Source organism: Pseudomonas sp. UW4 (genome assembly GCF_000316175.1).
In the GTDB taxonomy this organism is placed as follows: Bacteria; Pseudomonadota; Gammaproteobacteria; order Pseudomonadales; family Pseudomonadaceae; genus Aquipseudomonas; species Aquipseudomonas laurylsulfatiphila.
This window is the reverse complement of record NC_019670.1, coordinates 3,486,073-3,541,818: the sequence shown is the minus strand read 5'-3', so window position 1 is coordinate 3,541,818 and position 55,746 is coordinate 3,486,073. Positions and strand designations below refer to the sequence as shown.

The window sequence follows — 55,746 nt, the reverse complement described above, 5'->3', positions numbered from 1 at the left end:
TGGCGCTTGATGGACGATGGAGCAATCTTTATCTGTATGGATGTACAGCCTGGTGTGTCGCTCCCGTTCGGCTGTGAAGCCGCCGGGAGGGGGAAACTTGGGTTATACCTGATAAATCGTGGTTTCAGGTTTGGGGCTGCTGCGCAGCCCATCGCGGGCAAGCCACGCTCCCACATCATCGATTTGCAGGTCCATCACCGTCATGAGGAACGTATTCCATGAAAAGCTCCGGTCCTAGTCCTGTCATCACCATCGCCGAGCAGCCTGGCTGTCTGCTGGTGAGGTTTCACGGTATTCAAGTAGCCGCCTCGGCGCGGGCCCTGGTGTTGCTGGAGGCCAACTACCCACCGGTGTACTACGTGCCGCGGGAGGATATCGACGAGAAATATTTTGCCCGCACCGACCACACCAGCTATTGCCCGTACAAGGGCGATGCGAGTTATTTCAGTTTGCAGGTGCCGGGGCATGAGAGTGCCAATGCGGTGTGGAGTTATGAGAACCCCAAGATATCGGTGCAGCAGATACGCGAATACGTGGCGTTCTACCCGGATCAGGTGAAGTTCGAGTTGTTGGATGTGGAGGTTTGATGGGCGCCGTCAGCCAGCCGGGCGGATCAGTTTTTGTCGAGACCTACGTTACGCGTCTCTACGATCCAGGCAATGCGCTCTGGCTATACGGTTACAGCACTGCGTTGTGTTGCAAGCCGATGACCGTTGGCTTGTAAGGTCCATGGTCGTTACAAACCTTCCGATAGAATCCGATCCACGCTGTCAGCGAAGTAGTCCACGCTTGCCCGTGTTGTGCACATCGCAGGCTTGATCTTCAGAATGTTCAGGTAGTCGCCGGTGGGCTGCATGAAGATTCCCCTCGGCCAGCGAGTGAAACGAGGGGAGGCGAACGTTGCTGGTGCGTGGCATTACCGATGTCCCAGCCATGTTCGATGCGGGCTTCCAGTCTCAGTTGACAACGGTTATCGCGCCAATCGCGATGGCGGCCAACAGCATCACCAGAACTGTGCCGAGTGTCCATTTCAGGGAGACTCGCTGGTTATCGCCGTAATCGATATCAAGCAGGCCACACAACAAATAGGTCGATGCAACCAGGGGGCTGAGGAGGTGAATGGGTTGGCCGATGAGCGAAGCAATCGCCATTTCGTTCGGGCTGATTCCATAGTGAGCCGCCGTTTCGGCGAGAATGGGTAGCACTCCAAAGTAAAATGCATCGTTTGTCAGTACATAAGTGAACGGCATGCTCAGCAGGGCGGTGACCAACGACATGTAATGGCCAGCCTGTTCCGGCAGGATCGTGATGATGTTATCCGAGATCGCCTTGATCATCCCGGTGCCAGTCATGATGCCGACGAATATGCCTGCGGCGAAGATCAGCAGGGTGACCGCCATGACGTTGTCAGCATGACGAGCGATGACCTCTTTCTGCTGTTTCAGGCTTGGGTAATTGACCAGGCAAGCCAGGCCAAAAGCAAGCATGAACAGGATCGGCAGGGGCATCAGGCTGAGCATCATGCCGGTGATCAGCGTTAGCGTCAGCACGACGTTAAACAGGAACTTTGGGTCCTTGAGGCGAATATGTGCGTACCCCTCAAGCACGTCGTCTTCACTGACTGTTACCACACCCAGTCGGCGATATTCCATGCGCCCCAGCCACCAGGCGGCGAGGACAACCCAGGCCGCGCCGGCGATCATGATCGGTACCATCTCCAGAAACAGCTCAGTGATATCGACATGCATGGCGCTGGCTGCGCGAGAAAACGGTCCGGCCCATGGCAGGATGTTCATCACACCAATGGACATCAGTAAAACGGTTGCCATCACCTGTAAGCGGATGCCGGTCAGTCGGTACAGCGGCAAGAAGGCAGCGGTGGCAATAATGTAAGTGGTCGCGCCGTCGCCATCGAGGCCGACACACAACCCCAAAACTGCAGTGCCCACGACGATCTTGCGAGGGTCGCCTTTTACCAGGCGCAACAGTACTTTGATCAGCGGGTTGAACAGTCCAGCGTCAGTCATCAGGCAGAAATACAGAATCGCGAAGGTCAGCATGATGCCGGTGGGCGCCAGCATTTTCACGCCGTCGTACATCATGGCGCCGAGCTGAGTCGTAAAGCCGCCCAGGCATCCGAATACAACAGGGACGAGCAGTAGCGCGACCAGCGGTGACAGGCGCTTGCTCATGATCAAATACATGAAACAAGCGATCATGGCGTAGCTCAAGAAGATCAACATGGGTATCCCTTTTATTGGTGTTGTAGGGTACGGGCAGTGAGGGCGCGCTTTTTTCAGGCCGAACGAACCCCGTGCGCGATGCACACAGGCTTCAGCGCTTCATCGAATTAGGTGTGGGAAAACATCGGCAGACCGGCGTGTTCGAGATCGGCAACCAATACGGTGCTGGTGGACGAGTCAGTGATGAACAATTGCTTGTTGCCCTCGCCACCAAACGCCAGGTTGGTCAGGGTGCGTCCATCGGTACAGGAACGTATGCGATACAGCGGCACGGCGTGGGGATCGAATACCCAGACACAGGCGTTCCCGGCATCGCACACGTAAAGATTGCCGGCGCAGTCCAATGCCATGCCATCGGCACCACTGACACCCCCGGCCATTGCGGTGAAGATCCCCACTTTGCTGGTGCCTCCATCCTTCTGAATCGGCAGGCGCCAGATGGCATTTGCGCGCGTCATCGCGACGAACAGAGCACTCTGCTGGAGATCCATGACCAGTCCGTTCGGACTTGGGCCGTTGTCGATCAGTCGAGTCAGAATTTCCTTATCCATGTCGTAGGCGTACACCCTGCCAGTGGGATCCTGCTGGCCGGTCTGACCTTGATCGGTGAAGTAGAGCTTGCCGTTTCTATCAAAGAACAAGTCGTTTACACCCTTGAATCCTTCGCTACGGCTGTGGGTAAGAAACGGCGCGATCGAGCCGGTTTCAGGGTCGAGAACCAGTATTCCCTGCTTGTAGTCGGCGATGAAAATCCGGCCATCGCGGTGGATCTTGAGTCCGTTGGGCCAGCCGTCATATTCAGTGACAAGGGTCCATTTGCCCTGTGGGTCTATTCGAAAAATACGCCCGTAGGGGATGTCCGTTACGTAGAGATTTCCCTGTACGTCGAAGGATGGCCCTTCCAGAAAGCTTTTGACCTTCTGCCCGGGTTTGTTGGCGCGCACCCAATCCGAGTCACCGTCCTTCCAAAAGGTTTCCGGCAACGTCGTAAACACTCGGGTCGATAAATCGCGCGGCGGGGCATACAGGCTCACAGGAGCAACTCCTACATAAGGCGGCGGAGAGAGCAGTCACCCGGTTGAAGGTGATTCGGCCTTTTCGCTGCATTGTTATTGTTCTGCCAGAAAGAACGTTGTTGTTTCTAGTAGAATAAATTTCGATGTAATTTTCATTCCTGTCAACCGCTTTTTCGCCGGAAGGCGCTATCAGCACTGCGCTTGAACTGGATGCTTTAAGGAAGACAGGCCGTTTTTTCTGATTCGGAAGGAGGGATGTTGACACGTGAAATTGATGCGCTCATTATTTAAATCAGAACATCGTTCTGCACGGCAGAATATGCACAAATCAATACGCAGAGTACCGGCGATGAGTGACAAGAAGAACGTAGACATCCTGATCAGCGAGGTAGGCCCGCGTGATGGCCTGCAAAGTGTCAACGCGACGATGCCGACCGAGTTGAAGCTCAAGTGGCTGACAGCATTGGCGGATTCCGGACTCGGAGAAATCGAGGTGGGCTCATTTGTTTCGCCCAGGCTGTTACCGCAAATGGCGGACGCAGCCGAGTTGGTGGGTCACCTGCGTAAAAGACCTGATGTGTTCGTCACCGCCCTGGTGCCCAACCTCAAGGGGGCAGAGGCCGCCTTCAATTCCGGCGTGCAAAAAATCACGCTGCCCATTTCCGTCAGCGAGCCTCACTCACTGGCCAACATTCGAAAGACGCATGAGCAGGTTTACGAAGAGGTGCGCTCCATTGTCAGTCTTCGAAACGAGCGCTTTCCTCATGTAGAAATCGAGTCCGGTTTGTCGACGGTATTTGGTTGCACGATCCAGGGCGAAGTCCGCGAGCAGGACGTGATTGGCATGGCCTTGCGCATGGTCGAATTGGGCGTTGATGAGGTCGGGCTGGCCGATACCGTCGGCTACGCGAACCCCGCTCAAGTTCGCCGTCTGTTCAACCGGCTACGCGGTGAGATAGGTGCAAAAGCGGGTAGCGCACATTTTCACAACACTCGTGGCCAAGGGTTGGCCAACGTGGTGGCCGCGCTGGAAGCAGGTGTCACCACCATTGATGCTTCGCAAGGCGGCCTCGGTGGCTGTCCCTACGCACCAGGTGCTTCGGGCAACATCGTGACTGAAGATCTGGTCTATTTGCTCGAATCCATGGGGCTGCGCACCGGTGTCGATATCGACAAACTCGTCGCCGCTCGTGAGTGGCTAAAACAGGGCCTGCCAGGAGAGCCGCTCTACGGCTTCATTCCCGACGCGGGTGTCGGTAAAAACTTTCACTATGCCGGGGGCGCGCGATGAGCAGGCAAAATCAGAACATCCAGACCTTGCCGTTGGCGGGTATCCGGGTTGTCGAGTTTGTGCACATGGTGATGGGCCCCGCCTGCGGTTTGGTTCTTGCCGATCTCGGCGCCGAGGTCATCAAGGTCGAGCCCACCCCTGAGGGCGATAACACCCGGCGCTTGACGGGTTCTGGTGCGGGTTACTGGATGACCTACAACCGGAACAAGAAGAGTTTTGCAGTCGATATCAAAACAAAGGAAGGCATGGCCGCGGTCCGCAAGCTGATTGAAAGCGCGGACGTAGTCACAGAAAACTTTCGCCCAGGAGCGATGGAAAAACTCGGGCTGGGTTATGACGACGTAAAGGCTATCAAACCCGACATTATCTACAGCTCAATGAAAGGCTTTTTGCCTGGTCCATACGAACACCGCACGGCACTGGATGAAGTCGTGCAGATGATGACGGGGCTCGCTTACATGACCGGCCCTGAAGGTCGTCCGCTACGCGCCGGCGCTTCGGTCAACGATGTGATGGGCGGCATGTTCAGCGCCATCTCGATCCTTGCAGCACTTTGGCAGCGCAAGGCGACCGGTGAGGGGCAGTTTGTTCAGACCGGACTTTTTGAAAACTCGGCATTTCTGGTCGGTCAGCACATGATGCAAATGGCGACCACCGGTAAGCCGGCAGCCCCGATGCCCAGCCGCCTTTCAGCGTGGGCTATCTATGACGTTTTCAGCACCCTTGATGATGATCAGGTCTTCATGGGCGTGGTGAGCGACAGTCAATGGGCCAGTTTCTGTCAGGCTTTTGGCTTTGAACAGTTGGGTCGTGACCCTGATCTCGCCAGGAACACACAGCGCGTTCAGGCTCGCTCGAAGATATTGCCTTTGGTCAAGGAGCGGCTCGCAACCCTTGGCAAGCAAGAGGTCATGGCGCTGTGCGAGCAGGCAGGCTTGCCGTTTTCGCCTATCCAGCGCCCGCAGGATCTATTCGAGGATCCGCACCTGAACGTGTCTGGAGGCCTGGCACATCTCGCCCTGGAAAACGGTGACGAAGTAAAGGTGCCCATGTTGCCGTTCGAGATGAATGGTCAGCGCCTGGATGCTCGCCTGAATGTGCCTCGGTTAGGCAGCCATTCCGAGGCGCTACTCCAAGAGATGGGTTATGCGGCAGGGGACATTGAAGCCCTGCGCGGATGCGGCATCGTCCGCTGATTCTCCTGATCGACTGTGTAGCAAATTCGCTGATGGTTTTCTCGCCGTCCGCCATATAAAAATAAAGTTGAGGAACCCCGTCATGGCTATTGTCACGACATCTACCCAGCGGCCTAACGGCTTAACGGCGCAGCCGCTTGATGCGGAACAAACCCGCGTCCTTCACAAGGCCGCCTGGCGTCTGATTCCGTTACTTGCACTCGCCTACTTTTTCAATTATCTGGATCGCACCAGCGTCGGTTATGCGGCGTTGCAGATGACCGAAGAGTTGGGGCTGACGGCCACTCAATTCGGCCTTGGTGCAGGGATCATGTTTTTTGGCTACTGCTTGTGCGAGGTGCCCAGCAACCTGGCGATGTATCGATTTGGCGCCAGGCTGTGGATGGCCCGGATCATGATCACATGGGGCTTGGCCGCTGCCGCAACTGCATTGGTCGTCGGGCCTTACAGTTTCTATGTGGTGAGGCTGATCCTGGGTATCGCCGAGGCGGGTTTCTTTCCTGGCGTTATCTTCTTTCTGACGCTGTGGTTTCCGGCGCAGTACCGCACCAGGGTGCTTGCGTGGTTCACGGTGGCCACACCGATTTCATTCCTGGTAGGCGGGCCACTGTCCATTTGGCTCTTGCAAATGCATGGCTTCCTTGGCCTCGCAGGTTGGCAATGGATGTTCATCATCGAAGGGATGCCGGCCTGTATTCTGGGGCTGATCACGCTGAAGGTGCTGACCAACCACCCGGCAGAAGCCAAATGGCTGACACCCGGCGAGCGTGAGCTGATCGCGGGCATGCTGGCTGAAGAACAGAGCAAGGGCCATCACAGCCACGGTTTCAAGGCAGCGCTGAAGGATCCTCGCGTCTGGATTCTCAGCTCTATCACGTTCAGCTTCACGTTGGGTTCCTACGGGATCGGCATCTGGCTGCCGCAGATGCTCAAGGCGCATGGCGTCGAAGTCAGCATGATTGGTTGGGTAGCAGCGATTCCCTACTTTTTCGCAACCATTGGCCTTTTGATCTGGGCAAAACATGTCGATCGCACCGGTAAGGGCATTTTCAACCTCACGCTTGCGATGCTCCTTGCAGGCCTGGCGCTACTATTTGCGCTGCAGATGAATGCACTGGTTCCAGCACTGGCCGGTATCTCTCTGGCGTTGGTCGGTACGATCGCCGGCAAGACCATCTTTTACACGTTGCCAGGCAAGTTCCTTCGCGGCCAGGCAGCGGCGGGTGGTATCGCGTTGATCAACTCGATTGGTGCATTCGGTGGTTTCGTGGGGCCCTATCTGATGGGGTTTCTCAAGGATTACACCGGTTCATTCACCGCGGGGCTAATGGTGATGGGATGCATCATGTTTTTGGCCGCCGCGATGGTTGTGTCGTTACGCCTGTTCCTGCGAGAGGAGTGACACGCTGGCTCCATGGCTGTTCAGAAGGTATCTTAGGCCCACTAAAATTTTCTTGTGGGTGATCCAGCGGCTCCAGTGCTGCTGGATCGCCTGCGAGCTCAGACCTCACGTTGAGTGGCTATGAACACCGAATCCGACACAAGCCTTTCTAATCAGTCCAACAGTGCGGAAGGAGGCGGCGTCGCGGCTGTCGATCGCGCTTTTTCGATTCTCTCGGCCTTTCAAGCCGAGCAAGAAAGCCTGACGTTGGCCGAGCTCGCGAGGCGTACCGGGCTATATAAAAGTACGATCCTGCGATTGATTACTTCGTTGGAGAAGGCCGGATTTGTACGGCGCTTGAGCGATGGCAGTTACTCCGTCGGACCCGAGCCTCTTCGTCTGTCACAGCTGTACCAGGCATCCTTCCGTCTGCGCGATGTCATTTATCCATTACTGGAGTCCATTACCGAGGAGAGCGGTGAAACGTCCTCTTTCTATGTGCTCGAAAACGGTAGCAGAGTCGTGTTGTTTCGGGTTGAGCCTAAGCGAGCGGTGCGTGTTTCCGTACTCGAAGGCGCGCGCTTTCCATTGCAAGCAGGTGCATCAGGGAAGATTCTTCGTGCTTTTTCTCGACAGTCAGATCCCCTTTTGGCGGAGGTGCGTGAGCGCTTTTGGGCCTGTTCTTTTGGTGAAAGGGATCCGGAAACGACCGCTGTATCAGTACCGGTATTCTCCATGGGCTATGAGCTCAAGGGGGCGCTGACGCTGTCGGGTCCCTCAGACCGTCTCTTGCAAGAGCATATCCAGCATGCCGCGTCGATCCTTTTACGCAATGCTGCTATTGCAACAAGCGCGTTAGGCGGCAGTGATACAGAATTGCGAAATGCGCTGAAAAAACTGAACCCGTAAGTATCCTCCATTACTCAATGACCGCTTCACACCTGTGGATTCAACCGGTCGATGCCGCACACTAAATGTAAGCGTATGGCCAACACAGCTTGTGCGATTAACGGTCTGGTGAGCAGGTGTTAGGATCTGGGGGCCCAAGCCTGACCTGATGCAGGTGCGCGCGGGCGTTTTGCGACGTCAAATATCGAATCACCAGACGGGCCGGATGGTGCACTAATGTTTCTAAGTCTTGAAGTTCGCAGCTACGAGAGGGAAAACCCTAACCACCACCATCATGACCATACTCAATTGGTACTGCCGATTCATGGCCGAATGGAAATTGACGTAGACGGGCGCGGGGGCTGCATTGATCAGTCATTGGCAGCGCTTGTGACACCCGGCTCGGTGCATTCGCAGCTCACTAACGTTGATAGCCGCTTTTTGGTTTTGGATTGTGCGCCTACGACGTTGGAAACACTCCAGATCGGGCGTCTTGCTCAGAGAATATATGTGCCTATTCCCCCAGCGACACGTCGGCTTATCGAGTTCGCTGAGTTGATAGGCAACACGCAACTATCCATCGCGGCCTCACAGTTGGGCCCTCTGCTTTTGTCGTCCCTTAGCCCGGATACCTGCTGTTTATCAGACCCCATGGAGCAGTTGATCGCCCGTCTTCGGGCGAATCCTGGAGCTAACTGGAGCAACGAAGTGATGGCTCAAGTAACAAACATGAGCATGAGTCAACTGCACCAGCGATTCCGGCAATTGTTCGAGATGAGTCCTCAAGCGTGGCTGACTGATTTACGCATACAAGAAGCGCAGCGATGGTTGCGTGGAACCTCATTACCGATATCCGAGATTGCCTTGCGTGCAGGCTTCTCCGATCAGGCATCGCTGACCAGGACCATGCAACGTGTGAGCGCTACGACCCCGGCGGTTTATCGTAAAGCGCAAAAACAGTCTGGGTAAAAAATCTCACAGTTACCGACAATACTCCCCCGAGTCAGCTGCTCCAGACTTAATCCATTACGCTTTGGAGCGCGGGTGAAATGTTTGCTGATCGATCTCTGCTCAAGGGCATCGTCTACGGGGTTTGTGCGGGCCTGTGTTGGGGAGTGATTTTCCTCGGCCCCCAGCTAACCCCGGGGCTGAGTGGCCTGCAATTCGCCGTCCTGAGATTCCTCTGCTATGGCGCGATCTCGGCGGTCTTGCTTATGCCGCGCTGGAGGCGCGTTTGCGCCAATCTCACTATGGCCGATTGGAAGTCACTCTTCTGGCTTAGCCTGATAGGGAACCTCATCTACTACGCGTTGGTGGGCACCGGTGTGCAGTTGGTTGGCATTGCCACAACGTCCCTGATTGTCGGACTCATCCCGGTGCTCGTCACGTTGGCAGGTCGTCATGACGTCAACGCCGTTTCTTTGCGCAAGCTCGTCCCCTCGCTGTGCTGCGCTGTGGGTGGAGTCGTGCTTATCAGCTGGCATGCACTGATCAATGGAGACAGGCCCGATACATTGACAAACATCGCCGGGATTTTATGCGCGACGGGCGCATTAGTGACGTGGAGTTGGTTCGCAGTGAGCAACGCTCGTCGGTTGGTTCAGGTAGCAGGCGTTTCCTCGCATGACTGGGCACTGCTGACAGGGATCATGACTGGCGCTCAGTCACTGCTTTTGGCGGTGCCTGTCCTGGGTTTGCAGCCCGGGACGCATGGCAACTCCGAATGGCTGCATTTTTTCCTGGTGGCTGGTGGCGTAGCCCTTTTATCTTCGGTTGTGGGTGGCGCGTGCTGGAACCAGGCGAGCCGAATTCTACCGTTGGCACTTAGTGGGCAAGTGCTCGTGATTGAGACGTTAGCGGCGCTCGTTTTTGGATTTTTATGGGAATATCGGTTGCCCGAGTCATATGAAATGGTGGCGATTGCACTGCTGGTGACCGGTGTCGTCTGGTGTCTGAATTGTCATCGTACCCCCCTTCATTCTCTGGTTGTTTAGCTTTTTGCCGTATTCGGCGGCGTAAACGATGCACCGGAAGATTTACCGGCCTTCAGAAGTGGGTGTCCGGAGCAGGGCATTGATCGCCCATGAGCAGTCCCCGGATATCGCGCGGCATAGAGCCGCGCGAGGTGTGGTGGTTGAATTACCAGAGGGGTAGCACGTAGCTGAGGATCAGGCGGTTCTCGTCCAGGTCGTTACCGAAATGACTGGTGCGCACAGTCGCGTTGCGCCACTTCAGGCCGACGTTCTTCAACGGACCACTCTGTACCACGTATCCGATGTCGGTGTCGCGTTCCCACTCTCTGCCTTCAGGCCGGCCGGCGCCCAACTCGATATTGTCGCCGGTCAGGTAGCGCGTCATGAACGTCAGACCGGGGAGCCCGAGAGCAGCAAAGTCGTAGTCGTAGCGGGCCTGCCAGGACTTTTCGTCACGGTTGGCGAAGTCGCCGATCTGTACGAAGTTGACCAGGAAGGCATCGGTGCCGCCAATGTAGGCGAAGCCGGTGTCGCCGCTCATCGATTGATAGCCGGCACCAAGGCTGTGGCCGCTGAAGGTGTAGGTCAGCATGGCGCCGAGTGCGCGATTGTCGACATTACTGTGGCCGTCGTCGTCGGATCGGGCATAGCGCAGATCGGTCTTGAGTGATTGACCGGTGGTGATCGGCAGCACATGCACCAGGTTGGCAATGTGCTGGCTGTAGAGTCCGTCAAGCTTGGCGTAGCTATAGCCGGTGCTGAGCTGCGGTGTCCACTTGTAGTTCAGGCCGGCGAAGTCGAACTGATCGCTGGTATTGCTGGCGACTATGCCGCGCGCGTTGCCAGTGGTGACGGTCATGTCCTCACGATTGGAGGAGTCTCGTTGACTCACCTGGCGCAATCGTCCGCCGTCCAAAGTCAGGCCGGCGAACTCGTTGGAGTTTAAGTGTGCACCTTCGAAGGTCTGCGGCAACAGACGCGAATCGTTGGCCAGAACAGCGGGCAGCTTGGGCTGCAAAGTGCCGACCTTGAGTACGCTTTTTGAGGCGCGCAACTTTGCTGTCAGACCCAACTCGCTGTAACTGTCCGGTGCGCCATGGACCTTCTCCCGGTCACGCGGCAGCAGCCCGGAGCCCGCGCGGTCGGGACTGGAATCGAGCTTTACACCGAGCAGGCCGAGGGCGTCGACGCCTACACCGATAGTGCCTTCGGTGTAGCCAGATTCGTAGCGCAGCAGGAAGCCCTGCGCCCATTCGTCCTGTTTGGACTGTGGGGCGTTATCCTGGCGGAAGTCGCGGTTGAAATAGAAGTTGCGAAACTCGACGCTGGCCTTGCTGTCGGAAAGAAACTCTGCAAAGGCTTGGGGTGAGAGGACGAGTGTGGAGCCCAGTGTGGCGAAAATAGCGGCACGGCTCATTGGTGATCTCCTGGCGCGGCGCCATATGCGAAGTGGGACTAGCCGTGGTGTCCGCTGGAGTGAATTCGCGTTTGGGCAGCGTTGATTGTTGTTATGTCGGCTATGCGGGAATAAACCGCGACAGCAACATAGCCAGGATCGTGCCAGGTCGATAACTGGTTGATTTATAACAATTATTTTGTAATGGCAGGTAGATTCGACGATGCGGATTCTCAAAATCAAGAAAGGTATCGTTTTTTACCTGTTCGAAGCCCGTAATTCTTGGTTGAAGTGATTTGTCTTTATTCTGAGAATTATCTCTGTTTCAGGATGAAAGGCCGAGCGTAGCCATCTTCTTGTACAGTGTCGAACGACCCAACCCCAGGCGCTGCGCTGCCGCGTCGACATTGCCGGCCTGTTCGGTGAGTACGCTCTGGATCAGCTGTCGTTCGAAGGCTGCCCGTGCGGCATAGAAGTCCTGGTCCGCTGCAAGGCTGATAGAGGGCGTGCCCGGCACCGCTGGCAGTGGTTGCAACGCTCCGAGTGCCGAGTGCAGCGCGGCTTTATCGATCTGCGGACGGTCGCCCAGCAGGGCGGTTCGCTCGAGCAGGTTGCGCAACTCGCGCACATTGCCCGGCCAGGCATGCTGGGTGAGCAGTTCCAGGCAATTGACATCCATTTCGTAGAGTGTCTGATGGTCGTCGCGCAGGCCGTCCAGTATTGCTTCGCACAGTGCTGGCAGGTCTTCCAGGCGTTGGCGCAGCGGTGGAATCTCGATGGGCAGTACGTTGATGCGGTAGTACAGATCGGCTCGGAAACGACCCTCGCGGATAGCCGCGTTGAGATCGATAGAGGTGGCGGCGATCAGGCGGATGTCGCTGCGTATTACCTCGTTGGAGCCCACCGGTTCGAACTCCTTCTCTTGCAGCACGCGCAACAGCTTGCTCTGTAGGGCCAGCGGCATATCACCTATTTCGTCGAGGAACAGCGTGCCGCCCTTGGCGATCTGCAGTTTGCCGGCTCGACCCTTGCGGTCGGCGCCCGTAAAGGCCCCCGGCGCGGTGCCGAAGAACTCGGCTTCCAGTAGGGTTTCGGGAATCGCTGCGGCGTTGATACTGACGAAAGGTTTATCCGCACGCAGCGAGGCGGCGTGGATGGCATGGGCAAGCAGCTCTTTGCCGGTGCCGGTCTCGCCGAGCAGCAGCACAGGCGCCTCGCTGGCTGCTCCGCGTCGCCCACGGCGTTTTACCTCCAGGCTGGCAGGACTGGTGCCAATGAAATGAGCGAAGCTGTACTTGGCCTGGCGCACCTGCAGCAGAGAGCGGGTCGAGGCCAGTTCGGCCTGCATGCGCTGGTAGCGGGTGAGCAGTGGCGAGAGGGTGCGGAGTTCGTCGAACAGGGCGAAGCCGATGCCTCCGATGAGCTCGCCGACATCGTTGTGTATCGGTACCCGCATTACCACCAACGGGTCCTTGGCCATGTCGAGGATGTCCAGCAACATGGGCCTGCCGCTGCTAACTACCTCGCGCATCAGGCTGCCGGGTATCACCTGTTCCACCGGCCGTCCAACAGCCTGTTCGGCGCTCTCCAGGCCGAAGCGCCGGGCGTAGCGTTGGTTGATCCAGACGATGCGTGCCTCGCGGTCGACGATCACTGTGCCCTCGCTGAATTGCTCGAACATCTCAAACAATGAGCGGATCGCCAGTTGCCGGACGCTGTGATAGTCGGAAAGTGAGCGATGGTTACTCATGAGCAGTTCGACAGTCAGATAAACGAGTTGCACACCTTAGCTCAGCGCCATTTTATCGGCGAGCTTTCTTGTTTTTTCAGCCCGCCATCCTTGCCGACGCGGGGCTCGATTTGTGTACCGGAAACGAAGAAGCGTTTGAGACGACGGTTCACCTGGCATGGAGGCCATCCTTTTCGGCCTCATTTTCAGGTATGGAGAGGGCTACCAAATCCGGGACGATTCAGTCCTCAATGACTCTCACCCGACAGCGTACTTTGGCTGCGAGCCCTATCTCTTTGACGTTGAGGTGTTTTTGTAACGCTCAGACTGTGTGGGTCAATCGAAACCAGTCAGCGCTCGTCAAATCACAGGACCGGAGCACGCAGAGGGCGGCATGCTCCGTCTATGCATCAGGTTACTCAGGGTGATTCCAATTCATCATCAGAGAGAACGTATCGAGGTGCTGATTGCGCGGGCACACTTTATAACCGCTGGAGCTATCCGTCGCTGCGCCTCCTCTAAAGTCCATCGGCTGGTCGGCGCAACCACGTGCACCGAGGCCACTGGTTTATGCTGACTGTTGATGATAGGTGCTGCAATGGTCATATCTCCGAGGTAAAGCTCCTCCAGATTAACGGCATAGCCTTTATCTCTGATCGTCTGAATCTCGCTCACTATCTCGTCCACCCTTGTCAGGGTGTGTTGGGTATGACGCTTCAGATCACTGGCAGCCAGCACCTCACTAACCCCCTCATCGCTCAAGGCGCTTAGGTAAGCCCTGCCAGAAGCCGTGCAGTACATCGGTATACGACTGCCGATAGGCAGGTGGATCGGAATGAACTTGGGGGCTACGAAACGAGCCACGTAGATCATTTCCAGGTCGACCGGTTCGGTGAGGTTCGTGGATTCCCCCGTGAGCTCAGCCAATTCGGCGAGAAAAGGGTTGGCGACGTCCACCAGCGTATCTGCTGCCAGATAGTTGTAACCAATTTCCATGACGCGTGGAGTGAGCTGGAATCGCTTGGACTGAGGGTTTTTACACACGTACCCCAACGCCTCCAAGGTGAAAATCATGCGCTGTGCAGAGCTCTTGTTGATGCCGGCTGCCTCGGCAATTTCTGCCAGATTCATTGTCCGCTGGCGTGCGTTGAATGCACGCAGTACGGCTAGACCCTTCTCTAGAGACTGATTGAAGAGGCTGTTTTCGTTCTCGCTCATGGCGCCATCTCTTTTGCTGATTTTGATTTGAGTATCGATATGCGATATTTATAAATCTCTTTACGATTTTTGTAAATCGTATATATTTAATTCAAGGCCTTTTTTTGATGCGCAAAGGCTGTCCACCACTCACAACTACAAGAACCGCGTCAAATTGGAGTGTTCAACATGTATCCTCGCCTTCGTGTGTTCACCTGTGCCATTGCTCTGGTCGCTGGCTGTGCCGCTTCTCTCGTTGCTCAAGCCGAGACGTTCAAGGTCGGCGCCACCGCTACCGGAGCACCCTTCACCTTCCTGGATGTGAAAAGCAACAGTATCCAGGGCATGATGATCGACACCGTCGAAGCCGTCTCCAAGGCTGCTGGCTTCGAGGTGGATATTGCGCAAACCACCTTCGCTTCGCTTATCCCGTCCCTGACAGCCAGCAAAATTGACATCATCTCCGCAGCGATGGTGCGCACCCCGGAGCGTGAGAAAGTCGTGCAGTTCTCCGATCCGGTGTTCGAGTACGGCGAGGGCTTGGTGGTGCGGGCTGACGACAATACGTCGTACACCGGCATGGATGACTTCAAGGGTGAGGTGGTGGGTGCCCAGGTCGGCACCATCTTCCTCGATGCGCTCAATAAGCGCGGCATCTTCAAGGAAGTCCGTGGCTATGACTCGATCGCGGACCTCACCCGCGACCTGTCTCTGGGGCGGATCAAGGCCGGATTCGGCGACCGTCCCATCCTGGCGTACCAGATGTCTTTAGGCTCCCTGCAGAAGGTGCGGCTGGTTGACACCTATCAGCCTCAGATCAAGGGTGAGGTCTGCCTGATTCTGCGCAAGGGCGATGAGCAGGCGCTCGCTGAAGTGAATAAGGGCATCGCCAAGATCAAGGCAGATGGCACCCTCGCGCGCATTGTCGAGAAGTGGAAGCTTAACTAAGCGCCTTTGTTGGCTTGGTACCCCCACCAGGCCTTGGTTGAACTCGCCTCATGGATAATCCTATGTTTCTCCAGAATGCTCTGGACTTCCTTCCCATTCTTTTGAGCGGGGCGGTGGTCACTTTGCAGGTTACGGTTGCATCCTTCCTGCTCAGTTCGGTCATCGGCCTGGTTTTGGCCTTGATGATGGTGTCCAAGGTCCGCACCATTTCGTTGTTCGCGATCACCGTGGTCAACTTGATCCGCGGTCTTCCAATCATCGTTCAGCTGTTCTACATCTATTTCGTACTACCTGAATTCGGCATTCAACTGACCGCAATGCAAGCCGGCATCATCGGTCTCGGTATTGCCTACTCGGCTTATCAGGCTGAGAACTTCAGGGCCGGCATACAGGCCATTCAGCAAGGGCAAATCGAAGCTGCGGAATCGCTAGGCATGCGCGGCTTCATGGTGATGCGCCGCGTTGTACTTCCGCAGGCTTTCCGTATCGCTTTGCCACCCTACGGCAACACCTTGGTCATGATGCTCAAGGACTCGTCGCTGGTGTCCACCATTACCGTTGTGGAGATGACCCGTGCAGGTCAACTGATCGCTTCATCCACATTCGAAAACATGACGATCTATACCCTGGTAGCGCTGCTCTACCTCTCTTTGAGCCTGCCGCTGTCCTTCGCGTTACGCCGCCTTGAGAAGCGGCTTGGAATGAGGAAAACGTCATGATCGAGATCAAAGCGCTGCGCAAGAGTTACGGCAATACCTGCGTGCTCGAAGGAATCGACTTACAAGTTAATAGCGGTGAGGTGGTTTGCCTGATCGGGCCGTCAGGCTCTGGTAAATCCACGCTTCTTCGGTGCATCAATGGCCTGGAGACATACGAGGGCGGGGACATCCTGGTGTCCTCCGAACGTGTTGATCGTCACGCGAAAAGCATCCACGAGATCCGCACTCAGGTTGCCATGGTTTTCCAGCGTTTCAATCTGTTCCCTCATCGCACCGCCCTAGAGAACGTGATGGAGGGCCCGATCTATGTGAAAAAGGAAAACCCTCAAGAGGCTCGCGAGCACGCCCGCCAGTTATTGGAGAAGGTTGGCCTTTCGCATCGTATCAATGCGTTCCCGGACGAACTTTCGGGCGGTCAGCAGCAGCGGGTAGCGATCGCGCGCGCATTGGCCATGCGCCCAAAGGCCATCCTTTTCGACGAACCGACCTCTGCGCTCGACCCTGAACTGGTGGGCGAAGTCCTGGCGGTAATGCGCAAACTGGCCGACGAAGGCATGACCATGGTGGTGGTGACTCATGAGATGGGATTTGCTCGCGAGGTCGCTGATAAGGTCTGCTTCCTTTATGGCGGTCGTATCGTGGAAGAAGGTCCTGCCCATGAAGTTCTGGGTGCACCCAAGCATGCGCGTACTCAAGATTTTTTGCGCCGTCTGCTCAACACCGATGAGGTGTCGGCATGACTGGACAGCAGTTGGCATTACCTCCTTCTCTCTGGGCATCTACGGCCGCTACCGGGCCGGCGACACCGCAGCTGTGTGAAGACAAGCAGGTAGACGTTGCTATCGTCGGGGCTGGTTATACCGGCCTGGTAACGGCCCTGCACCTGGCAGCAGGTGGCGCGAAGGTGTGCGTTCTGGACGCAGCCGAGCCAGGCTGGGGAGCGTCGGGACGCAATGGAGGCCAGGTAATTCCGGGGCTTAAGCACGATCCGGATGATTTGCTAAAGATGTTTGGTAGTGAGCGCGCCGAGGCCCTGATCGATGTGGTAGGCAACGCGGCTGACGAGGTGTTCGAACTGATCGATCGCTACGGTATTGAGTGCGATGCCACCCGTAAAGGTTGGATACAACCCGCGGTATCCGCTACGGCAATGCGCAATATCGAGAGCCGGGCCGAGCAATGGCAACGACGCGGTGTGCCCGTGGAGATGCTTGATAAAGCCAGCGTGACCAAGCGAATTGGTAGCGATGATTACTTGGGTGCCTGGGTCGATCCACGCGCCGGTAGCGTGCACCCGTTGAACTATGCCCGTGGACTGGCTCGCGTCGCTCTCAACCATGGTGCTGAAATTCATGGTCGCAGCCCGGTCGTTAAGCTGGAGTCCAGGGACGGCCACTGGAATTTGACGACGGGCCAAGGTTGCAAGGTCCGGGCTCAGCAGGTGGTGCTGGCGACTAATGGGTACACCGACAACCTCTGGCCAGGTTTGCGGCAGACGGTTCTTGCCGCCAACAGCTTCATTATCGCGACCCGGCCTCTGCCCAAAAACCTTAGGGAAACGGTATTGCCTGGTGGCGAAGTATGCTCCGACGCCCGTCGGCTGCTGATGTATTTTAAGCAAGATGCTCAAGGTCGAGTTTTGTTCGGTGGGCGTGGGCCATTTTCAGAGCCGACTTCGAACAGTGACTGGGCTCATCTGGAGCGAGCATTGGCAGGCGTCTTCCCGCAACTGGAAGGTGTGCCTTTGGAATATCGCTGGAGCGGTCGCGTAGCACTGACAAAGGATTTCCTGCCTCATGTCCATCAGCCCAAGCCGGGCTTGAGCATGTTGCTAGGCTACAACGGACGCGGTATTGCACTTTCAACAAGCCTGGGCCGCCATTTAGCCATGAACCTTCTCGGTAACGGGCAGGAATTCCCTTTCCCGATCACCGGTATCAAGCCGATTCCGTTTCATGGCCTGCAGCGCGTTTATGTCGGCCTGGGTATCGCTTGGTACCGAATGCTCGACGCTTTGACCTGACGACCTGCTGGCGCCCCAGCTTCCTCAACACATGGAGGGGGAGGGGCGCTAACCGATGTCGATCAAAATTCCCCTGCACCCTGCTCGACGTAAAACATCAAGGAGACCAGCATGTCAGTCGTCCGCATCCGTTTGCATGACCAAAGCACATTTTTCCCCCAAACTCCGGTCGGGCAGCCTATTGGAGAGCCCGTCGCGATGACCCGTACAGCCGAACACATGCCTCTGGAAGGCTACAACGCAGTTACAGGTTTCTGGGAGTGCAGCCCGGGGCAGTTCCGCCGTCAAGTGGCAGGCGCCGAGTACAGCTACATTGTCAGTGGTGAGGGCACGTTCACGCCGGATAATGGAGAAACCATCCAATTCAAGCCGGGCGATGCACTCTTCTTCGAGGCCAACTCCCACGGTACCTGGGATATTCGCGAAGCTGTGCGCAAGACTTATCTAATACTCAAATGATCGCCAATCCTACATAGAGACGTAAGCAATGGGATGGACGCCCCCGCCCATAATCGTATCGCTGTGCCAGAGTGAGTGGTGTCGCCATCCACTTGTGCAAAGGGGTAGTCAGCCATGGAAATCAAAACCGTTGGTATCGACTTAGCCAAAAACGTGTTCCAGATCCATGGCATGAACGAGCGAGGCAAGCCGATATTGCGCAAGCAACTGAAGCGCGATCAGGTAGTGGTATTTTTTGCTAATTTACCGCCCTGCCTGATCGGCATGGAAGCTTGTAGTAGCGCTCACTATTGGGCCCGCAAGCTTGAGGAACTGGGCCATACCGTGCGACTCATGGCTCCCCAATTCGTCAAACCCTATGTCAAGAGCAACAAAAATGACGCAGCAGATGCCGAGGCCATCTGCGAGGCTGTGACTCGGCCAACCATGCGGTTTGTGCCAATCAAGAATGTTGAACAGCAGTCTGTGTTGGCCCTGCACCGTGCGCGTCAGGGATTCGTGAAGGCGCGCACAGCTCAAGCCAATCCGTCCTCCGATGGCTATTGCTACGTCAATGCCGGCAAGGTGCGAGCCCGGGGCTTCGAAGCGGAAATCAGCGGTGAAGTCATTGAGCGCCTGCAACTGCCGGTGGGCTACACCCAGACCAAGACCCTGGATGACATCGACACCAGCCTGAACGGCGTTGCGCTCAACGGCAACAACCTGTTCGACAAGCGTTACTACGCCACCATCGGTACCGAGACGTTTGGCAATTACTACGGTGATCCACGCAACTTCATAGTGTCGGTCAAGGCCAGTTTCTGAGCCGGTCTTTGTAGGAGCGAGCTTGCTCGCGATGGACCTGAGAGCGACGCGTTTATCCAGAAAACACGCGTTATCGTTAACGTCCATCGCGAGCAAGCTCGCTCCTGCAAAGGTGGGGGGATCTTAGTTTTTGTCGAGATCCACGTTACGCGTCTCACGCAGGCAAATCATCCCCACCACCAGGCTCACCCCGGTGATCACCACCGGATACCACAGCCCGTAGAAGATGTCCCCGGTGTACACCACCAGCGCGAACGACACCGTCGGCAGGAAGCCGCCGAACCAGCCGTTGCCGATGTGGTAGGGCAGGGACATCGAGGTATAGCGGATGCGGGTCGGGAACAGTTCGACCATCAACGCCGCCAACGGGCCGTAGCACATGGCCGAGATGATGATCAGCGCGACAATCAGCGCCACGATCATCGGTTTGTTGATCTGCTGCATGTCCGCCTGTTGCGGGTAGCCGGCGAGGGTCACGGCGCCGCGCAAGGCGGCTTCGTCGAAACCATCGATCTTCACGTCACCGACGCTTACCTGCACGTCACTGCCGGCCGGTGCGATAGCACTCTGGTACGGCAGGCCCTGCTTGACCAGGAAGGTCTTGACCTTGTCGCACGGGCTGTCAAATTTCGCCTTGCCCACCGGGTCGAACTGGAAGGTGCAGGTGGCCGGGTCGGCCATCACGGTGATCGGTGCCTGGCGGCTGGCCTGGTCGATGGCCGGGTTGGCGTAGTGGGCCAGGGTCTTGAAGATCGGAAAGTACAGCGCGGTGGCCAGCAGCAGGCCGATCATCAGCACCGGTTTACGCCCGACCTTGTCCGACAGCCAACCAAAGAAAATGAAGAAAGGTGCGCCAATGGTCACGCTGACAATCAGCAAGCCGTTGGCCACCGCCGGGTCCATTTTCAGGAACTGGGTGAGGAAGAACAGCACATAGAATTGCGCAGCGTAGAAGGTCACCGCTTGCCCGGCATTGATGCTGAACAGCGCGATCAGCACCACCTTGAGGTTTTCCCATTTGCCGAAGGAGTCGCGAATCGGCTGCTTGCACAGCTTGCCTTCCTCTTTCATTTTCACGAAGGCCGGCGACTCGTGCAGGCTCAGGCGAATCCAGGTGGAGATGCCCAGCAGCACGATGGAAAACAGGAACGGAATGCGCCAGCCCCAGACTTCGAACTGATCGCCAGTGAAGTAGCGGCAGCCCAGCACCACCAGCAGCGAGAGCAGCAGGCCCAGGGTCGCGGTGGATTGAATCCAGCTGGTGTGGAAGCCGCGTTTGCCCATGGGCGCGTGCTCGGCGACATAGGTCGCGGCGCCACCGTATTCACCGCCCAGGGCCAGGCCCTGGAGCATGCGCAGCACCACCAGGATGATCGGCGCGGCGATGCCGATGCTGGCGTAGGTCGGCAGCAGCCCGACACAGAACGTCGCCAGGCCCATGAGGACGATGGTGGCGAGGAAGGTGTACTTGCGCCCGATCATGTCCCCCAATCGACCGAACACCAGCGCGCCGAACGGCCGGACGATGAAGCCGGCGGCGAAGGCCATCAGCGCAAAGATGAACGCCGTGGTGTCGTTGACCCCGGCGAAGAACTGTTTGCTGATGACTGCCGCAAGGGCGCCATAAAGGAAAAAGTCGTACCACTCGAAGACGGTCCCGAGGGACGAGGCGAAGATGACTTTCTGGGTTTCCTGGCTGGTGCCCGCGCTGCGCACGGCTTCCAGGGATTGAACGTGCTCTGACATACCGGTATCCCTCACAGTGATTGTTTTTGTTGTTCCACTGGTGTTGCGTGTTCCATTTCAGGGGTAATGCTCAGTGTCCGTGAATCTAATGTGATCCTTGTGGGAGCGAGCCTGCTCGCGAAGGCGTCGTGTCATTCAACGTCAATGTGAATGATCCACCGCTTTCGCGAGCAGGCTCGCTCCCACAGAAAGCGTTTCTGGCGTGGCCAGGATCATCTGTGCAGCCTTCTCGGCAATCATCAGCGTCGGCGAGCAGGTGTTGCCCGAGGTGATGCGCGGCATGATCGAGGCATCGGCTATACGCAAGCCGGGGATGCCATGGACCTTGAGTTGCGCATCGACCACGGCGTCGGCGTCATTGCCCATGCGGCAGGTGCCCACGGGGTGGAAAATCGTGGTGCCGATGCGCGCGGCGGCTTCGTGCAGTTGTTCCTCGCTTTGCAGGCTGGCACCGGGCAGGTATTCCACCGGATTGAAGGCGCGCAGGGCCGGCGCGGCGACAATGCGCCGGGTCAGGCGAATGGCATCGGCGGCGACCCGCAGGTCTTCCGGGTGGCTCAGGTAATTGGGCTGGATCAGTGGGGCTTGTTGCGGATCAGCCGAGCGGATATCGACCCGGCCACGGCTTTGCGGGCGTAGATCGCAGACCGATGCGGTGAACGCCGGGAATCCATGCAACGGTTCGCCAAAGCGCTCCAGCGACAGCGGCTGCACGTGGTATTCAAGGTTGGCTGAAGTCTGTTCCGGCCCCGAGCGGGCAAAGGCGCCCAACTGGCTCGGCGCCATGGACAGCGGGCCGCTGCGGTCATACAGGTAGCGCAGGCCCATGCCCAGCTTGCCCCACAGGCTGCCGGCAATCTGGTTCAGGGTGCGGGCATTTTCCAGCTTGTAGATCAGCCGCAGTTGCAGATGATCCTGCAGATTGCCGCCGACACCGGGCAGTTCATGGGCGACGCCAATGCCCAGCCGTTCCAGCAGTGGACGCGGGCCGATGCCGGAGCGTTGCAGGATGCCAGGCGACCCGACCGAGCCGGCACAGAGCACGATCTCCTTGCGCGCCTTGAAGGTCTTCACCTCGCCCTGCCAGCGGGCGCTGACTGCAGAGGCGCGGCCATTGTCCAGCCGCACGCGGTCGACTTCGACACCGGTCAGCACAGTGAGATTGGAGCGTTGGCGAATCGGTTTGAGAAACGCCTTGGCCGCGTTCCAGCGGATGCCGGCCTTCTGATTGACCTGGAAATAGCCGCAACCTTCGTTGTCGCCCTGGTTGAAGTCATCGATGCTGGCGATGCCGTTTTGTTCGGCGGCACTGCGGAAGGCGTCGAGAATCGGCCACGACAGGCGCTGGCGTTCGACTCGCCATTCGCCCGCGTCGCCGTGAAATTCGGCGGCGCCGGCGAAGTGGTTTTCACTCTGCTTGAACAGCGGCAACACGTCTTGCCAGCTCCAGCCGGGGTTGCCGTCGGCGGCCCAGCGGTCGTAGTCACCGGCCTGGCCGCGCATGTAGATCATGCCGTTGATGGATGAGCAGCCGCCCAGTACCTTGCCGCGCGGATAGCTCAGGGCGCGACCTTGCAGGCCCGGTTGCGCTTCGGTCTTGAAGCACCAGTCGGTGCGCGGGTTGCCGATGCAGTACAGGTAACCCACGGGGATGTGAATCCACGCATAGTTGTCGCGGCCGCCGGCTTCGAGCAACAACACGCGATGTTGCGGGTTGGCCGACAGTCGATTGGCCAGAAGACACCCGGCCGGCCCGGCCCCGACCACGATGTAATCGTATTCATCAAGGGAAGCCTGCATCCCTGACCTCGTTTTGTTGTTCTTGTTGTCTGTCATCCTAGTTGTTAGCTTTCGTCAAAAGAATGTTAGTTTTTGCGCAGCCGCTGTGCGTTTTTAAACAGCATCCCGAACGGCTATAAACAAGGACGCTTCATGTTCGACTGGAATGACCTGCGGTTTTTTCTCGAATTGCAGCGCAGCGGGCGTTTGCTCACGGCTGCCCGGCGCTTGAACACCACCCATGCCACCGTGGCGCGGCACATCGAGGCCATCGAAAAGAGCCTGGGTACGGCATTGTTCGTCCAGCATGCCCAGGGTTATGAGATGACCCCGGCGGGCGAGGCGTTGCTTAAACACGCCGAGGCGATGGAGAACGTGGCGCTGCTGGCCCAGGAGGAAATCACCCAATCCACCGCGCCGCTGGGCAAGATCCGCGTCGGGGTGACCGAAGGCCTGGGCATCATGTTCCTCGCCAGTCGCATGAACGGCTTGTTCGAGCGCTATCCGGGGCTGGAAGTGGAACTGGTGGCGGTGCCGCGGTTTGTCAGCATCCTCAACCGGGAGGCGGAAATCAGCATCCACCTTGAGCGCCCGGCCGCCGACATGCTGGTCACCCGCAAACTCACTGACTATCGCCTGGCGTTGTATGCCAGCCAGGAGTACCTCGATCGTTCGCCGCCGTTGCGCAGTCGCGAGGACCTGGGGCGTCACGCGTGGATCGGCTACGTCGATGATTTGCTGTTCAGCCAGGAATTGATGTTCCTCAACAGCTTCTGCCGCAACCCGCAGGTGGTGTTTCACAGCACCAGCGTGATCGCCCAGCAACAGGCTGCGCGCTCAGGCCTTGGGATTGCGGTGCTGCCGTGCTACATGACAAGTGCCGATCCGGGGCTGGTGCCGCTGTTGCCGGATGAAAGCATCCAGCGCAGCTACTGGATCAGCACTCGTCGGGAGTTGCACAAGTCGGTGCGGTTGCGGGTGTTGTGGGATTATGTGGTGGAGTTGTGTGAGCGGGAGCAGGGGTTGTTGTTAGGTGGTGCCTGAACTGACGCCTTCGCGAGCAGGCTCGCTCCCACACTGGTTTAGTGTCGTTCGCAAAATTTGTGGCAACACTGCCCCCTGTGGGAGCGAGCCTGCTCGCGAAGGTGGCACATCCAATATCCATCTTGAGGTTTAAGCAACAATCTCGAACGCCGTGCTGGCCAGCCTTTCGCCGTTGACCATGACATGCACCGCATGGCGCCCCGCATAATGCCGGCGGGTGGTGAGTTCCTTGATGTGTTGCCCACGGCTGACGGCTTCGCTGGCGTTGCCGGGCAGTGTCAGCGCCTTGAGCTTGAAGACCTTCGCCGAGGTGCTGCCGTTGGCCTTGACGTAATCGATGGCGTAGTCGATCACCAGGCGCTGGCTGCTTTCAACGGTGGATCTGATGGCAAACGACAGGGTGATCTTTTCTCCCAGGCCAATCACCGGCGGTTCGACTTTCACATCGACGATCTCGACTTCAGGCTTGCCGCCCGCGCCGATGATCGCCAGTGCCCGCTGGTTGCCCTGTTTGATCAGGCTGCGCAGGGCGTGCCTGGCGATCCATGCGGTGTGCCGGTTGTCCAGCGACCAGCCTTCGATCAGGTCCAGCACCCAGTCGGGGTGGTCCTTGGTGATGTCGTTGAGGTGGTTGGCCACGGATTTGCGCACGTACAGGCTGGTGTCGGCCTTGAGGTTGTCGAGGATTTTTGCGGCGAGTGTCGGGTCGGCCTGGACGGGTTCCAGGCGGAATGACCAGGGCAGGCGTGGCCGGCAACCTTCACTGGCCAGGCGGCGTACGTGTTCGTTGTCATCCAGTGACCAGTCGTGCATCAGCTTGAGCGAACCCTCGAGGTCGCTGCGCAGAAAGTGGCGGATCGCGAATTCCGAAGAGCCGAAAGCGGTGAAGTACTTCAGTGCGTCCATCGACTGCTCGAACGCATGGGCGCCGTAGCGGGCGACGTAGTGCGGCAGGCACATGCTGACGAAACCGCTGTTCAGGCGCGGGGCGAGGGCGCGCAGCACCTGCAGCGATGCTTCATAGTCCAGCGGCAACACCGCGTGCAGGCATTCGCTGACCCGGGCCATGCGCTGCATGACGCTGAGGTCTGCCAGGCCGGATTGGGCCAGCTTGAGGAATTTCTCGCCGTCAAAATCGGGGTACACCGCCGTCATCTCTGTGGCGATGTGCTTGAGGCGCTCGGCGTTGAAGATTTCCTTGAGGGCGGGGGAGGCTTGGTCAGTCATGGGGGTTCCTTTGAAATTGTGGTTATTCCGTCACACCGCGTTATCGTTCTTCGCGAGCAAGCCCGCTCCCACAAGGGGACTTTGCCAGGCTCAATATTTGTGAGCACCTCAGATCCAGTGTGGGAGCGGGCTTGCTCGCGAAGAGGCCATTCCCGTCACCTCATTTCTTACCCGCCTGCTCCTGCAGTTGATCCGACTCGAACAACCTGGCCAGTTCCGCCCGCGCTTCCTGCGCCGTCTGCAGCACTTTCACCGCGTCGTCATACACCGCGTGCTGGGCTTCCAGCACCTCTTCGTCGTGCTGCTTGAAACGCTTGATCCGCGCATCGGCCTGGGCCTGGGTCAATCCCAGGCCGATCAGGGTCTGCCGGCTCATTTCCAGGCTCGAAAAAAAGGTCTCGCGCACGGCGTGGGCACCGACGTCCATCAGCCGGTGCACATGCTGACGGTTACGGGCGCGGGCGATGATTTTCATATGCGGATAGAGCTTGCGCACCAGCTCGGCGGTCTTGATGTTGGTGTCCGGGTCGTCTGTTGCGATCACAAAAAACTCGGCTTCGCCGACCTTGGCCGCGCTGAGGATTTCCGGGCGCATCGGGTCGCCGTAGAACACCGGAACGCCACCGAAGCTGCGGGACAGTTCGATGGTTTCCACCGAGGTGTCCAGGGCCACGAACTTGATGTTCTGCGCGCGCAGAATCCGCGCAACGATCTGGCCCATGCGGCCCATCCCGGCGATCACCACCCGCGGCGCGTCGGTGTCGATTTCACGGAACTTGTCCGGTACCTCCACCGGTTGCACTTTCGGGCTGACCAGGCGTGCGCAAATCAGCAGCAATAGCGGCGTCACGGCCATGGACAGGGTGATGGTCAACACCAGCAAGTCATACAGCCCGGCGGCGAACAGCCCATGATCGCGACCGATCTTGAACACCACAAAGGCAAATTCACCTCCGGCCGCCAACACGATACCCAGGCGGATGGCACTGACGTTCTTCAAACCTCCGGCCAGGCGACCGACAATAAACAGCAGCGGCAGTTTGATCGCGATCAGCAGCAGGGTCAGGCCCAGCACCGCGACGGGCGTGCTCAGCAACAGGCTCAGGTTCGCGCCCATGCCGACGCTGATGAAAAACAGCCCCAGCAGCAGGCCCTTGAACGGTTCGATCTGGGCTTCCAGTTCATGGCGATACTCGGAGTCCGCCAGCAGCAGGCCGGCGAGGAAGGCGCCAAGGGCCATGGAAATACCGACCAGCTCCATCAACCAGGCAGTGCCGATCACCACCAGCAGCGCGGTGGCGGTGGAAACCTCCGGCAACGCGGTCTTGGCCACCACGCGGAACACCGGTCGCAGCAGGTAACGCCCGCCGATCACCACCACGGCGATGCTGGCCAGCACTTGCAGGCCGTGGTTCAGGTTTTCGCTGGCGCTGGTGCTGTGATCGCCACCGGCCAGCAACGGCACCATGGCAATCAAGGGGATTGCGGCGATGTCCTGAAACAACAGGATTGCGAACGCCAATCGCCCGTGGGGGCTGGTCAGCTCCTTGCGTTCAGCCAGGCTTTGCAGGCCGAACGCCGTGGACGACAGCGCCAAGCCCAGGCCCAGGACGATCGCGGTGTTCAACGGCTGGCCAAACAACCACAAAGCCACCACGCCAATCACCGTGCCGGTCAGCAGCACTTGCGCCAGACCCACGCCGAACACTGATTTGCGCATCACCCACAAGCGTCGCGGCGACAGCTCCAGGCCGATGATGAACAGCAGCAACACCACGCCCAGTTCGGAAATGTTCGCGACGCTTTGCGGGTTGTCGATCAACCCCAGCACCGACGGGCCGATGATCACCCCGGCGAACAGATAGCCCAGGACCGCCCCCAGTTGCAGGCGCTTGGCTAACGGAACGATGAGCACGGCCGCCATCAGGAACACGACAGCGGCTTGTAGCAGGTTGCCTTCATGGGGCATGGGCGAAACTCCAGGACTCGGGACAGCGGGGGGCGTCAAGGATAAAGGTTGGGTTCTGTGAAGATCCACTGCGGGAGTGGTCTGTCATGTCAATTGATGGCGAATCTTACCGCCCTCGCAGGATATGGGGGGTAGATCGGGTTCTCGATAAATCCGGAAAGAATCGGCGAATGACCTGTGCTGGAGTTTCGGGACAAGGTCAGACTGCGGCAATACGCCCGACGTGTTGCCGCAGTCCTCAGTCGCCAGTGGACAGCCCATGCTTGTGTGCGTAGGCGTACAGATCTACGCGGTTCGTCAGGCCCAGCTTGCTGTAGATCGATGTCAAATGGTTGCGCAGCGTGTGCTCGCTGATGTGCAGTTTCTCGGCCACCAACTTGCCAGGCGCTGAGGGGTCGCGGGCCAGCGATGCAATGGTTTGCTGCTCGCGGCGCGTTAGCTTGGCGATTTTTTGTTGCTCCGGGTCTATATCGCGCTCGGCTTTCTTGCGCGCCAGTTCAAGAAAGATACGGCTGGTGGCATTGCGGTCAATCCAGAGTTCGCCGTCATGCACTTTTTCTATGGCTTTGAGCAATGTTGATGCGGAGGTCGACTCCCTCTTATCCACCACGCCACGTGCGCCCGCCAGCACCGCACTGTCATGTAGCGCCACGTCGCTCGACCCTGTCACGACCAGAATCCTGGCTTTGGTCTGGCTGTGCAAGTCGGCCAGCGACTCGATACAGTCCTCGCTGTCCAGGTCCAGCACCACCACATCCGGCGCGTATTGGTGCGGCGAAAGCAGGTATTGCGCCACCGACGACACCGAACCCGCCAGCGCCAACCTTGGTCGAGCGCTTTCCACCAGACGCTCAAGGCCCCAGGCCACGAGCGGTAGAGCTACTAACAGAACTTGAATTGGCATGCGTGTCGCTGCCCCTTTAGGCGGGTTGTGTTAGCTGATCATGATAGCAATCGTTGCAGTCCTTAGTGTTTTCAATAGCGCTGCAGTCCCCCCCTCCCATGACATTTGTCCCGTAAAACACTGTTTTGATGGGTGATTGACTCCCAGAAAAAAAGGGATAGCTCGCTCATGTAATAAACAGCGGTGGTTTTTAGACTGCCGACATGAAAGACACACTCCGCATTGAGCCCCGAGAACAAGTCACCCTGTCGCTGCAACTGATCGGCGGGGGCAGCGGTGTCACCCGTGACATCAGCGCCTCCGGTTTGTATTTCGAAACCGATAGCGAGCAGCAGGTGGGTAGCTTGATTGATTTCGAGATCGAGTTCGACGCTCCCGGCGGCCCCATGAAGTTCAAGGCGCGAGGACAAATCGTGCGCATTGAGCCGCTGGGCGGCAGGGCCGGGGTGGGCGTGAAGCTACTGGCCAGCCGGCTGGTACCGGTGGAGTGAAGTGTTTGTGGGTTGAGCGAGGATCGGCTTGCGGCTGTTGGCGGCCTACAGCGGTTTTTTGCTCTGAGTGACATTCTTGGGAGAAAGACATGGCTAGCACCACCACTACCAGCGGCGGAACCGTTACCTCGTTTTCCAACACGCCGCAGGCGAAGGATGACGTCTTTACCACCACTGAAAATCTGCTGGGGGTCGTGTATTGGGACGTCATGTCCAATGACCTCGGCGGTAACGCGAAGACACTCTGGTCACTCGACAACGCGGACAGTCTTTCTACTGCCACCAAGGTTTATGCTCCGGCCGACCTCCTGACCCAGGATACGTCGAGGGCTGAGGCGACGAGTTCTGACACCAGTGTGAATGGTGCAAAGATCTGGATCACCCCGGACGGTAAGGTCGGCTACGATGCCGCTACTTTCACCACTGCTTTCAAGGCACAACTCCAGGCGCTTGCTACTGGCGAGGTCCTGACGGACAGCTTTACCTATGCGATGCGCCTGGGCAACGGCACGCTCAGTTGGGCCACCGCGACAGTGCAGTTCTCGGGCGTGAATGATGGTGTGACGATCAGCCTCGGCGCGCAGGCCGGCTCGGTGACCGAAGACGCCGACACCACTGCGAGCGCGACCGACTCGCTGACGGCCAGCGGCACGATTGTCTTTAACGACGTCGACCTGAGTGACACGCACACGGCGACGTTCGCACCGGCGGCGGGCAACGCTACTGATCTTGGTACGTTCGTGCTCTCGCCGGTAAGCGAAGCCGCGAACGCGGCCAACGGTTCGGTGCAATGGACGTACAACCTGAGCAATGGGGCGGCGCAGTACCTGGCCCAGGGACAGACAGTTACCGAAACCTACCTGGTCACCATCAGCGATGGTCATGGTTCGACGGTAACGCAGAATGTGACTATCACCATCACCGGCACCAACGACGGGCCAACGGTTACGGCGGCAGAAATCGAAAGCGGTGCGGTGACCGAAGACGGCACCACGGTGGCCAGCGGCAGCTTCGCCTTCGGCGACGTGGACCTGGCCGATGACGCCCATGTGGCCACCGTGAGCGCGCCGGCCGGTGCGCTGGGCACGCTGGTGGCCACTGTGAACGACGAGAGCACGGGCGACGCGGCGGGCAGCGTGGGCTGGACCTATACGCTGAACAACAGCGCGGCGCAGTACCTGGCCGAGGGCCAGACCAAGACTGAAGTGTTCACGGTGACGCTGACCGACGACTTCGGGGCGACGGTGACCAAGGCTGTGACCATCACCCTGACCGGGACCAACGACCAGCCGACGCTGAGCATCGACGACACGACCGGGGCGATGAACGAAGGCAATGGCACAGCCACGCTGAGCGACAGCGGGGCGCTGAGTTTTGCCGATCTGGACAGCAACGACATCGTGACGGTCAGCCAGACCGCCAACAACGACATCGCCTGGAGTGGCGGCACCCTCGGTGCGGCGCAGGCTGCGGCGCTGGTCGCCGGCTTCTCGGTCGATCAAACCGGCTGGAACTACAGCAGCAGCGAGAACCTGGACTTCCTGCGGGCCGGTGAAACCATCAGCTTCTCCTACACCGTGGTGGCCAGCGACGACAGCGGCGCAGGCAATGCGACCTCGGCACCGCAGACGGTGACGATCACCCTGACCGGCACCAACGACCAGCCGACGCTGAGCATCGACGACACGACCGGGGCGATGAACGAAGGCAATGGTGCAGCCGCGCTGAGCGACAGCGGAGCGCTGAGCTTTGCCGATCTGGACAGCAACGACGTCGTGACGGTCAGCCAGACCGCCAACAACGACATCGCCTGGAGCGGCGGCACCCTCGGTGCGGCGCAAGCCGCGGCACTGGTGGCCGGCTTCTCGGTCGATCAAACCGGCTGGAACTACAGCAGCAGCGAGAACCTGGACTTCCTGAGCGTTGGTGAAACCATCAGCTTCTCCTACACCGTGGTGGCCAGCGACGACAGCGGCGCAGGGAATGCGACCTCGGCACCGCAGACGGTGACGATCACCCTGACTGGCACCAACGACGCGCCCGTGCTCAGTTTCGCAACGGGCAATGATGCCGGCGCGGTGCAGGAAGACATCAAGCTCAGCGTGACTGGCCAGCTCAGCTCGACCGACATCGATCACGACGCCACGGCGACTTGGAGCATCAATGGCTCATCAACCGGCACCTACGGCTCGATCGCCGTCGACAGCAACGGCCAGTGGACCTACACCCTGGCCAACGGCACCGATGGCGTTGCCAGTGCGGTGCAGTCGCTGAAGGCGGGCGAGAGCCATGATGAGGTGTTTACGGTGCAGATCAGCGACGGCCTCGGCGGCGTCGACACCCAACTGGTGACTATCACCGTCACCGGCAGCAACGATGCCGCCGTGCTGTCCTCGGCCAGCGTTACGCTGAGCGAAACCAATGCTCCGCTGACCACCGGCGGCAGCCTGACCATTAGCGATATCGACAGCCCGGAAAGCTTCCAGGCCCAAACCAACACCGCCGGCAGCTACGGCCAGTTCTCCATCGGCACCGACGGTGCCTGGACCTACGTCGCCAGCTCCGCCCACAACGAGTTCGCCGCCGGCACCACCTACACCGACACCTTCGCGGTGAGCAGTGCCGACGGCACCCTCACTTCGGTCACCGTGAATATCCTCGGCACCAATGATGCGGCCGTGCTGTCCGCCGACATCGCCAACCTCACCGAGACTAATGCCGCCGTCGATATTTCCACCACCGGCACCCTGACCATCAGCGACGTCGACAGCGCCGCAACCTTCGTCGCCCAAACCAACACCGCCGGCAGCTACGGCCAGTTCTCCATTGGCACCGGCGGTGCCTGGACCTACGTCGCCAACTCCGCCCATAACGAGTTCGCCGCCGGTACCACCTACACCGACACCTTCGCGGTGAGCAGTGCCGACGGCACCCTCACTTCGGTTACCGTGCATATCCTCGGCACCAACGACGCCGCCGTGCTGTCCGCCGACATCGCCAACCTCACCGAGACCAATGCCGCTGTCGACATTTCCACCACCGGCACCCTGACCATCAGCGACGTCGACAGCGCCGCAACCTTCGTCGCCCAAACCAACACCGCCGGCAGCTACGGCCAGTTCTCCATCGGCACCGGCGGTGCCTGGACCTACGTCGCCAACTCCGCCCACAACGAGTTCGCCGCCGGTACCACCTACACCGACACCTTCGCGGTGAGCAGTGCCGACGGCACCCTCACTTCGGTCACCGTGCATATCGCCGGCAGCAACGACTCACCGACGATCACTTCCAACGGTGGCGGTGCGACGGCTTCGATCAACGTGGCGGAGAACACCACGGCGGTCTCGACAGTGGCGGCAACAGATGTTGATCTGCCGGCACAAACTCTGAGCTACAGCATCGTCGGCGGAGCGGATGCCGCGAAGTTCTCGATCGTTTCAGGCACAGGCGTGCTGAGCTTTATTTCTGCACCCAACTTTGAAGCACCGACTGATTCGGGGGCAAACAACGTCTATGACGTGATTGTGCGGGCGTCGGACGGCACGCTGTTTGACGACCAGGCGATCGCGGTAACCGTGGCGGGAGTCAACGACAACTCCCCGGTGATCACCTCCAACGGTGGCGGTACGACGGCTTCGATCAACGTGGCGGAGAACACCACGGCGGTTACTACGGTGGTGGCGACCGATGCCGATCTGCCGGCGCAGACGCTGAGCTACTCGCTCCTGAATACGGCCGGGACGGACTTCAGCAAGTTCTCGATCAGTTCGAGTGGGGTGCTGACGTTCAACTCGGCGCCCGATTACGAGAATGCCCAGGATGTCGGTGGTACTGACGGCGACAACGCCTACGTTGTGGACGTTCAGGTGTCCGACGGCAATGGCGGAATCGACACGCAGACGATTACGGTGAATGTGCAGAACGTCGTTGAGACGCCAGTTGATACCGTGGCGCCAACGGTGATAGTGACAGGGACTGCCTTAGGGAATTCGATGGGTTCAACGTCGACGGTCACATTCCAGTTCAGTGAGACGGTGAGCGGTTTTAACCTGTCTGATGTAGCAGTGTCGACAACGAGCGGAACGCCACGCGGAACCTTCAGTAACTTTACCCAGGTTGACGGCGATACCTACACGGCAACGCTGACCAGAACGCTGGGCGGTAGCATAAAAGTCGATGTTGCCGCGAACAGCTACACCGACCTGGCGGGTAATCCTGGTGCGGCCGGGAGCAGTGCAAACCTTCCGGCAGGCGTTGCCGGCGAACCTGTCAATCTGGCCCTCAACGTTCCACTGGCCGATATCAGCGGCCCCGTGACGGTGACCATCAGCGGTGTTCCTTCGGGGTGGATGTTCAATGCAGGAACCGACAATGGCGATGGCACCTGGACCGTGCAGACCAGCGATCCCGGCGCATTGACCGTGACAACTCCAAGGGAATTCGCCGGTGCGTTGGTGCTCGATGTCAACCTGTACTGGAGCAACAGCGACGGCAGCACCGCAAGCGCCTACGTGTTCAACAACGTCGAAATCTATGCCCCGGACGCACCGATCTTTGCCTTGTCCACCGACGACAACCTGACCGGCTCGTCCGGTGCCGACACTTTCGTATTCGCGCGGCCGATCGGCAACAACGTCATTTACAGCTTCGATGCGACGGCGGACAAGATCGACTTGATCGGCTTCACCGGCGTCAACGATTTTGCGGATGTGAGTATCGTCAACGACGCGAGCGGCAATGCCGTGCTCAGTATCAGCGCCGACCAGACGATCACCATCAACGGTGTGGATGCGGCGGCGTTGAGCGGGGCCAACCTGCTGTTCGATGTGGACCCGGTCACGACCAATACGGGCACCCTCACCATTGCCGACGGCGCGATCATGCCGTTCGGTGGCAGCATCGACAACAGCGGCACCATCGCGCTCGGCTCCACCGGCAGCGAGGCCGAACTCGAGATCCTGTTCCGTGGCGCGACGTTGACCGGTGGCGGGCAAGTGGTTCTGTCCGACAGCGCGCACAACGTGATCTTTGGTGGCAGCGCGGACACGGTGCTCACCAATGCCGACAACACTATCTCGGGTGCCGGCCAGTTGGGCGCGGGGCAGATGATGCTGGTCAACTCGGGCCTGATCCTCGCCAGCGGCGTCAATGCGCTGGTGATCGATACCGGTAGTAGCGCCGTCACCAACACGGGGGTGCTGCAAGCCAGCGGCAGCGGCGGATTGGTGATTGAAAGTGCGCTCGTCAACAGCGGTAGCCTGTGGGCGAACGATGGCAATATCACCATCAACGGAGATGCCGCAGGCGCGGGAAGCGCGACTATCAGCGGTTCGGCGATGCTGGAATTCGCTGCGGCCTCCGATCAGCATGTGACGTTTGACAGCGGCGCGGCAGGCACGCTCAAGCTTGATGTATCGACGGCGTTCAGTGGCAGCGTCAGCGGTTTTGCCGCAGGTGACAAGCTGGACTTTGGCGATATTGCGTTCGGCGACGATACGCAGATCACCTATGCAGCGAATGACACAGGCACCGGCGGCCTGCTGATGGTGAGCGACGGCGCACACGCGGCGCAGATCGCGCTGAATGGCCAATACGCGGCGGCGGGTTTGCAGGCGAACGCCGAGGGCAGCGGCAGTGAGCTGGCCTACGATGCCGCGGCGGCAAACCACAGGATGCTGGGCGGTCTGGCCAACGACACACTGGTCGGCGGTGCGGGTGACGATCTGTTCCTTGGCGGGCAGGGCAACGACACGCTCTACGGCGGCCTCGGCAACGATACCTTCATGTTTGCTGCCGCAGGCTTCGGCAACGACTCGATCCAGGACTTCGACCTCAATCCGAGCGGAGGGCAGGACTTGCTCAATATCGCGGGGACGGGGATCAACAGCGAGACGTTCGCTGCCAACGTGAGCATTGCCGCTGACGGAGCGGACACGGTGATCGGGATCGGCGTGGACTCTATTCGCCTTGTCGGTGTCAGCAGTGCAGGTATCGATCAGGCGGACTTTATCCTGGCGGTATGATGCTTTTGCTGCCGGCCGCTCGTTGCTACGCGGTTGCAGACCCGATTGCCGTGGCGTCGCTGGCGAGGCTCCGTTTGCTCCTGTAGGCGATGTGTAATGGGGGTAACCTTCATCGGATTTGGTGCTGCGATTCTCGCTATAGGCAGGCAGTCGGCCTGAGACATGAGTGTTGATCAATAATCGCTTCTGGCCGATGGCTGCCTGTCTCGAAGGGTTGCAACCGGCCCAAAGCGGACATGCTTTGCTCATTTGATCTTTAGTGCCTGCGGATATTTTCCAAGTAAAAAGGGCCTTTAAAAGGCCCTTTACTGTGTGCGTAGTTCAGTTATTCGAAGAAGTTTTCACTCCCCAAAGACAGTCATTGACCGGTTAAAGCGCCGCCTCTGGATTACGCCCGAACACTCGGTTGTATTCGGCCTTGGCAGTCTGCTCGGTAAATTCCCCCGACCATTTCGAAACCACTACCGTCGCCACGCTATTGCCGATGGTGTTGCAAGTGGCAATGGCCATGGACATGAAGCGGTACACGCCAAACAACAAGGCCAGGCCTTCCACCGGCAATACACCAATGGCTGTTACCGTGGCGGCGAACACCACGAAACTGCCACCGGAAACCGCAGCTGCACCCTTTGAAGTCACCAGCATGATGGCAATGGTGCCCAACTGTTGCTCCCAGCTCATCGGCACGCCGTAGGCATTGGCGATGAACAGCACGCAGAGCGACATGTAGATGGAGGTGCCATCGAGGTTAAAGGCATAACCGGTAGGCAGGACCAGACCGACGCTCTGTTTGGAGCAACCGAATTTCTCAAGTTTTTGCAGCAGACGTGGCAGGGCGCTTTCCGAGGAAGCAGTACCGAGAACGATGAAAATCTCATCTTTGATGTACTTGAGGAATCGCCACAGGCTGAAGCCTGAAATACGGCAGACCACGCCCAATACCACGAAGATGAAGAACGCGACGCAGACGTAGAACATCAGCACCAGGTTGGCCAATGACATCAGCACAGCGCTGCCATTGGCACCTACGGCATATGCCACGGAACCAAAGGCACCGAGCGGGGCGAACTTCATGATCAGGTTGATGAACTCGAAGAAGCACTCGGAGATCCGGCTCAAGCCGTCTTCGATGACGCTGCGACGCTCGGGTTTCAGCGCGAGCAAGGCGAAACCGAACAGCACCGAAATCACCAGCACTTGCAGCAACTGACCGCCAGCGAAAGCGCCGACGAAGTTATCAGGGAAGATCCCGTAGATGAAGTCCATGGTCGAGGCGGGCGCGTGCCCCTTGGCAACTGCCGCGCTGGCCGCCGCTGCCGTCGCGCTACTCGGATGAGCGTCGTGCATGCCCGAGCCGATGTTCAGCAGGTTGCCCCACAGCAGGCCGAGGGCCAGGGCAATAGTGGACACGACTTCGAAGTAGATCAGCGCCCGCAAACCGACCTTGCCGACACGCTTGATATCGCCCGCCGAGGCAATGCCGTGGACGACGGTGAAAAACACCAGGGGCGCCACGGCGGTCTTGATCAGCTTGAGGAAAATGTCGCCGAGGATTTTGAACTTGGCGGCCAGTTCCGGGGCCAGGAAGCCGAAGGCAATCCCCAGCACCATGGCGGCGATAACTTGAAAGGTGAGGTCTTTGTAGAACGGCTTTTTGTTGACTGTGGTCATGTCTGCGATCTCGTTGTTCTTATTGGCGAGTAAAGTGCAGAAGGGGGCTCGATCAGCGACGAGCCCCGTGAATTCAGCGCTTGACGGAACCCTCGCGAGCCAGGGCTATGTCGACCATCTGGGGGGCAAGACCCAGATAATTGGCCGGATCAGTCAGGCGCTGGAGTTCCTCGATATCCAGTTGCGCCGTGGCTTCACCTTGAGCGAGCAAGGCATCGAGCAAACTGGTGCCTTCATCGTTCGCCATGCGGCAGGCGGCATACACCACGTCATGCGCCACCTGGCGGCCCAGCGCCGGAGCCAGGCCCATCATCACGGCTTCAGCGACGATAAGGCCCTGGGTCATGTCGAGGTTCCTGCGCATGCGTTCGGTACGAACTTCCAGGCCAGCGAGCATGAATTTCGCCTGGCCGAGGGATGCAGCGCTCAAGGCGAAAGCTTCAGGAATGGCAATCCATTCGGCCTGCCAAGGGCCGGTGGAGCGTTCGAAGTCCTGAATCATTGCATCAAGCATCAGGCCTGCGTGCTGACGCACACCCTTGGCAGCGGCATACATCAATTCGCAGGAAATCGGGTTACGTTTTTGCGGCATGGTGCTGCTGGCACCGCGACCTTTGACGAAGGGCTCGTACACTTCACCCAACTCGCTGGTCATCATCATCATGACGTCGAGGGCGACTTTGCCCAGGGATCCGGTGACCAGCCCGAGGAAATTCAGGGTTTCGGCCAGGCCGTCCCGGGCTACGTGCCAAGTGGCTTGTGGCACGCCCAGACCCAGTTCAGCCATCAAGGCTTCCTGGACTTCCAGACCTTTGTCACCCAGAGACGCCAGTGTGCCTGCCGCGCCGGCGAACTGACCGATTTCCACCCGTGGGCGCAGTTCCACCAGGCGCTCGGCATGGCGGTCGAACATGCTCAACCACACCGCACATTTGTAGCCGAAGGTAATCGGCAAGGCATGTTGCAAGTGAGTCCGGCCCGCCATAGGGGTGTCGCGATAGCGCTTGGCGAGATCGGCCAATAAGCCACGTATAGCCTGAATATCGCGCTCGACCAATGCCAGTGCTGCGCGCACCTGCAAGACGACTGCGGTGTCCATGATGTCCTGGGTGGTAGCACCCCAATGGACGTAGCGGCCGGCTTCGCCACAGGTTTTCGACAGTTGTTCAACCAACGGCAGGATCGGGTAACCGACAATTTCGGTTTCGTGCTGCATCAGCGCCAAGTCGAGGGAGGCATAGGTCGCCAGTTCAGCGATTTGTTCGGCGGCCTGCTTCGGGATTACCCCACAGCGTGCTTCGGCGCGGGCCAATGCCACTTCCACTTCGATGTAGCGTTCGATCAAGGCTTTGTCGGAAAACACACCGCGCATCTCGGCGGTGCCGAACATGTCGCGAAAGAGGGCGGAGTCGAAGACAGTACTGGACATGGGGTAATCCTGATATGTTTGTTATTGATCGGACATATTTGATATGTACGTACATAATTCTTACGTGCTCACTGATACACTGTCAACTCGGTGAACGCTCGGGACTGATGAAAGGTATGAACCAGACGCGCTATGCGGTCGTTGCAAAAGACTTGATGGAAGGGATTTCCAGCGGGAAATTCCCGGTTGGGACGTTGCTGCCAACCGAATTTGAGCTGTGCGAGCTATATGATGTGAGCCGACATACGGTGCGTGCAGCGATCACCCAATTGCAGAATCAGGGGCTGGTGTCACGGCGAAAACGGGTGGGCACCCGGGTTGAGTCCGCCACACCCAAGGGCGGCTATTCGCAGTCGCTGGCTTCGGTATCAGACCTGGTTCATCTGGCCGAAACCCAAGTGCGCAGTATTCAGAGCGTGCAGCACTTTGTGGCAGACATCGCGCTAGCCAAGCGACTGGGCCTGGAACCTGGGGAGCATTACTTTTGTGTGTCGAGCATCCGGGTCGACCAGGAGAACTTGCGTGCGCCACTGTGCTGGACTGACGTGTATGCCCAGGACATTTACTCTGAAGTCATCGAGCTGGCCGAGCAGCATCCTGACGAGCTGATCGCTGCTTTGATTGAGCAGCATTTTGGTCGACACATCGATGTGGTGGATCAGCAAGTACGTGCGGTATTGCTGTCCCCCGAGATTTCCAAGAGCCTCAATGCCGAAGCCGGTTCCCCGGGTTTGAACATTCTTCGCCAGTATCGTGACGAGGAGGGGGCAGTGATGGTGGTGTCGGAAACTACCCATCCTCAGGATCGATTTACGTTGGTTTCCCAGATGAGAAGAGAAAGGAATCTGCCCACGTAGAAGGTCTATATTTTGACTGCAAAATCTGAGATTTCAGTTTTATGAGGGGGCGGCTTATCAAGTATCCGGCCCCGAGATCTACTTCTGATGCGGCTCTGCTGTCGTTGAGTCTTGGTTGACGAAGAGAGTCTGGTTTGAGCACAAAAATGGCCCTTCGAGGGCCATTTTTATGGGTGCGCCAGGCATGGCGCGTTGCGCGCAAGCGCAACCAGCTTGGGGCCTGATTCGAATAGTGAGGATGTGATGACGCGCAGCCCTGCGGGCCGAAAAAGTTGTACACGTTGTGTACTGATAGTGTAAAAACTATACAGTTAGCTAATCTTGTATAGAATTTTAACAAGGGCCGAGACGTTGATGAACGTGGCTGATTCCAGACGCTTTCTCGAACATCGTCTGTCGATATGCTGGCTGTTCGCGATGTTGCTCGCCGTGCCTGCCTGGGCGGATTGGCATCCCGCGCTGCCCGATAGGCGTCTGGTGGGCAGCGGCGACTTTACCTGGTTCGGCGTGCGTCTATACACCGCGCGATTGTGGAGCTCTGGTTTGTCGCTGACCTGGGATCAGCCCTTTGCACTCGAACTGACTTATCACCGTGCCTTTTCCCGGGACACGCTGGTGGAGGTCAGCCTCAATGAAATGGAGCGCATGGCAGAGGCTCGTCCAGAGGAGTCCACCCTCCAACGCTGGTCCAGTGAAATGCGTGAAGCCTTCGTCGATGTTCGGCCCGGAATGCGCATCACCGGGGTCTACCATCCCGGCAAGGGCTGCACTTTCTTCGTCGATGGCCAGCTGCGCCGGCGGGTCGATGACCCTGCATTCGCCCGCGCCTTCTTCGACATCTGGCTTGATCCGCGCACTCGGGACAAGCAACTGCGTCAACGACTGCTGGGAATGGCCGGGCCGGCGGAGTGAGGAGGTTTTGATGCGTCAAATACTGGTACTGCTCGCTGGCCTGTTGCTGGTCAGCTGTAACAACGTTGGCGTGGAGCACTACGCAAAGGAGCAACCGACGCTGGATCTCGTGGCGTTCTTCTCTCGGCCGGTACAGGCTTGGGGTCTGTTCCAGAATCGCTCGGGCGAGGTGGTCAAGCGCTTCCATGTCCAGATTGAAAGCCGCGTCAAGGGCCGGCAGTTGATCCTCGACGAGCGATTTCTCTACAGCGATGGCACGCGTCAGCGACGCGTCTGGACGCTGGAACCGGCCGGCGCCGGGCGTTGGCGTGGTCGAGCAGACGACGTAGTTGGAGAGGCCAGCGGAGAGATCGCTGGCAACGCGCTGCGCTGGCGCTATCGCCTTGACCTGCCGGTTGACGGCAGGCATTGGGAAGTGGATCTGGACGACTGGATGTACCTGATGGACGAAGACACGATGATCAATCGCTCGAGTATGAGCAAGCTTGGCGTCGAGTTGGGACAAGTGACCCTGTTCTTCCGCCGTCAGCCGCAGTCGCTTCCGTAAACCCTCAATCACCGGCAAAGCAGGTGATATTCACGCATTCAAAAGCTGTTGTTTATCAGCGGGACGCAGCCAGTCGCAGGATGATTGGCATCCATACAGCCCACAGCGGCGCAAGCAGCAGGGCCGTGCCAAGGGTGCCCCAAGGCAGGCCTACACCGGCCAGCGTTGCACCGGCGATGTAAGCCAGGGGGCCACCGCACAGGCCCAGTAGCGCCCCGTACCAGATGGGACGTCGAGCCCAGGCCAGGCTGTGGCGAAGCCCACTGGCCAGTACCAGCCACAGCATCGCAAGCCACAGGGGAAGGGGTTGCCGGGCAAATTCGAAGACTCCGAGCGCACCCAGGCTGGCATCCAGTAAACAGCCTGCCATCCCCACACAGGCCAGAGTGGTTGCTTCGTCGCCCGGTCGTGGGCAAGCAGCCACATGCACCAGCAGGCCTGCCACCACGGGGAGTAGCAGCCAAGGATGGCGCTCGCTCAGTACGCAAGCCCACCAGGCGGCCTGCATCCATAGCGCGTTGCCGATCAACCAGGCCCGGCTCAAATCAGGCGCCCGGCAGCGCTGCGCGGCGTGCGGCCGGAGCTGCCCAGAGCAGTTGCGCGACGCCGATAGTACGCTCCTCGAAACCACCCTGGCAGTAACACAGGTAGAACTCCCAGAGGCGCTGAAAGGTGTCGTCATAGCCCAGCTCGGTCAAGGCGGTGCGCGACTGACGCAAGTTGTCGCGCCAGTGCTGCAGTGTCCGCGCATAGTCCAGGCCGAAGTCCTCCATGTGCACCAGGTTCAACGTGGTATGGCAACTGGCGGTCTGCAGCATGACGCTCAGGGAGGGCAGGGCACCACCGGGAAAGATATAGCGCTGAATGAAATCTACCGACCGCCTGGCCTGTTCATAACGCTGGTCACGGATGGTGATGGCCTGCAGCAGCATCAAGCCGTCATCCTTGAGCAGTGATGCGCAGCGCTGAAAGTAAACAGGCAGATAGCGGTGCCCGACCGCCTCGATCATCTCGATAGAGACCAGCTTGTCGAAGCGTCCGCCCAGGTCGCGGTAGTCCTCGCGCAGGACGGTAATGCGGTCCTGCAGACCAAGATCCTGGACGCGCTGCAGGGTATGGGCGTACTGCGCGTCGGACAACGTGGTGGTGGTCACCCGGCATCTGTAGCGGGTGGCGGCATGGATCGCCAGGCTACCCCAACCGGTACCGATCTCGAGCAGATGATCGTCAGGACGCAGCGCGAGTTTGATGCAGATACGCTCCAGCTTGTTCAGTTGGCCCTGCTCCAGGCTCTGTTCCGGGCTATCGAACATGGCTGCCGAGTACATCATGGTCGGGTCCAGCAGGCGCTCGAACAAGGCATTGCCCAGATCGTAATGGGCGAGAATGTTGCGTCGCGAGCCGCGCCGGCTGTTGCGGTTCAGCCAATGCAGCAGGCGCTGGATCGGACGGCCCAGGCGCGCCAACCCGCCTTCAAGGGCGTCGAGCACCTCAATGTTGGCGACAAAGAGGCGAGTGACCGCGGCCAGGTCCGGACTGCGCCAGTAGCCATGGATGTAAGCTTCGCCGGCACCGATCGAGCCGTTGGCAGCCACCATGCCCCAGGCTGTCTCGTCGAAGATCTCGACCTCGGCATGCAGCGCGCTGCCGACGTCGCCGAACAGCCACTGCCTGTCTTGGCAGATCAGGCGCAGACGGCCTTGGCGCAGGTTGCGAAGCTGAGTGAGCACGGCGCTCCTGGCCAGACCGCCGAATAACGGCGCCAGGCCCAAGGATTTGCTAACGCTCAGAGTTGGATCGGACATGCTCGGGCTCCTCGTTGACGTGATGGCCAGGGTTTTGGCTGCTCTGACGGGTTGTGTGGGCATAGAGCGGGGTGCGCTTGAGCAACAGGCGCATGGCTTGCCAATAAATGGCGCCGAGGGTGCGCAGGCTCATCCACGGGAAGGCCAGTACGTGGCGTCGTAGTGCTGAGGCATCCAGCGGCTGGCGCTTCAGGGCCAGGTCGGCCTCGAAGACTTTTTGCCCTTCGCGGCGGTTTTCCATGTGGATGCGCATGTGCGCGTCATCGATGTAAAAGCGCATGTGGTACTGCATATCCATTGGCAGAAATGGCGAGACATGGAATGCCTTCTCGACCGAGAACTGCCGGGGCTGACCGGGCAGCACAGACAACACGTAGTGAAAGCGTTCACGCCAAGGGGTGTTACGTACCTCCAGCACAATCGCCGCCAGGAGACCGTCACTGTCGTGGCAAAAGTAGAAACTGACCGGATTGAAGGAAATGCCCCAACTGCGCGGCTGGGTCAGCAAATGAATGCTGCCGCAGGGCGCCTGGCCCAAGGACTTGGCCACTACTTCGCGCACAGCTTCCTTCAAGGAGATACCGCGACGAGTCCAGGCTGGCAGGTAATCGGTTTCTCGCCAGCACAACGGTGCCAGGCGAGAAGCACCGAGTAACGGGGACAGGCCCGGCAACAGATCCTGTTCATCCAGATCCAGATAAAGCATGCCGATGCGATAACGGAATCCATGGAATCGCGGGAGCAGGCGCCGGTGGCTGACCCAACCGTTGCAAAGGCTGCTGTTCACAGGCGCTCCCCGAACCGTTGGGCGACGTCCAGCGCGCTGACCACGCCATCCTCATGGAAGCCGTTTGCCCAATAAGCGCCGCAGAAGTAGCTGTGCCGGGTTCCCTGTAGCTCACCCTGGCGTGCCTGGGCTGCCATGGCGGCAAGGCTGTATTGGGGATGTGCATAATTGAATCGCGCCAGCACCTGCGACGGGTCCACGCAATCGCCCTGATTGAGGCTTACGCAGAAGGTCACCGGGGCGTCGAGGCCTTGCAGAATGTTCATGTTATAGGTCACGGCTGCAGGGGCGTGCGCGGGACCACCGAGGCGATAGTTCCAGCTGGCCCAGGCCTTGCGCCGGCTGGGCAGCAGGCGGATGTCGGTGTGAAGCAATACTTCGTTGGCGGCGTAGCCGAGGGCACCTAGCACCTCGTGCTCGGTGGTCGTAGGTTTCTCCAGCAGCGCCAAAGCCTGGTCGCTATGGCAGGCGAACACGACCTTGTCGAAACGCTCATGGCCTGCCGCACTGGTGATCATCGCGCCGCTATCGTCCCGGCGGACGCTCAGCACCGGGCAACTGAGCCGAATGCGCTCGCTGAAGGTCTTGCACAACGGTGCCACATAGCTGCGCGAGCCACCCTCGATCACTCGCCATTGTGGCCGCTGGCTGATCGAGAGCAGGCCATGGTTACGAAAAAAACGGATGAAGAAGTGCAGTGGAAAGCGCAGCATATCGGCCCGTGATACCGACCAGATGGCCGAGCCCATGGGTACGATGTAGTGATGGATGAAGCGCTGCCCGTAGCCTCGCGTGTACAGGTAATCGCCAAGACTCATGCCCGGCTCGATGCGGTGGCTGTCAAGGTCGGCCACCGCCTGGCGGTTGAAGCGCACGATATCGCGCAACATACCCCAGAAGCCCGGCGACAGCAGATTGCCGCGCTGGGCGAAGAGGGTGTCCAGGTTGTTGCCGTTGTATTCCAGGCCGCTCTGCGGATCGTTCACGGAAAAGCTCATCTCGGTGGGGCGTGAGACGACTCCGAGGCGATCCATCAAGCGGATGAAGTTGGGATAGGTCCAGTCGTTGAAGACGATGAAACCGGTGTCTACCGCATAACGCCGGCCCTGCCATTCGATGTCGACCGTATGGGTATGACCGCCGATCCAGTCAGCCGCTTCGAACACGGTTACCTCATTGCGACGTGACAACAGATAGGCACAGGTCAGGCCAGAGATCCCGCTGCCGATAATGGCGATACGCATATGACGCTATTCCTGTTCGGTTCGCGCCAGTCGGCGACCCAGGGCCAGGCGCCAACGCGCAGGCAGGGCGCCAAGCAAGCGCAGGACGAGAATGAAGAGGCGTGGAAAATTGATCTCCAGCGGTCGTCGCCTCAGGCGCGCGACGACATGCCGCGCGGCGCGGTCGGCCGTCCAGAGTTGTGGCATGGCAAAGGTATTGCGCCGGGTCAGGGGGGTGTCGATGAACCCTGGGCTGACCAAGGTTACATCAATGCCTTCGGCACATAGATCCAGGCGCAGGGATTCGACCAGATAACGCAGGGCCGCCTTGGAAGCGCCATAGGCTCCAGCCCGCGGCAGCGCCAGCCAGGTCACCGAACTGCCGATCACTACCAGGTGTGGTCTCTGCCCGCGGCGCAGCAGTGGAAGGGCCGCCTGCAGGCAGTAACTGACTGCCAGCAGATTGGTACGCATCACGCGCTCGACTGTCTCGGCCTCGAACCTGCCCGGCACAAGGTATTCGCAGGTGCCCGCGTTCAGGATCACCAGGTCCAGCGCACCCCATGCATGCTCGATGTCCTCGCAGATGGCCGCGACCTGTCGTGGGTCAGTCACATCGCCGGTAGTGAGCAGGGCCCTGGGGTAGCGCAGCACTAGCGGCATCAATGCCTCCGCCCGCCGGCCACCCAAGGCAACCGCATGGCCTTGCTCCAGCAGCCGTTCAGCCAGGGCGGCTCCGAGACCGCTGCTGGCTCCTGTCAGCCAGCAGCGGCTCATGCGAGCCTCCCCTTGATCCAGCCGATCACCCCGCCAACTACCGGGATGTGCTCGTAGAGCAGGGCGCCGGCATCGAAGTAGTCGTGATGCAGGTAGACATGTTGCGCCCAGCGCAGGTGGCTGCAGCCTTGCAGACAGATCGGCTGGCCGTGGGACAGGCGCGGATGACGAAAATGCAGGTTCCAGCGCAGATAACCGTGGCCGGGGGTGATTTCATCCACGTCAAGGAGGTCGTAGCGGATATCCTGGACGTTGCTGTACAGCTTTTCAAAGTATCTGCGCAGCGCCGGCAAGCCATCCAGCTGATGCAGGGGATCACGAAACTGAACGTCGTTGCTGTAGAGCTCGCCCAGTCTGTCCAGGCAATCAGCGTTCAGCGTGGCGAACGTCTCGGCGAAGTGGTGGAGATACGCAGACATGGCAGGCTCCAGGAAAAATTGTACAAGTCGGAAAACTTGTACATGTTTATCTGAAGCCTACGGGGAAAAGTGTACAAGTCAATATTCTTGTACAATTTTTGTGTCGATCGTAGCGCTACGCGTCGTCAGCCACCGAGCTTTGCCAGTTTGCTGCGAAGCTCGGCCACTTCGGTCTCAAGTGACTGAATCCTTTCCAGCGCGGCAATCTTGTCGCTGACGTCGTGCTGTATGCCAATGTAGTAGGTCAATTGGTCGGCATCGTTGTACACGGGAGTGATGGACAGCTCGTTCCAGAACGGGCTGCCATCCTTGCGATAGTTGCGCAGCACCTGACGGCAAGGCTGGCCGAGGCGAATGGCACTGCGGATTGCCTCGAGGCCGGTCTGATCATGGTCGTCTGCCTGCAGGAACCGGCAATCCTGGTAGAGAATTTCGTCGGCGCTGTAGCCGGTCAGGCGCTCGAAGGCGGGGTTGGCATAGATGAGAATGCTGTCATTGCCTTCCTGCTCGGCCACGACGATGCCGTCATTGGAGGCTTCGACCATAAGTTGTAGGAGTTTGGCTTCAATCATGGTCTGGGCTCTTTTTGATTCGTGGGGTTGCCTCACAGCGTAATCGTCAGCGACAGCCATGCCTAGATGGCAGGGCGCAGTGCCGTCGGGCATCGATGGGTGCTGGTTAAAAAGTGTCATGCCTGGTTTAGAATGCCAACACACTCAGGATGCAACGACTTTCAATGACCGAGCCCATCGAATCCACCTCCGACGACGCCTTGCTCCCCATGCGGGAAGTCGTCAGCCTGACTGGCGTCAACCCGATTACCTTGCGGGCATGGGAGCGCCGCCACGGGCTGATCCGACCGGTACGCACTGTGGGAGGGCATCGCCTGTATTCGCAACAGGACATCGAACATATTCGTAGCATCATGCTCTGGACCAGCCGGGGCCTGCCCATCAGCAAGATAGGCGCTTTGCTCGTCCGGCAGCAGGACACGCCCGGTATCACTGTATCGGGCTCGGCCGAAGCCCCCCTGGTCCAGTGGCAAGAGGCAGTTCATCGTGCCACGCAGGCTTTTGATGGCGCTGAACTGGAGCGCCTGCACGGGCAACTATTTACGATCTATCCGAAAGCTACTGCACTGGAGGCTATTCTGCTGCCGGTCTGGCGCAGCCTGGCATCCGGTAATCATTTCGGTCGACGCAGTCAGTGGTTGTTCCTTGACGCCTTCTTGCGCGCGCGGATGTTGTTGCGACTGCAGATGAACCAGAGCAACGGTGCTTGCGTGCTGCTGGCAGATGGCTCGGGCCATGCGCGCGAATTGGAGCTGTTGTGTGCCGGTGTGTTGATGAGTAGTGACCAGTTGCGCATCGAGGTGCTGGGCACGGGCCAACCTCTGGAAGAACTGCCGTTGCTGTGTGAAGCGATTCAGCCCGCCGCGCTGGTGCTATGGGTCCAGGCGCCACTGCAGGTAGATGCACACAAGCGACTGCGTGCCCTTCAAATGGGCGTTACGTGCCCAGTGGCCTTGGCCGGCGACGCAGCTGCCGCTTCGACGGCAGAGTTGCGTGGTTCTTCGATTGCCATTTTGGGCAATGACGAAGCGAGTATTTTGCCCAGGCTGCAAGCCTTGGTAAGGGGAACACTGCAAATTTGAATCCAGTCGTTCCACGTAAGGATGGTTACCTGAAACTGCATTCGACAACGGCATGCCGGTTGTGCTGATCCGAGCTGAAGACCTCGGTCTGAGTGGCTATGAGAGTCCGGCACAACTGGATGCCGATACTGAGTTGAAGGCCCGCTTCGAATCGATCCGCCTGCAAGCCGGGCCGCGTATGAACCTGGGCGACGTGAGCCTGCGTAACGTGCCCAACATGTGCCTGATTGCGCCAGCACAAGCGGGTGGAGCACTGAGCACCCGGACCTTCATCCCGGACATGATCGATTAATGAGTTGCCGCCTGATGAGAACGGCCCGATTGTTGCTGGACGGGGCTGTATATGTCCCGCGGACGCTATGGGCAGGCCAGCAGGGACATTAAGCGGTGTGTTCAAGGGCACCCGCACAATCAGGATGGTGCCGCTGGCCATGATCGACAGATTCACGATCAATCCTTTTCGTCGACCCACGTCATCGATATAGGCACCCAGCACCACGGCGCCCAACGGACGCATCAGGAAGCCTGCACCGAGCATTGATGTGCAAAGTGGATCAATGCATTCGGGGACTAAGCGCTATTCGCTGTGCGCCCGCACCACGCTCTCGGTGCCCAGCCGATACTGATTGTTCCCGCTGCGCTTGGCCTCATACATCGCCAGGTCGGCAATGTGCAGCAAGCGGTCGATGCTCGGCGCATGATCGGGGAACACGGCGACGCCCAGGCTGGTGCCGATGTGGCGCTGGTCGTTGCCGATGGTGACGGGCGGGGAGAGTTCGACGAAGATTTTCTGGCAGATGCTGCGCGCTTCATCTTGCAGGCTTTCGCCTTGGGGCAAGCCCTGGAGGATGACCACGAATTCGTCGCCACCGATCCGCGCGACGGTGTCGGTGCCGCGCAGGATGCGCTTGAGCCGTGTGGCGGTAGTGACCAGCACGCGGTCGCCGGCGGCATGGCCATAGCGGTCGTTGATGGCCTTGAAACCATTGAGATCGACAAACACCAGCGCCACCCGCGTGGCGCTGGCGCGCGCCTGCTCCAGCGCTTCGGACAGGCGCTCTTCGAGCACCAGGCGATTTGCCAGGCCGGTCAGCGGGTCGTAATGAGCCAGGTGCTTGAGGTAGTTGGCCGAGGCCTTTTCTTCGGTGATGTCGCGTACCACGCCCATCATCTTGATCGTTTCGTCGTGGTCATTCTTGACCACGTTGCCGGTTTCCCGCAGCCAGCGGATCGTTCCGTCGGGCCAGACCACGCGGTATTCCTCATCATGGTTTTCGCCGGTTTCCAGGCAACGCAGTTCGCCGGCCCGGACCCTCAGCCGGTCGTCAGGATGCACGCAGGAGCAGAACAGGGCGTAGGAGGGCGTCACTTCGCCGATCTTGAACCCGAACATGCCGAAAATCGCGTCGGACCAGTACAGGCGGTCGGTGTCGACATCCCAATCCCAGGTGCCGATGCGAGCGAAATACTGGCTGCGCTTGAAGCGCTCGGCGTCGCCAGCCTGATGGATGTTCCGGCCTTCGGACAGGCTGTTGATGATTGCGCGGTACTGCGCCAGTTGCTTGTGCAGTGAGTGTTCGCGCCAGATCAGCGCGACGATCAGGGTGAGCGTCATTGAACCAAGGATGACGCTGGTCCAGAGCAGGATCATTCGGGCATGGCCATCAGGGCGTTGAACCGTACGGGTAATAGTTGATTATTTTAGTTCAGCACACAGCTTTGAACGCGGCGCGCGCAGACGGCAATGGTTGCCAATCGCGGGCAAATCTGGGAAAACGGCGCCCATCAGGCCCTTGAGGGCGAGTGAGCATACGAGTGAATTAAATGAATGACGAGCTTCAGGTAATCGATCTTCAGTTGGGTGACGGAAAAGCCGCGGTAAAAGGCGCGTTGATCACCACCCAGTACCGTGGCTGGCTGGAGGACGGGTCCGAATTCGACTCTTCCTATAGCCGTGGCAAACCCTTCCAGTGCGTGATCGGCACCGGGCGGGTCATCAAGGGCTGGGACCAGGGCATCATGGGCATGCAGGTCGGTGGCAAGCGCAAGTTGCTGGTGCCGGCGCACCTGGCCTATGGCGAGCGCACCATGGGCAAGATCACGCCGAATTCGAACCTGATCTTCGAAATTGAATTGCTGGAAGTGCTGACGCGGGATGATTGACCGGTGGGGGCGGGGAGAACTACAGCAACTGCCCCGTATCCCAAAGATGGACCAGCTCTCCCGGTGCCTGGTCCTCCGGCACTTTAAGCACCATCCGGTCTTCCTGCCCGCCTAGCCGATAGTTCAACTCTATCTGGTAAAAGCGCTGGTCGCCACGGCCGGATTCCGTGCTGTCCAGGGGCAGGCATCCCTCCAGTACCGAGCAGATGCGGGAGCGCTGGCTGATGTCGCATTGCGCAAACTCAATCTCCCGAGGGCGGCTCAAGGCGTGAATCGCCGCGAAACCGCCCTGGCGAGAGAGGCGAACCCGGGCGTCGTCGCCCAATGCAGGCAGGGTTTTCATAGGGTCTCCGTGAGTTCGATGCCCGTTTGAGCCCAGCCCTGGCGCACGGCCTCGACTTCTCGCGCACCGAAGCGTTGGGCGGCATGGTCGACGGTCAGCCGGGCGAAGGCATCGAAATCGGCGTCCGGATTCAGGCGTTTGTCGCACAGGGCGTCGTACCAGATCACCCCGGCTTTCTTCCAGGCGAACCCGCCAAGCGCTCTGGCCACCAGATAAAACGCGCGATTGGGGATGCCGGAATTAATGTGCACACCGCCATTATCCTCCTGGGTGATGACGAATTCACGCATGTGATCCGGTTGCGGATCCTTGCCCAACAGCGGGTCGTCGTAGGCCGTGCCCGGGTGGGACATCGAACGCAGGCCTCTGCCATTGATCTTTGGCGTCAGCAAGTCAGCCCCGATCAGCCAGTCCGCCTGCTCGACGGTGTGGCCAAGGACGAACTGCTTGGTGAGGATGCCGAACACATCCGACAGCGATTCGTTCAAGGCCCCGGACTGGTTGGCGTAGATCAGTCCGGCCGTGCTTTCGATCACGCCATGGGCCAGCTCATGGGCGACCACATCCAGCGAGCGGGTGAAGCGCTGGAAAATTTCCCCGTCACCATCGCCGAAGACCATTTGCGCACCATTCCAGAAGGCGTTTTCGTATCCCAGGCCATAATGCACGCTGCCGACCAAGGCAAATCCCTTGTTATCGATCGAGTCGCGACGCAGCACCTTCCAGAAGAAATCATAGCTGGCTCCCAGTGCATCGTAAGCTTCATCGACGGCCGCATCGCCTGTGGCCGGCTGGCCTTCCATTCGCACCGGCATACCCGGCAACAGCATTTTGTTCTGGGCGTCGTGCAGGCTGCGCTGGACCACTCCCGGCTTTCCGGGCGGCGGCAGAATCGCCCGCTCCGGCGGCCGCGAAGGTGGCCCGGGATTGGGCAGCAGGTTTTGCACATGATGCAGGGTGATCATCGCCGCCGTGCGCTGCGGTTCTGAGCCGTGGGCGATGATGCGGTTGAGAATGTAGGGCGGGATAAAACTGCGCAGTGCTGGTGAGTCGTTCATCCGTGCATCCCTGGCGTGACAGCGGTCGATACTGATGTGATCCGGGCACCGCGCGTTCGGTTCCGTACCGGGTCCTTGTGCGAGCTGGTTCGCGATAGCGACAGGTCGGTCAAAAATGATGTTGAATATCACGCCACTGTCGCGAGCCCGCTCGCTCCCACAGGTTTTGTGTTTGAACTCACCCGCCTTACAGGAAGCCCATGTCGCCAGCCAATGAATTTCTGGAGATGGTTCAACAGCTGGATGTCGCTTACCGGCACTGGACCGGTGCGCGCTTGCCGGCTCCGCAATCGCTGAGCGAGGACGAGCGCCTGGCCTGGCTGCATGCTCACGCGCCTTTTGCTTTGCTGGCCCATGGCACCGAGGCCGATCCGCTGTTTTATTACGCCAACGAGCAGGCCCTCGCCAGTTTCAAGTACCCGCGCGAGCAGTTCATCGGCATGCCTTCGCGTTTCAGTGCGTCACCGCTGGACCGGGACATGCGCCAGACGCTCCTGGAGCAGGTCACGGCCCATGGCATTGCCCATGGCTACAGTGGTTATCGGGTGGATCGGCAGGGCAATGCCTTCATGATTCATGAAGGCAAGGTGTGGACGCTGGTTGATCAGCAGGGTGTGCGTTTGGGGCAGGCGGCGTTGTTCTGGCCGGATGCTGCACGGGTTGGGCAGTTGGACTGATCGTCGATCAAGCGACCGGCCAATCCTTGAACAGCGCAATTCGTCCATTCGCGGACGGGCGGTAATGCCAGGTCAGGCGGTCCAATTCCGGCTTCATCGCCAGAATTTGCCGGACGGTAGCGCCAGCAATGCTCAACGCCAGTGACTGCCCCGGACATTGATGGCGCCCCGCACCAAAAGTGAAGCTGCGCCGGTTCGGGCGGTCGAGCAGAAAAGTGTCGGGGTTGTCGTTGAGCTGCGGGTCGCGATTGGCCGAGGCCAGCAGCACCAGGATCACATCCCCGGCATTCAGCCTTGTGCCGTCAATCTCGCAGGGGGCGGCGACGAAGCGGCGGGTGTTTTGTACCGGTGGGTCGAAGCGCTGTACTTCGGCCAGCAGGTCTTCGATAGAGGTTGATTCGCTGTGCAATGACGGGTGTTGAATCAATGCCAGCACGGCATTGCCGATCAGTCCGGCAGTGGCCTCGAAGGTCTGGGAAAACAGGCCGATCAGGTTGGCGATCAGGGTTTGCGGAGCGCCGCCGGTGAAGCGCTGGCGGATGCCTGCAAGCAGGCGGCTGTGGTTGTCCGGGTCGGCCAAAAGCTCGGCACAGTAACCGCTCAGTTGTTCGGCGGCGGCATGGGCGGCGGCCAGCTGTGCCGAGGTACTCAAGGGCGACAGGCAAGCCACGAAGTCCGCCGTCAGTTCGCTGATGATTCGACCCTGAGCCGGGGTGAATCCCAGCAACGCCGCCACCACACACACCGGCCCACGGAACATGGCGTTGTGCAGGCCGACGGCGTCGGCGGAGATCAACCGGGCGCTGACCAGACTTTCGACTTCCCGCGTATCGATCAAATCCAGCCCCGGCGCAATCGCCGACCGTGGGCAATGCTGGCGCTCACCTTCATTCATGCGCATCAATTGGCCGAACACCTGGCCGGCCATGCCATCGGCAATCGCCCTGGGGACTGGCTCCAGCGCGGGACGAACCTGGCAATCGGCATGTGCCAGCACGGCAGCCACCACCCGGGCGCTGCTGGCCACCCACATGTTCAGCCCCGGATGAAAAGCCAGTCCACCCTCGGCACGCAGTTGTGCGTAGTAGGGATAAGGATCGGCATGGGTCGCAGCGATGATCGGGTCCATGGGTCACAGCCTTTTGTTGTTGGAAAGTGTTGCTACTATCTCCAGTCCGAAAGGGCGTTGATTCGTCCGGGAGCGAAATATGAGTGCAGAACAACACGACATGGGCGTCTCGCAGGTGGCGGCGGCCATCGCCGAGCCGGCGCGGACGAAAATCCTCTGTTCGCTGATGGACGGCCATGCCCGCACCAGCACCGAGCTGGCGGCGGTGGCCGAAGTCAGCGCGTCGACCGCCAGTGCCCACCTGGCCAGGCTCAAGGAGCTGGCGCTGGTGCGGCTGCACGTCCAGGGACGTCACCGCTATTACAGCCTGGCGGACAAACGTGTGGCCCAGGCCCTGGAAGCGCTGATGGTGATCGGCCAGAACAGCGCGCCGAGCTTCCAGTCGCGTACCCCGGATCGCCTGCAATTTGCCCGCACCTGCTACGACCATATGGCGGGAACCCTGGCCGTGCTGTTGCATGACCGGATGCTCGAAGCGGGCTGGCTGGAGGAAACCGACGAACAGGCCTATCGCTTGAGTGACAGTGGTTCGGCAATGTTTCAGGGGCTCGGGATTGAAGTGCAGGATCTCAGCACGCTGCGCCGCCGCTTTGCCTGCCCGTGCCTGGACTGGAGCATGCGTCGGCCGCATCTGGGTGGATCTCTAGGGGCGGCGTTGTTGCAAACGGCGCTCAAGCGCAAATGGGTGACCCAGGATCTGGACAGTCGGGCGTTGGCGTTGACGGCGTTGGGGCGCAGGGAGATGGCGGGGCGGTTTGGGCTTGAGTCGCCGCTGCTGGTTGAAGGTAATGGCAAAAGATTTCCAATCGTGGCAGCTCCGACCACACCAGGTGCATCCATTAATGATCAATAGCATTTTTCCGGTTGCTTCTGTGGTGACTGACATACTGCCTTCGCGGGCAAGCCCGCTCCCACAGGGATTTTCAGTGTGCACAAGATCTGCGAACGACACAAAACCAGTGTGGGAGTGGGCTTGCTCGCGAAAGCGGTGTGTCAGGCAATGATGATGTCGAATCTGACGGCCCCTTCGCGAGCAAGCCCGCTCCTACAGAGGGGGGGGACTCGTCAGTACGATGCAAACAAAAAGCCCCCCGTCGGTCACCCGATGGGGGGCTTTTGTGTCTCAGGCGTCAGGTCAGACCTTGACGATCCAGCCCGCTGGCGCTTCGATGTCGCCGGTTTGCACGCCGGTCAGCTCTTTGTAGAGCTTCTGGGTGACCGGGCCGACTTCGGTTTCGCTGTGGAACACGTGCAGGTGGTCGTTGTAGTCGATGCCGCCAATCGGTGTGATCACCGCCGCAGTACCGCAAGCACCGGCTTCCTTGAAGTCGGAGAGCTTGTCGATGAACACGTCGCCTTCAACCACTTCCATACCCAGACGGGTCTTGGCCAGTTCGATCAGCGACAGGCGGGTGATGCCCGGCAGTACCGATGGCGAGTTCGGGGTCACGAACTTGTTGTCGTGGGTGATCCCGAAGAAGTTGGCCGAACCGACTTCCTCGATCTTGGTGTGGGTCATCGGATCCAGGTAGATGGCGTCGGCAAAGTGGGCTTTCTTGGCCTTGGAGCCCGGCATCAGGCTGGCAGCGTAGTTGCCACCGACCTTGGCTGCACCGGTGCCTTGTGGCGCCGCGCGGTCGTAGCTGGAAATCTGGAAATTATGCGGGGTCAGGCCACCCTTGAAGTAGGCGCCGACCGGGATGCAGAAAATCGAGAAGATGAACTCGGGGGCGGTACGCACGCCGATGTTGTCACCCACGCCGATCACGAACGGGCGCAGGTACAGCGCGCCGCCGGTGCCGTATGGCGGAATGAAACGCTCGTTGGCGCGGACCACGGCCTTGCAGGCTTCGATGAACTGCTCGGTGTCGACTTGCGGCATCAGCAGACGGGCGCAGCTGCGCTGCATGCGCAGGGCGTTCTGATCCGGGCGGAACAGGTTGATCGAGCCGTCCTTGCAACGATAGGCCTTCATGCCTTCGAAGCATTGCTGGCCATAGTGAAGGGCTGTGGAGCCTTCGCTGATGTGCAGCACGTTATCTTCGGTCAGGGTGCCCTTGTCCCATTCGCCATTGCGAAAGTACGACAGATAGCGCTTGTCGGTCTTGATGTAGTCAAAACCCAGCTTGTCCCAATTGATGCTTTCGTTACCCATGACACCCTCTATCACTTAACAACCGCCGAAACGGTTCAAGGCTTCTGACGTTTTTTGGATGGGGACAACAATACTTCATTCTTGGGCTAAATCGCAGCCCAGACTATCGGCTGATCGGCAGATAATTCGCGTTGACCTTGAGAATTCGCGAGCAAGCCCGCTCCCACATTTGGAATGCATTCCCCTGTGGGAGCGGGCTTGCTCGCGAAGAGGCCATCCCTGCCACCATCCCTCGCCCTGATTTACAGGTGCAACGCATGCCCCAGCGCACGCAACGCCGCTTCCTGCACCGCCTCGCCGAGCGTCGGATGCGCATGGATGGTGCCGCCGATGTCTTCCAGCCGCGCGCCCATCTCCAGGCTTTGCGCGAACGCCGTGGACAATTCGGACACGCCGACACCGACTGCCAGCCAGCCGACAATCACATGATTATCCCGACGGGCGACCACACGCACGAAGCCGCTTTTCGACTCCAGGGTCATTGCCCGGCCATTGGCGGCGAACGGGAAGCTCGACACGATGCAGTCCAGGCCTGCAGTCCTGGCCTCGTCCGGGGTCTTGCCGACCACCACCAGTTCCGGATCGGTGAAGCACACGGCGGCGATGGCGGTCGGGTTGAACTCGCGGGATTTACCGCTGATCAGCTCGGCGACCATCTCGCCCTGGGCCATGGCCCGGTGCGCGAGCATCGGTTCGCCGCTCAGGTCGCCGATGGCATAGACGTTGCGCATGCTGGTCTGGCAACGGTTGTCGATCTTGATCGATGAACCGTTCATGTCCAGGTTCAGCGCTTCGAGGTTCCAGCCCTGGGTGTTCGGTTTGCGACCGACGGCCACCAGCACCTGATCGGTTTCCAGGTTCAGGGTCGCGCCGTTCGGGGCTAGAACTTGCAAGGTATTTTCTTTCGAATCAAAGCCTTGCACGCTGTGTTTCAAGTAAAGCTTCACGCCGAGCTTTCTCAGTTCGTCGTGCACAGGCTGGGTCAGTTCGGCGTCGTAGGCCGGCAGGATGCGCTCCTGCGCTTCCACCACGCTGACCTCGACACCGAGCTTGCGATAGGCAATGCCCAGCTCCAGACCGATGTAGCCACCGCCGACCACAATCAAGCGCTTAGGCACGGATGTCGGCGCCAGGGCTTCGGTGGACGAGATGATCGGCCCGCCAATCGGCAACATCGGCAAGTTCACGCTTTTCGAACCGGTGGCCAGCACCAGGTGCTCGCACAGAATGCGTGTGTCGCCGACCTCGACGGTTTTACCGTCAACCACTTTGGCCCAGCCTTGAATGACCTGGACCTTGTTCTTTTTCAGCAGCGCGGCAACGCCGGTGGTCAGGCGATCGACGATGCCGTCTTTCCATTCGACGCTCTTGGTTATGTCGAGGGTCGGAGCCGAAACGCTGATGCCCAGGGCCGAAAGCTGATGGTGCTGCTGCGTCTGATGAAACTGCTCAGCGACGTGAATCAGTGCCTTGGACGGAATGCAGCCGATGTTCAGGCAGGTGCCGCCCAGGGATTGGCCTTCCACCAGGATTGTCGGGATACCCAGCTGGCCGGCACGGATCGCCGTCACATAACCGCCAGGACCGCCGCCGATGATCAGCAGCGTGGTGTTCAGTGTCTGCATGACTTTCTCCACAAATGCTTAATCGACAAAGAGCGTGGCGGGTTGTTCGAGCAGGCCACGAATGGCCTG

The 55,746-nt window shown here is 59.3% G+C and carries 49 protein-coding genes and 2 pseudogenes (1 of these 51 only partly in view); 24 read left to right on the top strand and 27 right to left on the bottom strand.

The window, feature by feature from the left end; translation table 11 throughout:
- Nucleotides 1-218 precede the first annotated feature (218 nt).
- Entirely contained in the window at nt 219-587 is a 369-nt protein-coding gene (locus PPUTUW4_RS15315) for a DUF427 domain-containing protein (RefSeq protein WP_015095494.1), read from the top strand.
- Nucleotides 588-956: 369 nt separating this feature from the next.
- Here the strand turns inward: PPUTUW4_RS15315 and PPUTUW4_RS15310 are convergent, their stop codons facing one another.
- Both PPUTUW4_RS15310 and PPUTUW4_RS15305 read right to left on the bottom strand, forming a co-directional pair.
- Entirely contained in the window at nt 957-2,243 is a 1,287-nt protein-coding gene (locus PPUTUW4_RS15310; RefSeq protein WP_015095493.1) for a citrate:proton symporter, read from the bottom strand.
- 107 nt (nt 2,244-2,350) lie between these two features.
- On the bottom strand, nt 2,351-3,277 hold the full coding sequence (locus PPUTUW4_RS15305; protein ID WP_015095492.1) for an SMP-30/gluconolactonase/LRE family protein: 927 nt from the start codon (nt 3,275-3,277) through the stop codon (nt 2,351-2,353).
- 331 nt (nt 3,278-3,608) lie between these two features.
- On the opposite strand from PPUTUW4_RS15305, the gene PPUTUW4_RS15300 reads away from it, so the two are divergent.
- From PPUTUW4_RS15300 to PPUTUW4_RS15275, 6 genes are all read left to right on the top strand, one after another.
- Nucleotides 3,609-4,550: a hydroxymethylglutaryl-CoA lyase gene (locus tag PPUTUW4_RS15300; protein ID WP_015095491.1), complete on the top strand. Its 942-nt coding sequence runs from the start codon at nt 3,609-3,611 to the stop codon at nt 4,548-4,550.
- The gene (locus tag PPUTUW4_RS15295) at nt 4,547-5,746 is read left to right on the top strand and encodes a CaiB/BaiF CoA-transferase family protein (RefSeq protein ID WP_015095490.1); all 1,200 of its coding nucleotides are present in this window, start codon (nt 4,547-4,549) and stop codon (nt 5,744-5,746) included. Before PPUTUW4_RS15300 ends, PPUTUW4_RS15295 begins: the two co-directional genes overlap by 4 nt.
- A gap of 82 nt (nt 5,747-5,828) precedes the next feature.
- Nucleotides 5,829-7,148: an MFS transporter gene (locus PPUTUW4_RS15290; RefSeq protein ID WP_015095489.1), complete on the top strand. Its 1,320-nt coding sequence runs from the start codon at nt 5,829-5,831 to the stop codon at nt 7,146-7,148.
- Nucleotides 7,149-7,268: 120 nt separating this feature from the next.
- Entirely contained in the window at nt 7,269-8,036 is a 768-nt protein-coding gene (locus PPUTUW4_RS15285) for an IclR family transcriptional regulator (protein ID WP_015095488.1), read from the top strand.
- A 216-nt stretch (nt 8,037-8,252) separates the two neighbouring features.
- The gene (locus PPUTUW4_RS15280) at nt 8,253-8,984 is read left to right on the top strand and encodes an AraC family transcriptional regulator (protein ID WP_015095487.1); all 732 of its coding nucleotides are present in this window, start codon (nt 8,253-8,255) and stop codon (nt 8,982-8,984) included.
- Nucleotides 8,985-9,064: 80 nt separating this feature from the next.
- Entirely contained in the window at nt 9,065-10,009 is a 945-nt protein-coding gene (locus PPUTUW4_RS15275; RefSeq protein ID WP_015095486.1) for a DMT family transporter, read from the top strand.
- A 145-nt stretch (nt 10,010-10,154) separates the two neighbouring features.
- On the opposite strand, the gene PPUTUW4_RS15270 is transcribed toward PPUTUW4_RS15275, so the two are convergent.
- From PPUTUW4_RS15270 to PPUTUW4_RS15260, 3 genes are all read right to left on the bottom strand, one after another.
- The gene (locus PPUTUW4_RS15270) at nt 10,155-11,405 is read right to left on the bottom strand and encodes an OprD family porin (RefSeq protein ID WP_015095485.1); all 1,251 of its coding nucleotides are present in this window, start codon (nt 11,403-11,405) and stop codon (nt 10,155-10,157) included.
- Between the two features lie 304 nt (nt 11,406-11,709).
- Entirely contained in the window at nt 11,710-13,134 is a 1,425-nt protein-coding gene (locus tag PPUTUW4_RS15265) for a sigma-54-dependent Fis family transcriptional regulator (protein ID WP_015095484.1), read from the bottom strand.
- Nucleotides 13,135-13,554: 420 nt separating this feature from the next.
- Complete coding sequence (locus PPUTUW4_RS15260) at nt 13,555-14,331, bottom strand: IclR family transcriptional regulator (RefSeq protein WP_015095483.1); 777 nt, start codon at nt 14,329-14,331, stop codon at nt 13,555-13,557.
- 168 nt (nt 14,332-14,499) lie between these two features.
- Between PPUTUW4_RS15260 and PPUTUW4_RS15255 the strand changes: the two genes are divergently transcribed.
- The 6 genes from PPUTUW4_RS15255 to PPUTUW4_RS30625 all read left to right on the top strand — a co-directional run bounded on the left by PPUTUW4_RS15255 (nt 14,500) and on the right by PPUTUW4_RS30625 (nt 19,263).
- Nucleotides 14,500-15,258 (top strand): ABC transporter substrate-binding protein, encoded by a 759-nt coding sequence (locus PPUTUW4_RS15255; protein WP_015095482.1) that lies wholly within the window; start codon nt 14,500-14,502, stop codon nt 15,256-15,258.
- A 50-nt stretch (nt 15,259-15,308) separates the two neighbouring features.
- Complete coding sequence (locus PPUTUW4_RS15250; RefSeq protein WP_083884576.1) at nt 15,309-15,977, top strand: amino acid ABC transporter permease; 669 nt, start codon at nt 15,309-15,311, stop codon at nt 15,975-15,977.
- On the top strand, nt 15,974-16,717 hold the full coding sequence (locus tag PPUTUW4_RS15245) for an amino acid ABC transporter ATP-binding protein (RefSeq protein ID WP_015095480.1): 744 nt from the start codon (nt 15,974-15,976) through the stop codon (nt 16,715-16,717). Before PPUTUW4_RS15250 ends, PPUTUW4_RS15245 begins: the two co-directional genes overlap by 4 nt.
- Nucleotides 16,714-18,000, top strand: a complete 1,287-nt coding sequence (locus tag PPUTUW4_RS15240) for an FAD-binding oxidoreductase (RefSeq protein ID WP_015095479.1) — start codon at nt 16,714-16,716, stop codon at nt 17,998-18,000. Before PPUTUW4_RS15245 ends, PPUTUW4_RS15240 begins: the two co-directional genes overlap by 4 nt.
- Before the next feature lie 111 nt (nt 18,001-18,111).
- A complete protein-coding gene (locus PPUTUW4_RS15235) occupies nt 18,112-18,459 on the top strand; it encodes a cupin domain-containing protein (protein ID WP_015095478.1) in 348 nt (115 codons plus the stop codon).
- 114 nt (nt 18,460-18,573) lie between these two features.
- Nucleotides 18,574-19,263 carry an IS110 family transposase gene (locus tag PPUTUW4_RS30625; RefSeq protein WP_015095477.1) on the top strand — a complete coding sequence of 230 codons (690 nt, stop codon included), beginning with the start codon at nt 18,574-18,576 and terminating at the stop codon, nt 19,261-19,263.
- A gap of 123 nt (nt 19,264-19,386) precedes the next feature.
- On the opposite strand, the gene PPUTUW4_RS15225 is transcribed toward PPUTUW4_RS30625, so the two are convergent.
- Together PPUTUW4_RS15225 and PPUTUW4_RS15220 are read right to left on the bottom strand one after the other, a co-directional pair.
- On the bottom strand, nt 19,387-21,009 hold the full coding sequence (locus PPUTUW4_RS15225) for an MFS transporter (RefSeq protein ID WP_015095476.1): 1,623 nt from the start codon (nt 21,007-21,009) through the stop codon (nt 19,387-19,389).
- 141 nt (nt 21,010-21,150) lie between these two features.
- Nucleotides 21,151-22,809 carry a GMC family oxidoreductase N-terminal domain-containing protein gene (locus PPUTUW4_RS15220; RefSeq protein ID WP_015095475.1) on the bottom strand — a complete coding sequence of 553 codons (1,659 nt, stop codon included), beginning with the start codon at nt 22,807-22,809 and terminating at the stop codon, nt 21,151-21,153.
- A 132-nt stretch (nt 22,810-22,941) separates the two neighbouring features.
- Here PPUTUW4_RS15220 and PPUTUW4_RS15215 point away from each other — a divergent pair, with 132 nt between their 5' ends.
- Nucleotides 22,942-23,832 carry a LysR family transcriptional regulator gene (locus tag PPUTUW4_RS15215; protein ID WP_015095474.1) on the top strand — a complete coding sequence of 297 codons (891 nt, stop codon included), beginning with the start codon at nt 22,942-22,944 and terminating at the stop codon, nt 23,830-23,832.
- A 129-nt stretch (nt 23,833-23,961) separates the two neighbouring features.
- On the opposite strand, the gene PPUTUW4_RS15210 is transcribed toward PPUTUW4_RS15215, so the two are convergent.
- The 3 genes from PPUTUW4_RS15210 to PPUTUW4_RS15200 all read right to left on the bottom strand — a co-directional run bounded on the left by PPUTUW4_RS15210 (nt 23,962) and on the right by PPUTUW4_RS15200 (nt 27,932).
- The gene (locus PPUTUW4_RS15210) at nt 23,962-25,059 is read right to left on the bottom strand and encodes a DNA alkylation repair protein (RefSeq protein ID WP_015095473.1); all 1,098 of its coding nucleotides are present in this window, start codon (nt 25,057-25,059) and stop codon (nt 23,962-23,964) included.
- Nucleotides 25,060-25,219: 160 nt separating this feature from the next.
- Nucleotides 25,220-27,028: a monovalent cation:proton antiporter-2 (CPA2) family protein gene (locus tag PPUTUW4_RS15205; protein WP_015095472.1), complete on the bottom strand. Its 1,809-nt coding sequence runs from the start codon at nt 27,026-27,028 to the stop codon at nt 25,220-25,222.
- A 238-nt stretch (nt 27,029-27,266) separates the two neighbouring features.
- Nucleotides 27,267-27,932 carry a response regulator transcription factor gene (locus PPUTUW4_RS15200; RefSeq protein ID WP_015095471.1) on the bottom strand — a complete coding sequence of 222 codons (666 nt, stop codon included), beginning with the start codon at nt 27,930-27,932 and terminating at the stop codon, nt 27,267-27,269.
- Nucleotides 27,933-28,135: 203 nt separating this feature from the next.
- Between PPUTUW4_RS15200 and PPUTUW4_RS15195 the strand changes: the two genes are divergently transcribed.
- Both PPUTUW4_RS15195 and PPUTUW4_RS15190 read left to right on the top strand, forming a co-directional pair.
- Complete coding sequence (locus PPUTUW4_RS15195; RefSeq protein WP_015095470.1) at nt 28,136-28,423, top strand: PilZ domain-containing protein; 288 nt, start codon at nt 28,136-28,138, stop codon at nt 28,421-28,423.
- An 89-nt stretch (nt 28,424-28,512) separates the two neighbouring features.
- On the top strand, nt 28,513-34,446 hold the full coding sequence (locus tag PPUTUW4_RS15190) for a VCBS domain-containing protein (RefSeq protein ID WP_015095469.1): 5,934 nt from the start codon (nt 28,513-28,515) through the stop codon (nt 34,444-34,446).
- 369 nt (nt 34,447-34,815) lie between these two features.
- Here the strand turns inward: PPUTUW4_RS15190 and PPUTUW4_RS15185 are convergent, their stop codons facing one another.
- Nucleotides 34,816-36,117, bottom strand: coding sequence for a cation:dicarboxylase symporter family transporter (locus PPUTUW4_RS15185; RefSeq protein ID WP_015095468.1), 1,302 nt, complete (start codon nt 36,115-36,117; stop codon nt 34,816-34,818).
- 73 nt (nt 36,118-36,190) lie between these two features.
- On the bottom strand, nt 36,191-37,546 hold the full coding sequence (locus PPUTUW4_RS15180) for a lyase family protein (RefSeq protein WP_015095467.1): 1,356 nt from the start codon (nt 37,544-37,546) through the stop codon (nt 36,191-36,193).
- A 116-nt stretch (nt 37,547-37,662) separates the two neighbouring features.
- On the opposite strand from PPUTUW4_RS15180, the gene PPUTUW4_RS15175 reads away from it, so the two are divergent.
- From PPUTUW4_RS15175 to PPUTUW4_RS15165, 3 genes are all read left to right on the top strand, one after another.
- Complete coding sequence (locus PPUTUW4_RS15175; RefSeq protein ID WP_015095466.1) at nt 37,663-38,403, top strand: GntR family transcriptional regulator; 741 nt, start codon at nt 37,663-37,665, stop codon at nt 38,401-38,403.
- Nucleotides 38,404-38,820: 417 nt separating this feature from the next.
- On the top strand, nt 38,821-39,315 hold the full coding sequence (locus PPUTUW4_RS15170; protein ID WP_049810836.1) for a chalcone isomerase family protein: 495 nt from the start codon (nt 38,821-38,823) through the stop codon (nt 39,313-39,315).
- 10 nt (nt 39,316-39,325) lie between these two features.
- Nucleotides 39,326-39,862, top strand: coding sequence for a DUF3833 domain-containing protein (locus tag PPUTUW4_RS15165; protein WP_015095464.1), 537 nt, complete (start codon nt 39,326-39,328; stop codon nt 39,860-39,862).
- Nucleotides 39,863-39,917: 55 nt separating this feature from the next.
- Here the strand turns inward: PPUTUW4_RS15165 and PPUTUW4_RS15160 are convergent, their stop codons facing one another.
- From PPUTUW4_RS15160 to PPUTUW4_RS15130, 7 genes are all read right to left on the bottom strand, one after another.
- Nucleotides 39,918-40,406 carry a DUF2878 domain-containing protein gene (locus PPUTUW4_RS15160; protein ID WP_015095463.1) on the bottom strand — a complete coding sequence of 163 codons (489 nt, stop codon included), beginning with the start codon at nt 40,404-40,406 and terminating at the stop codon, nt 39,918-39,920.
- Nucleotide 40,407: 1 nt separating this feature from the next.
- Nucleotides 40,408-41,667, bottom strand: coding sequence for a cyclopropane-fatty-acyl-phospholipid synthase family protein (locus PPUTUW4_RS15155; RefSeq protein WP_015095462.1), 1,260 nt, complete (start codon nt 41,665-41,667; stop codon nt 40,408-40,410).
- A complete protein-coding gene (locus tag PPUTUW4_RS15150; protein ID WP_015095461.1) occupies nt 41,642-42,454 on the bottom strand; it encodes a DUF1365 domain-containing protein in 813 nt (270 codons plus the stop codon). Before PPUTUW4_RS15150 ends, PPUTUW4_RS15155 begins: the two co-directional genes overlap by 26 nt.
- Nucleotides 42,451-43,698 (bottom strand): FAD-dependent oxidoreductase, encoded by a 1,248-nt coding sequence (locus PPUTUW4_RS15145; protein ID WP_015095460.1) that lies wholly within the window; start codon nt 43,696-43,698, stop codon nt 42,451-42,453. Before PPUTUW4_RS15145 ends, PPUTUW4_RS15150 begins: the two co-directional genes overlap by 4 nt.
- Before the next feature lie 6 nt (nt 43,699-43,704).
- Complete coding sequence (locus PPUTUW4_RS15140) at nt 43,705-44,454, bottom strand: SDR family NAD(P)-dependent oxidoreductase (protein ID WP_015095459.1); 750 nt, start codon at nt 44,452-44,454, stop codon at nt 43,705-43,707.
- Entirely contained in the window at nt 44,451-44,873 is a 423-nt protein-coding gene (locus tag PPUTUW4_RS15135; protein WP_015095458.1) for a nuclear transport factor 2 family protein, read from the bottom strand. Before PPUTUW4_RS15135 ends, PPUTUW4_RS15140 begins: the two co-directional genes overlap by 4 nt.
- A gap of 125 nt (nt 44,874-44,998) precedes the next feature.
- A complete protein-coding gene (locus PPUTUW4_RS15130) occupies nt 44,999-45,445 on the bottom strand; it encodes a PAS sensor domain-containing protein (protein WP_015095457.1) in 447 nt (148 codons plus the stop codon).
- 164 nt (nt 45,446-45,609) lie between these two features.
- Between PPUTUW4_RS15130 and PPUTUW4_RS15125 the strand changes: the two genes are divergently transcribed.
- Together PPUTUW4_RS15125 and PPUTUW4_RS15120 are read left to right on the top strand one after the other, a co-directional pair.
- Nucleotides 45,610-46,527, top strand: a complete 918-nt coding sequence (locus PPUTUW4_RS15125) for a MerR family transcriptional regulator (RefSeq protein WP_015095456.1) — start codon at nt 45,610-45,612, stop codon at nt 46,525-46,527.
- 43 nt (nt 46,528-46,570) lie between these two features.
- Nucleotides 46,571-46,911, top strand: a pseudogene (locus PPUTUW4_RS15120) (PrpF domain-containing protein); the annotation flags it as partial.
- A 13-nt stretch (nt 46,912-46,924) separates the two neighbouring features.
- Here PPUTUW4_RS15120 and PPUTUW4_RS30270 read toward each other — a convergent pair.
- Nucleotides 46,925-47,071, bottom strand: a pseudogene (locus PPUTUW4_RS30270) (citrate-proton symporter); the annotation flags it as partial.
- Between the two features lie 33 nt (nt 47,072-47,104).
- A complete protein-coding gene (locus tag PPUTUW4_RS15115; RefSeq protein WP_015095454.1) occupies nt 47,105-48,178 on the bottom strand; it encodes a sensor domain-containing diguanylate cyclase in 1,074 nt (357 codons plus the stop codon).
- A gap of 173 nt (nt 48,179-48,351) precedes the next feature.
- Here PPUTUW4_RS15115 and PPUTUW4_RS15110 point away from each other — a divergent pair, with 173 nt between their 5' ends.
- Nucleotides 48,352-48,690 (top strand): FKBP-type peptidyl-prolyl cis-trans isomerase, encoded by a 339-nt coding sequence (locus PPUTUW4_RS15110; protein ID WP_015095453.1) that lies wholly within the window; start codon nt 48,352-48,354, stop codon nt 48,688-48,690.
- Nucleotides 48,691-48,709: 19 nt separating this feature from the next.
- On the opposite strand, the gene PPUTUW4_RS15105 is transcribed toward PPUTUW4_RS15110, so the two are convergent.
- Complete coding sequence (locus PPUTUW4_RS15105; RefSeq protein WP_015095452.1) at nt 48,710-49,033, bottom strand: protealysin inhibitor emfourin; 324 nt, start codon at nt 49,031-49,033, stop codon at nt 48,710-48,712.
- Complete coding sequence (locus PPUTUW4_RS15100; RefSeq protein ID WP_015095451.1) at nt 49,030-50,091, bottom strand: M4 family metallopeptidase; 1,062 nt, start codon at nt 50,089-50,091, stop codon at nt 49,030-49,032. The genes PPUTUW4_RS15105 and PPUTUW4_RS15100 overlap by 4 nt, the downstream gene beginning before the upstream one ends.
- 200 nt (nt 50,092-50,291) lie before the next feature.
- On the opposite strand from PPUTUW4_RS15100, the gene PPUTUW4_RS15095 reads away from it, so the two are divergent.
- Complete coding sequence (locus PPUTUW4_RS15095; protein ID WP_015095450.1) at nt 50,292-50,768, top strand: MEKHLA domain-containing protein; 477 nt, start codon at nt 50,292-50,294, stop codon at nt 50,766-50,768.
- A gap of 7 nt (nt 50,769-50,775) precedes the next feature.
- Here PPUTUW4_RS15095 and PPUTUW4_RS15090 read toward each other — a convergent pair whose 3' ends face one another.
- The gene (locus tag PPUTUW4_RS15090; protein ID WP_015095449.1) at nt 50,776-51,897 is read right to left on the bottom strand and encodes a cytochrome P450; all 1,122 of its coding nucleotides are present in this window, start codon (nt 51,895-51,897) and stop codon (nt 50,776-50,778) included.
- Between the two features lie 79 nt (nt 51,898-51,976).
- On the opposite strand from PPUTUW4_RS15090, the gene PPUTUW4_RS15085 reads away from it, so the two are divergent.
- A complete protein-coding gene (locus tag PPUTUW4_RS15085) occupies nt 51,977-52,750 on the top strand; it encodes a helix-turn-helix transcriptional regulator (protein ID WP_015095448.1) in 774 nt (257 codons plus the stop codon).
- 282 nt (nt 52,751-53,032) lie between these two features.
- On the opposite strand, the gene PPUTUW4_RS15080 is transcribed toward PPUTUW4_RS15085, so the two are convergent.
- From PPUTUW4_RS15080 to PPUTUW4_RS15070, 3 genes are all read right to left on the bottom strand, one after another.
- Nucleotides 53,033-54,052, bottom strand: a complete 1,020-nt coding sequence (locus PPUTUW4_RS15080) for a branched-chain amino acid aminotransferase (RefSeq protein WP_015095447.1) — start codon at nt 54,050-54,052, stop codon at nt 53,033-53,035.
- Between the two features lie 242 nt (nt 54,053-54,294).
- Nucleotides 54,295-55,677, bottom strand: a complete 1,383-nt coding sequence (gene lpdA / locus PPUTUW4_RS15075) for a dihydrolipoyl dehydrogenase (protein WP_015095446.1) — start codon at nt 55,675-55,677, stop codon at nt 54,295-54,297.
- An 18-nt stretch (nt 55,678-55,695) separates the two neighbouring features.
- On the bottom strand, nt 55,696-55,746 hold the final stretch of the coding sequence (locus tag PPUTUW4_RS15070) for a dihydrolipoamide acetyltransferase family protein (protein WP_015095445.1). The gene runs 1,221 nt beyond the window's last position; 51 of the gene's 1,272 nt are visible here — the last part of the coding sequence; the start codon falls outside the window, past its right edge — the gene reads right to left on this strand; its stop codon occupies nt 55,696-55,698.

What these genes read in the sequence shown, in the direction of transcription:
- PPUTUW4_RS15315 (WP_015095494.1), top strand. Translation starts at nt 219, where the DNA reads ATGAAAAGCTCCGGTCCTAGTCCTGTCATCACCATCGCCGAGCAGCCT.
- PPUTUW4_RS15310 (WP_015095493.1), bottom strand. Translation starts at nt 2,243, where the DNA reads ATGTTGATCTTCTTGAGCTACGCCATGATCGCTTGTTTCATGTATTTG.
- PPUTUW4_RS15300 (WP_015095491.1), top strand. Translation starts at nt 3,609, where the DNA reads ATGAGTGACAAGAAGAACGTAGACATCCTGATCAGCGAGGTAGGCCCG.
- PPUTUW4_RS15295 (WP_015095490.1), top strand. Translation starts at nt 4,547, where the DNA reads ATGAGCAGGCAAAATCAGAACATCCAGACCTTGCCGTTGGCGGGTATC.
- PPUTUW4_RS15290 (WP_015095489.1), top strand. Translation starts at nt 5,829, where the DNA reads ATGGCTATTGTCACGACATCTACCCAGCGGCCTAACGGCTTAACGGCG.
- PPUTUW4_RS15285 (WP_015095488.1), top strand. Translation starts at nt 7,269, where the DNA reads ATGAACACCGAATCCGACACAAGCCTTTCTAATCAGTCCAACAGTGCG.
- PPUTUW4_RS15280 (WP_015095487.1), top strand. Translation starts at nt 8,253, where the DNA reads ATGTTTCTAAGTCTTGAAGTTCGCAGCTACGAGAGGGAAAACCCTAAC.
- PPUTUW4_RS15275 (WP_015095486.1), top strand. Translation starts at nt 9,065, where the DNA reads ATGTTTGCTGATCGATCTCTGCTCAAGGGCATCGTCTACGGGGTTTGT.
- PPUTUW4_RS15270 (WP_015095485.1), bottom strand. Translation starts at nt 11,405, where the DNA reads ATGAGCCGTGCCGCTATTTTCGCCACACTGGGCTCCACACTCGTCCTC.
- PPUTUW4_RS15265 (WP_015095484.1), bottom strand. Translation starts at nt 13,134, where the DNA reads ATGAGTAACCATCGCTCACTTTCCGACTATCACAGCGTCCGGCAACTG.
- PPUTUW4_RS15260 (WP_015095483.1), bottom strand. Translation starts at nt 14,331, where the DNA reads ATGAGCGAGAACGAAAACAGCCTCTTCAATCAGTCTCTAGAGAAGGGT.
- PPUTUW4_RS15255 (WP_015095482.1), top strand. Translation starts at nt 14,500, where the DNA reads ATGTATCCTCGCCTTCGTGTGTTCACCTGTGCCATTGCTCTGGTCGCT.
- PPUTUW4_RS15250 (WP_083884576.1), top strand. Translation starts at nt 15,309, where the DNA reads ATGGATAATCCTATGTTTCTCCAGAATGCTCTGGACTTCCTTCCCATT.
- PPUTUW4_RS15245 (WP_015095480.1), top strand. Translation starts at nt 15,974, where the DNA reads ATGATCGAGATCAAAGCGCTGCGCAAGAGTTACGGCAATACCTGCGTG.
- PPUTUW4_RS15240 (WP_015095479.1), top strand. Translation starts at nt 16,714, where the DNA reads ATGACTGGACAGCAGTTGGCATTACCTCCTTCTCTCTGGGCATCTACG.
- PPUTUW4_RS15235 (WP_015095478.1), top strand. Translation starts at nt 18,112, where the DNA reads ATGTCAGTCGTCCGCATCCGTTTGCATGACCAAAGCACATTTTTCCCC.
- PPUTUW4_RS30625 (WP_015095477.1), top strand. Translation starts at nt 18,574, where the DNA reads ATGGAAATCAAAACCGTTGGTATCGACTTAGCCAAAAACGTGTTCCAG.
- PPUTUW4_RS15225 (WP_015095476.1), bottom strand. Translation starts at nt 21,009, where the DNA reads ATGTCAGAGCACGTTCAATCCCTGGAAGCCGTGCGCAGCGCGGGCACC.
- PPUTUW4_RS15220 (WP_015095475.1), bottom strand. Translation starts at nt 22,809, where the DNA reads ATGCAGGCTTCCCTTGATGAATACGATTACATCGTGGTCGGGGCCGGG.
- PPUTUW4_RS15215 (WP_015095474.1), top strand. Translation starts at nt 22,942, where the DNA reads ATGTTCGACTGGAATGACCTGCGGTTTTTTCTCGAATTGCAGCGCAGC.
- PPUTUW4_RS15210 (WP_015095473.1), bottom strand. Translation starts at nt 25,059, where the DNA reads ATGACTGACCAAGCCTCCCCCGCCCTCAAGGAAATCTTCAACGCCGAG.
- PPUTUW4_RS15205 (WP_015095472.1), bottom strand. Translation starts at nt 27,028, where the DNA reads ATGCCCCATGAAGGCAACCTGCTACAAGCCGCTGTCGTGTTCCTGATG.
- PPUTUW4_RS15200 (WP_015095471.1), bottom strand. Translation starts at nt 27,932, where the DNA reads ATGCCAATTCAAGTTCTGTTAGTAGCTCTACCGCTCGTGGCCTGGGGC.
- PPUTUW4_RS15195 (WP_015095470.1), top strand. Translation starts at nt 28,136, where the DNA reads ATGAAAGACACACTCCGCATTGAGCCCCGAGAACAAGTCACCCTGTCG.
- PPUTUW4_RS15190 (WP_015095469.1), top strand. Translation starts at nt 28,513, where the DNA reads ATGGCTAGCACCACCACTACCAGCGGCGGAACCGTTACCTCGTTTTCC.
- PPUTUW4_RS15185 (WP_015095468.1), bottom strand. Translation starts at nt 36,117, where the DNA reads ATGACCACAGTCAACAAAAAGCCGTTCTACAAAGACCTCACCTTTCAA.
- PPUTUW4_RS15180 (WP_015095467.1), bottom strand. Translation starts at nt 37,546, where the DNA reads ATGTCCAGTACTGTCTTCGACTCCGCCCTCTTTCGCGACATGTTCGGC.
- PPUTUW4_RS15175 (WP_015095466.1), top strand. Translation starts at nt 37,663, where the DNA reads ATGAACCAGACGCGCTATGCGGTCGTTGCAAAAGACTTGATGGAAGGG.
- PPUTUW4_RS15170 (WP_049810836.1), top strand. Translation starts at nt 38,821, where the DNA reads ATGTTGCTCGCCGTGCCTGCCTGGGCGGATTGGCATCCCGCGCTGCCC.
- PPUTUW4_RS15165 (WP_015095464.1), top strand. Translation starts at nt 39,326, where the DNA reads ATGCGTCAAATACTGGTACTGCTCGCTGGCCTGTTGCTGGTCAGCTGT.
- PPUTUW4_RS15155 (WP_015095462.1), bottom strand. Translation starts at nt 41,667, where the DNA reads ATGTCCGATCCAACTCTGAGCGTTAGCAAATCCTTGGGCCTGGCGCCG.
- PPUTUW4_RS15145 (WP_015095460.1), bottom strand. Translation starts at nt 43,698, where the DNA reads ATGCGTATCGCCATTATCGGCAGCGGGATCTCTGGCCTGACCTGTGCC.
- PPUTUW4_RS15140 (WP_015095459.1), bottom strand. Translation starts at nt 44,454, where the DNA reads ATGAGCCGCTGCTGGCTGACAGGAGCCAGCAGCGGTCTCGGAGCCGCC.
- PPUTUW4_RS15135 (WP_015095458.1), bottom strand. Translation starts at nt 44,873, where the DNA reads ATGTCTGCGTATCTCCACCACTTCGCCGAGACGTTCGCCACGCTGAAC.
- PPUTUW4_RS15130 (WP_015095457.1), bottom strand. Translation starts at nt 45,445, where the DNA reads ATGATTGAAGCCAAACTCCTACAACTTATGGTCGAAGCCTCCAATGAC.
- PPUTUW4_RS15125 (WP_015095456.1), top strand. Translation starts at nt 45,610, where the DNA reads ATGACCGAGCCCATCGAATCCACCTCCGACGACGCCTTGCTCCCCATG.
- PPUTUW4_RS15115 (WP_015095454.1), bottom strand. Translation starts at nt 48,178, where the DNA reads ATGATCCTGCTCTGGACCAGCGTCATCCTTGGTTCAATGACGCTCACC.
- PPUTUW4_RS15110 (WP_015095453.1), top strand. Translation starts at nt 48,352, where the DNA reads ATGAATGACGAGCTTCAGGTAATCGATCTTCAGTTGGGTGACGGAAAA.
- PPUTUW4_RS15105 (WP_015095452.1), bottom strand. Translation starts at nt 49,033, where the DNA reads ATGAAAACCCTGCCTGCATTGGGCGACGACGCCCGGGTTCGCCTCTCT.
- PPUTUW4_RS15100 (WP_015095451.1), bottom strand. Translation starts at nt 50,091, where the DNA reads ATGAACGACTCACCAGCACTGCGCAGTTTTATCCCGCCCTACATTCTC.
- PPUTUW4_RS15095 (WP_015095450.1), top strand. Translation starts at nt 50,292, where the DNA reads ATGTCGCCAGCCAATGAATTTCTGGAGATGGTTCAACAGCTGGATGTC.
- PPUTUW4_RS15090 (WP_015095449.1), bottom strand. Translation starts at nt 51,897, where the DNA reads ATGGACCCGATCATCGCTGCGACCCATGCCGATCCTTATCCCTACTAC.
- PPUTUW4_RS15085 (WP_015095448.1), top strand. Translation starts at nt 51,977, where the DNA reads ATGAGTGCAGAACAACACGACATGGGCGTCTCGCAGGTGGCGGCGGCC.
- PPUTUW4_RS15080 (WP_015095447.1), bottom strand. Translation starts at nt 54,052, where the DNA reads ATGGGTAACGAAAGCATCAATTGGGACAAGCTGGGTTTTGACTACATC.
- lpdA (WP_015095446.1), bottom strand. Translation starts at nt 55,677, where the DNA reads ATGCAGACACTGAACACCACGCTGCTGATCATCGGCGGCGGTCCTGGC.